We start from the raw sequence: 45,427 nt of genomic DNA, 5'->3' as shown, positions 1-45,427 counted from the left end.
GGGCAGGCGAGGGAAGACCCGGGAAAGTTGACCCGAGGTGACCACGTCGCCCTAGTCACCCCGGGGCAGGGCGCGCAACAAACGGTGGACGTCCTGCTCGTCCGTGTACGGCGCCAGGCCGACCCGGACCGCTCCGGATGGGCCGAGCCCGAGCCGGTGGCAGGGCTCCCAGGCGTAGCAGTGGCCCGACGAGACGCTGATCCCGCGCCGTCCCAGCTCGGCATGGACGTCGCCGGGGGCGAGCCCCTCGATGCTGAAGTAGAGGGTCGACGTCCGTCGCTTGGCGCGGGACCACAGCGTGATGTCCGAGCGCTCGAGCAGGTGCTCCTCGATCCGGCCGCGGAGCACGTCCTCGTGCGTTCCGATCGCGTCCCACGCGCCCACGACGCGCTCCCGGCGACTGCCGGTGCCCGCCGGGTCGAGCGAGGCGAGGAAGTCGACCGCGGCGGTGGTCCCGGCCATCAGCTCATAGGGGAGCGTCCCGAGCTCGAACCGCTCCGGGACGACGTCGGTCGACGCAACCAGCTTGTCCGGGCGCAGCGTCTCCAGCAGCGCCGGGTCGGCCGCGACCACGCCGCAGTGCGGACCGCCGAACTTGTACGGCGAGCACGCGAAGAGATCCGCTCCCAACGCAGCCACGTCGACGGCCTCGTGGGCGCTGAAGTGCACGCCGTCGACGTAGACCAGGGCACCGACGGAGTGGGACAGCTCAGCCAGCGCGGCCACGTCGGGCATCGTGCCGAGGACGTTGGAGGCGGCGGTCACGGCCACGAGCCGGGTCCGGTCGCTCAGCACCGGCTGTAGATCGGTCGGTGTCAGCTCGGCCGTGTCGGGGTCGAAGTCGATCCAGCGCACGGTCACACCCCGAGCCTCCGCCGCCTGCACCCAGGGCCGGACGTTGCCGTCGTGGTCCAGCCGACTCACCACGACCTCGTCGCCGGGCTCCCACGTGCGGGCGAGGGCTCGCGAGAGGTCGTAGGTGAGGGCCGTCATGCTGCGCCCGAAGACGATGCCGCGGGGGTCCGCCGCGAGCAGGTCGCCGAGCGCCTCACGGCACGCGTGGACGATCTCTTCGGCTGCTCGCTGCGGCGCGGTGTGCGGCCCGCGGTTGGAGACCGGGCTGCCGAGCGTCGCGGCGACCGCGTCGACCACCGGTCGCGGCACCTGGGCCCCGGCCGGGCCGTCGAAGAACGCCTCGCCACTGGTGAGCGCGGGGTACTGGGACCGGACGGCTGCCACGTCGTACGTCATGGTCCGTTTCCTAGCAGACGCGCCACGGCTAGCCTGCACGCCCATGTCCTCCCTCGACGAGGTGGCCGGGATCTCCGCTCGCCAGCGTGACCTGCTCGCCCAGTGGCTGCCCGGTGCCCGTGTGGTCCGGGACCACAGCTGGGGGCTGGTGGAGCGGACGGTGCTGGAGGTCGAGCACGGCGGCGAGACCTACGTCGTGAAGGCCGGCGGACCCGACGACCACCACATGGAGCGAGAGCTGCGCGCACACCGGGAGTGGCTGTCACCGTGGACGTCACGCGACCGGGCGCCGGTCCTCGTGCACGCCGACGAGGAGTCCCTGCTGCTCGTGACCCGGTTCCTGCCCGGCCAGCTGGTCGAGGGCAGCGCGGCCGCGGACGACCCGGAGGTCTTCCGGCAGGCCGGCCGCCTGCTCGCGCTGCTTCACCACCAACCGGGTGTCGTGGACGCGGGGTACGAGCCCCGCGAGAACCGGAAGATGATCAGCTGGCTCGACCGGGAGCACCGGATCGAACCGGGCGTCGAGCAGCGGTTGCGGGACGAGATCGCCAGATGGCCGGAGCCGCCGGCGACGCTGGTTCCGACCCACGGCGACTGGCAGCCGCGCAACTGGCTGCACCACGACGGCGTCGTCCGCGCGATCGACTTCGGCCGCGCCGACCTGCGCCCGGCCTACAGCGACCTCGCCCGGCTGGCCGCACAGGACTTCCGACGCGACCCCGCCCGCGAGCGTTCCTTCCTCGCTGGCTACGGTGCGGACCCCCGGGAGCCGGCGGCGTGGCACCGCCAGCAGGTCCGCGAGGCGATCGGCACCGCTGTGTGGGCCTACCAGGTCGGTGACGAGCGGTTCGAGGCCCAGGGGCACCGGATGATCGCCGAGGCGCTGGGGCCGTAGGGTCGGGTCATGTCGGCGCGCGGTGAATCACTGGGGGTCGACCGGCTCGTGCAGCTCCCGGCAGGACCGCTGCGCTACTGGGAACGCGGCGAGGGGTCGCCCGTCGTGTTCGTGCACGGCCTCCTGGTGAACGCCGACCTCTGGCGTCACGTCGTGCCGGTGGTCGCCGGGGCCGGCCACCGCTGCCTGGCGCCCGACTGGCCGCTCGGCGCGCACGAGCTGCCGGTGCCGGCCGCCGACCTGACGCCGCCCGGACTCGCTGCGATCATCGCATCGTTCCTCGAGGAGCTCGACCTCCATGACGTTGCGATCGTGGCGAACGACACCGGGGGAGCGCTGACGCAGATCCTGATGGCTGATCACCCCGAGCGGATCGGCCGCGTCGTCCTCACGCCGAGCGACAGCTTCGAGCGGTTCTTCCCACCGGTCTTCGCCTTCCTGCCGTGGCTGGCCCGCGTGCCGGGGGCGGTCACTGTGCTGAGCCAGGTGCTGCGGCTGCGCGCGCTGCACCGGTTGCCGTTCACGTTCGGGTGGGTGTCGAAGCGGCCGGTCCCGCCGGCGTACGTCGACTCGTACCTCGGGCCGAGCCGTCGCGACGCTGCGGTACGCCGTGACCTGGCCCGCTTCCTACGCGGGGTGCACCGGCGACACACCCTCGCAGCCGCCGAGCGGCTGGCGTCCTTCGACCGGCCGGTGCTGCTCGCCTGGGCGGAGGAGGACCGGCTGTTCCCGCTGTCGCTGGCCCACCGGCTCGCCGACGTGCTGCCGGACGCCCGGGTCGTCGCGATCGAGGACTCGTACACGTTCGTGCCCGAGGACCAGCCCCGGGTGCTCGCCAACCTGATCGTGGCGGAGCTGGCCCCCGGTCGACGATGACGCCGCCGGACGCGCTTCGCGATGGGACGATGCGGGGATGTCGGACGTGGAGATCAGCGCCCTGGCCATCAACGTGTCGGTTCCGGAGCCGCTCCGTTGGCGGGACACTCGACGGGGCGAGGAGTTCGAGCTGCAGACGCTGAACGTCCGGCTCAAGCCGGACGGCCACCTCGCGGCCAAGGCGTACGGCCGTCCCGTCGCCGGTGGCCGCGGGGCGTACGTGTCGTTCCCCGTGCCTGACCGGCCGGAGCTCCGGTCACTCGTCGAAGACGCGGCTGCGGAAGCCGCGTCGCTCTGGGCGGACCACCGCGGGCTGGGCTGAGGCGGGTCAGGATTGACTCCGTAGCGACGCGTGAGCGCGCTCCAGCAACCGCTGCACGTACAGACCACGCTCGGCGTCGATCCGGGCCGGCCGCGCCTCGCGCGCGGCTGCGACGAACTCGTCGAGCACCGCGGCTCGCATGGCCGCGTCGTCCGCGTCGCGGTTGGCGTCGTACGCACGGACCTCACCCCGCGCGTACACCTCGCACCGGGACAGAGCCTGGGGGAGGGGAGTGGTGATGGAGATCGCCGCCTGTCCAATCGCCCCCGAGCGGTGGAGCGTGGTCAGGGCGACCCACTGGCGCGGGTCGCCGGCCGCGGTGACGTCCTCGACCGGGCCGAGGAGGGCGTCCAGCAGGTCCAGTGCGTGCGGTCCGAGGTCGTCGAGGGCGCCACGTTCCATGCGCCACGGGGTCGCGAAGGTCGCGCCGGGGACGGACCCGCCGCCCACCATCGTCACGCTGGCCGCGACCGGATTCGACGCCGCACACCAGGCCTCCAGCTCGCGCACGGCCGGCTCGAAGCGCGTGCGCAGGAAGACCAGCGACGCGACGTTCCGGGCGGCCTCGGCGACCCGCTCCGCCTGCGGCACGTCGAAGCCGAGCGGCTTCTCCAGGAACAGGTGCCTGCCCCTGGCGGCCGCCTGCGGTGCCAGCTCGGCCTGGACGTCGGGCGGCACGCAGAACGCCACGGCGTCGACCCGGTCCAGCAGCTCGTCGTACCGATCGACGGTGCGCGACGCGCCGACGAGGCGCTCCATCGCCTCCGGCCGACGCGCCCACCCGGCGACGAGGTCTGTATCGGCGTGCTCCTCGAGCATCGGCACGTGGTAGAGCTCGGCCCACGGGCCGGCGCCGACGAGTCCGACACGCAACGGGTCCACGCGCCAGATCGTAGGGGAGTATGACCGGGTGACCGATGCCCCCGCGCTGCCTCACTTCACGTCGTGGCGCGGACGCGAGGTCCGCTGGGACTCGTTCGGCAGCGGGCCTGACGTGGTCCTCCTGCACGGCACCCCGTGGTCCTCGGCGCTGTGGCGACCGATCGCGGACGCGTTGTCCAGCAGGTACACCGTGCACCTGTGGGACATGCCCGGCTACGGCCAGTCGTCGAAGCGGCCGGAGCACGACGTCGACCTCGGGACCCAGGGCGAGCTGTTCGCGGAGCTGCTGCGGGAGTGGCGGCTCGACCGCCCGCACGTCGTGGCCCACGACATCGGGGGCGCGGTCGGGCTGCGCGCCAGGCTGCTGCACGGCGCGACGCACGCCTCTCTCTGCCTGGTCGACGTGGTCGCGCTCCGGCCCTGGGGCTCACCCTTCTTCCGGCTGGTGCAGGAGCACGCGGAGGTCTTCTCCCAGCTCCCGCCGGCGGTGCACCGGGGCGCCGTCGAGGCCTACGTGCGCGGCGCTGCCCACCGCGACCCGGCACCCGAGACCCTCGCGCGGCTGGTCGAGCCGTGGACCACGCCGGAGGGGCTGCCCGGCTTCTACCGCCAGATAGCGCAGGCCGATGAGCGGTTCACCGCGGAGCTCGAGCCGCTGCTGCACGGGCTCACGGAGCCGGTCCACGTGATCTGGGGTGCCGAGGACACCTGGATCCCGGTGGACCGCGCACACCGGTTGCAGGCGATGATCCCGGGGTCGACCCTCCGCGTCCTCCCCGATGCGGGTCACCTCGTGCAGCTCGACGCGCCCGAGGCGCTCACCGCCGAGGTCGCGACCTGGTTGGCAGACGTGGCACGATCCGACTCGTGACCAGCAGCGTCGACTCGGCCCGGCTGCGGGACCTCGAACGCCTCCGCCGGGTGCGTGACCGGATCGACCGCGAGTACGCCCAGCCGCTCGACGTGGAGGCACTCGCGCGAGGTGCCCACATGTCCGCCGGTCACCTCAGCCGGGAGTTCAAGCGGGTCTACGGCGAGTCCCCGTACAGCTACTTGATGACGCGGCGTGTCGAGCGGGCGATGGCACTGCTGCGCCGCGGCGACCTCAGTGTCACGGAGGTGTGCTTCGAGGTGGGCTGCTCCTCGCTCGGGACGTTCAGCACCCGGTTCACCGAGCTGGTCGGCATGCCGCCCAGCACCTACCGGGAGCGCGCGGCGGACGGCACCGGGGAGATCCCGACCTGCCTGGCGAAGCAGGTCCTACGACCGATCAGGAATCGAGAAGCGACCGGAGGGGGCCGCAACTAGCGTGACCGACATGGACATCACCATTCACTACGCGTTCCTACCGCACACCGACCCCGAGGCCTCGTTGGCCTTCTACCGCGACACACTCGGGTTCGAGGTCCGCCAGGACGTCGGCTACGAGGGCATGCGCTGGCTCACGGTCGGACCGCCGAACCAGCCGGAGACCGGACTGGTGCTCACCCCACCCGCGATCGACCCTGGCCTCACCGATGAGGAGCGGCAGACCGTGCTCGACCTGATCGCCAAGGGCAGCTACGCCGCCCTCACCCTGGCCACCTCCGACCTCGACGGGTTGTTCGAGAAGCTGGAGAAGAGCGGCGCCGAGGTGCTGCAGGAGCCGATGGACCAGCCGTACGGCGTACGCGACTGTGCCTTCCGCGACCCGGCCGGCAACCTGCTCCGCATCAACCAGAAGAGCTGAGTGGAAGGCAGGACGAGCCGATGGACCTGCCCGCGCCTCGGGACGCTGCCACGCGCAAGGCGGACACCCTGGCCAAGCTCGCCACACCCGCGATCGACGTCTTCGTGGCGACCGCCTCCGAGTCCGGCGCGCCGTACCTGATCCCGTTGTCGCTGGCCTGGGTCGACGAGCGCGTGGTCATCGCCGTGGACAGCAAGTCGGTGACCGCCCGCAACCTGACGGCGGCGGGCACAGCGCGGCTCGCGGTCGGACCCACTCGCGACGTGGTGATGATCGACGCCATGCTGGAGCGTGCCGTCGGTGTCGACGAGGACGAAGCGCTCGGCGCGGCGTACGCGGCCCAGGCTGACTGGGACCCGCGGGGTCTGGCGGGCTACCAGTTCCTGGTGCTGCGACCCGAGCGGGTGCAGGCCTGGCGCGAGGTGAACGAGCTTCCGGGTCGTACGCTCATGCGCGGCGGCACCTGGTTGGTGTGACGAGACGACGGGAGAGAGAGCCGACCATGAGCAGGGCCACCAAGGACGCCGGCACGACCACCAGGAGTCACCAGGCGGACAGTCACGACTGGATCCGGGTGCAGGGGGCTCGCGAGAACAACCTCAAGGACATCGATGTCGAGCTTCCCAAGCGCCGGCTCACGGTGTTCACCGGGGTCTCCGGCTCCGGCAAGAGCTCGTTGGTCTTCGCCACCATCGCGGCCGAGTCGCAGCGCCTGATCAACGAGACGTACAGCGCGTTCGTGCAGGGGTTCATGCCGAGCCTGGCGCGCCCCGAGGTCGACCGCCTCGAGGGGCTGACGACCGCGATCATCGTCGACCAGGAGCGGATGGGCGCCAACCCGCGCTCCACCGTGGGCACCGCCACCGACGCCAACGCAATGCTGCGGATCCTCTTCAGCCGGATCGGGAAGCCCCACATCGGCCCGCCGACCGCGTTCGCCTTCAACGTCCCGACCCGGACCGCCAGCGGCGTGATGAAGACCGAGAAGGCCGGCCACGAGAAGAAGGACGTCGTCAAGGACGCGGTCTACCAGGGCGGTATGTGCCCGCGCTGCGAGGGCATGGGCAACGTCAGCGACTTCGACCTGACCGCGCTGTACGACGAGTCCAAGAGTCTCTCCGAAGGCGCGCTCACCGTTCCGGGCTACAGCATGGACGGCTGGTACGGCCGGATCTTCAGCGGTGCCGGACTCCCCATGGACAAGCCGATCGGGTCGTTCACCAAGAAGGAGCGCGAGAAGCTCCTGTACGCCGAGCCCACCAAGATCAAGGTGGAGGGGATCAACCTCACCTACGAGGGCCTGATCCCGAAGATCCAGAAGTCCATGCTCTCGAAGGACGTCGAGTCCCTGCAGCCGCACGTGCGCCGCTTCGTCGAGCGGGCGATCACGTTCACGACCTGCCCCGACTGCGAGGACACCCGGCTCACCCGGGAAGCCCTGTCGTCCAAGATCCGCGGCAAGAACATCGCCGAGCTGTGCCAGATGCAGATCAGCGACCTCGCCGAGTGGATGCGCGACCTGGACGAGCCGGGCGTCGCGCCGTTGGTCGCGGGGCTCCAGCACCTGCTCGACTCGTTCGCCGAGATCGGGCTGGGCTACCTGTCGCTGGATCGGCCCGCGGGCACGCTGTCCGGGGGAGAAGCGCAGCGGACCAAGATGATCCGGCACCTCGGGTCGTCCCTGACCGACGTGACCTACGTGTTCGACGAGCCCACCATCGGGCTGCACCCGCACGACATCGAGCGGATGAACCAGCTCCTGCTGCAGCTGCGCGACAAGGGCAACACGGTGCTGGTCGTCGAGCACAAGCCGGAGACGATCGCGATCGCCGACCACGTGGTCGACCTCGGTCCGGGAGCGGGCAGCGACGGCGGCACGATCTGCTTCGAGGGCGACATCGGGGGCCTGCGTGCGAGCGACACGGTCACCGGTCACCACCTCGATGACCGCGCGAGCCTCAAGGAGACGGTGCGGGAGTCGACCGGCGCGATCGAGATCCGCGGCGCCTCGCGGCACAACCTCCAGGACGTCGACGTGGACGTGCCCCTCGGTGTCCTGTGCGTCGTCACCGGTGTGGCCGGCTCCGGCAAGAGCTCGCTGATCCACGGTTCACTGGAAGGTCGCGACGGTGTGGTCGTCGTCGACCAGGCCGCCATCCGCGGCTCGCGACGCAGCAACCCGGCGACGTACACCGGATTGCTGGAGCCGATCCGCAAGGCGTTCGCCAAGGCCAACGGGGTCAAGCCGGCGCTGTTCAGCTCCAACTCCGAGGGCGCCTGCCCGGCGTGCAAGGGCGCCGGCGTGATCTTCACCGAGCTCGGCGTGATGGCGACCGTCGAGTCCCCGTGCGAGGAGTGCGAGGGTCGTCGTTTCCAGGCCTCGGTCCTGGAGTACACCTTCGGCGAGCGCAACATCGCCGAGGTGCTCGCGATGTCGGTGGCCGAGGCCGAGGAGTTCTTCGGAGACGGAGCCGCCAAGACGCCGGCAGCCCACAAGATCCTCGTCCGGCTCGCCGACGTCGGGCTCGGCTACCTCACGCTCGGCCAGCCCCTGACGACGCTGTCAGGCGGTGAGCGGCAGCGGCTGAAACTGGCTGCGCAGATGGCCGAGAAGGGTGAGGTCTACATCCTCGACGAGCCGACCACCGGGCTGCACCTCGCGGACGTGGAGCAGCTGCTCGGACTGCTCGACCGGTTGGTCGACGCCGGCAGGTCAGTGATCGTGATCGAGCACCACCAGGCGATCATGGCCCATGCCGACTGGATCATCGACCTCGGCCCCGGCGCCGGCCACGACGGCGGCCGGGTGGTCTTCGAGGGCACGCCCGCCGAGCTGGTGGCCGACGGCTCGACCCTCACCGGCAAGCACCTGGCCGAGTACGTCCGTGCCGAGGACAGCTAGCTAGCGGTGTCTCGTCAGCCCGCCGCGCACGCGGGCGGGGTCAGGGACCTGCGGCGGCTGGGGTGGGTGGATCGTGACCGTGGCGGCACGTGCCATTCGCGCTCGCCGGGCGCTCAGGACCTCCACGGTGAAGAACTCGTCGGACCCGCTCAGCAGTTCCGGATCAGCCAGCACGGTGACGTCGACGTCGATGTGAGTGGTGCCGGGGGAGAGCTGAAGCCGCCTACGGAACGGGGTGTAGTCCGTCGGCTGTGCGGTGCCGGGGCGGGTGGCGACGACGACAGTGATGGGCTTGCCACTCGGCCGGGACAGTACGAACGTCACGGGGAGGGTCTGCGCCTCGCCGGCCGGGCGGACGACGTCGAGGTCACGCCCCCGGACAGCCGGCGGCGGGTCGGCGTCGGCGATGCTGGCGAACGCTTGGCGGGTACCGATCCGCACGCCACGCGGCCGTCCGATGGAGACCCGGAAGCGTTCGCCGTACTCGTCGAGCCGGTCCCGCGGCACCGGGACCCGGACCCGCGCCGACAGCCGGCCGGCACGGATCGTCACCCGCCGTGCGAGGCGGGTGAAGTCCGAGCCAGCGGTCGCGCTGTCCGTCCTGGTGCGCAGCCACACGCTGGTGCGGCGTCCGGCCGGCCTGTCGAGCCGTACCGTGGCGACGGCCGGAGTGCCCTCGCGGGTATCGGTCACGGACAGGCCGATCCGGGGCGTGGGGAACCCAGGACGACCGTCCTCGTCCAGGGCTGTGAAGCAGTAACCGCGGCTCCGGGCACCTCGGATCACCGCGCGCACTGCGCTGATCGACACCGGTGAGTGCCCGATTCCGTCGTGTTGCAGCACGACGTTGGGCGCGCCCGGCCGCAACGCGGACAGGATCCGCGTGGCGATCTGCCGGGCAGTACCGCCGGTCCAGTCGCGGGAGTCCACCGTCCACAGGACGGGGATCAGCCCGGAGGTGCGGATGCCCTTGCGCGCCGCGTCGTCGAGCGCGCCGTACGGCGGCCGCATCATCCGGGTCGGATGTGTGCCCGCTCGGCGCAACACCCGCTCCGTGGCGCGCAACGTGGCGGTGACCCCGGCAGCGCTCTGGGTCCGCATGTCCTGATGTGCCCAGCTGTGGTTCGCGATCAAGAACCCAGCACGCTCGACGCGCCGCGCGACCCGGGGCGCAGCTGCGACCCGTTCGCCGACCATGAAGAACGTCGCCGGTGCTCCGGCACGACGCAGGATCCGCACCAGTCGCTCGGTCTGGTCCGACGGCCCGTCGTCGAACGTGAGCGCGACGTACCCGGACGAGCAACCGGCCCGCGGTGCAAGCGCGGCGGTCGACGGGGTCGCGACCACGCCGAGTCCCGCCACGACCGTGGCGACCGTCACGGCTACCGCAGCACGCCCCCGCACGTCCATGACACGAGGATGGGAGGTGTGGGGGCCCGCCGCAGGGGAAGCGTCATTTCGTTGACGGGACGTGCCCGGCTGGTGGAGTCCGGCTGGGCCGGCCCGTCGATCGATGAGTTCCGCGTCGTGCGGGGGTCATTGCCTGCAGGACCGTTGGCGCAGACTGCGCGCCCGCACCCGAAGGAGTCGCATGGCACAACTCATCTACTCGATGTTCACCTCGCTCGACGGCTACGCAGAGGCGTCGGAGGGCGACCTCGGCACCGGAGCCGAGGACCAGGAGGTGCATACCTTCGTCAACGATGTGTTCCGCGGCGTCGGGACCTACCTCTACGGGCGACGGATGTACGAGACGATGATCTACTGGGAGACCGCACACACCGAGCCCGACCAGCCGCCGCACATCCTGCAGTACGCCCGCGACTGGCAGGCCGCGGAGAAGATCGTGTACTCCACGACCCTGGAGTCCGTGTCCAGCGCGAGGACCAGGATCGAGCGGACCTTCGATCCGGACGAGGTGCGCAGGCTCAAGGCCGAGGCTGATCACGACCTCACCGTCGACGGGCCGAGTCTCGCGGCCCAGGCGATCGCGGCCGGCCTGGTGGCCGAGTACCACCTGTTCATCACGACGAGCGTGGTCGGTGGCGGCAAGCGGTTCTTCCCTGAGGGCGTGCGTCTCGATCTCGACCTGGTCGAGGAGCGGGCCTTCGGCAGCGGACTGATCTACGCGCGCTACCGGACCCGCTAGCCACAAGACGCATGGCGTCCGGGCCCGACTCCTGGGAATCGCCGATAAGTGACATTATGTCATTCCGTACAGGCTGAACCGGGCGGCTGCCTCCCCCTCGTCCGTCCGCTGGGACCGCTCGATGTCACAACGACGCGGGCCACCTCGTCTCCTGGATGAACGACGAACCCTCCAGGAGGAAGACATGACCAACACCGCACGCATCCCGTCCGCCGAGATCACCGGTGTGTACGGCGCCCTGGTGAAGACGTTCTCGCGTCGCATGTTCGGCCGCGTGCCGGACTCGATGGGCTACATGTGGCACAACACCCGGGTGCTGAAGGACTCCATGGCATTCGGCCAGAAGGTCCACAAGTGGAACCGGCTGGACCCCGACCTCGCGTCGTACGCGACGATCGCGACCGCGGCGTTCGTCGGGTGCAGCTTCTGCGTCGACCTCAACTACTTCCTGGCCCACAACGAGGGGCTGGACACCGCCAAGGCCCGCGAGGTGCCGCGGTGGCGGGAGTCCGACGTCTTCACCCCGCTCGAGCGGCGCGTGATGGAGTACGCCGAGGCGATGAGCCAGACCCCCTCGGCCGTCACCGACGAGCTCGTCGAGGCCCTGCTCCAGGATCTCGACCCGGCGTCGCTGCTGGAGCTGACGTCCAGGGTCGGGTTCATGAACGCCACCGCTCGGAGCAACGTGGCGCTGGGCATCCGCTCCGAGGAGTTCGCAGACAGCTGTGGCCTCGCGCCGATCGCCGCACCGGGGCCGGTCACCGCGTGACGATCCGAGGGCGGGCAGGCGTTCGTCTACCATCGACGCCGTGTCGACGCGCTTGCTCGCCCTGCTCGCCGTGCCGGTCCTCGCGATCGCGTTGCTCGGTTGCGGCAGTGACACACCGCAGGCCGCGGACGACTCCGGCGCGGAGCCGGATGCCGAGACCGTGACGTGCACGTACCGGGAGACCGGCACGGCGCCGGCCAGGGAGGTGGACGCGCCGGGTGGCGAGGCGGTCGCCGAGGGCGAGGTCTCGGTGACGCTGGGGACCGGCGTCGGTGACCTCGCGCTGACGCTCGACGCCGAGCAGGCGCCGTGCACCGTTCATTCGTTCGTCTCTCTGGCCGAGCAGGGGTGGTTGGACGGCACCACTTGCCACCGGCTGACGACCAGCGGCATCTTCGTGCTGCAGTGCGGCGACCCTTCAGGCACCGGCTCCGGTGGTCCGGGCTACGCCTTCGACGACGAGCTGTCCGGCGACGAGACCTATCCTGCGGGCACCCTCGCCATGGCGAACAGCGGCACGAACACCAACGGCTCCCAGTTCTTCATCGTCTACCAGGACACGCAGCTTCCCCCGCTCTACACCGTGTTCGGCACGGTCGACGACGCCTCGCTCGAGACGGTGCGGGAGGTCGCCGACGCCGGGACGGACCACGCCTTCGGGCGTGGCGACGGGGCTCCGCTCACGGAGGTCGAGATCGAGGCTGCGACCGTCTCCAGGGGCTGACGCCTCAGGCAAGCCGGAGCTCTACCGGCTCCCCCAGCTCGACGGTGCGACTGACGGTGCACAGCCGGTCGTGGGTCTGCTCGAGCGCCCGCGGAAGCACCGCCCGCGCTGCGTCGCCGTCTGCCCCCTCGGGGAACCGGATGTCGAACGTCACCACCAGGTTCACCATGTGCTGGCCGCCCTCGTCACGGATCCGGTCGCCTGAGGCGGTCACGGTGAACGCCTGGGCCGTGGCGCGCTTGCCGGAGATGCCGTCCACGCTCACGGCGGTGCAGGCGGCGATCGAGGCCAAGAACGCCTCGACCGGCGTGAAGTCGGGGTCTTCTCCCCCGCTGCCGAAGAACGTCTCTCCGCCGCGGGCGTTGGTCGCCTTGTAGCGCTCCGGGCCGATCTTGGTGAGCTCGATGGAACGGAACGTGTCAGGGCGCGCGGAGGGCTGGCTGCTCATGGCCGCCAGCCTGCCAGATCGGGGCCCCGCTCCCCCGCTGGGTGTCAGCGTCCGAACAGGCGGCGCAACCGGTCACGCCGGGCAGCCGCCCGGACGAGCTCCACCGCGCGCAGCTGCTCGAGCTCCCGGTCTGAGTGAGTCCGTCCGCCGACGATCCCGTAAGACAGGTACTGCGTGGTCATGGTGGTTCTCGTGCCTTTCCGCGAGGCTGGCCCCGCGCGCTTGGATGTAATGGCCGGCGTCGGAACGACGCCTCTTACATACTAGGGGTACGCCGACCCCTTCTCCGCTTCGGCGACGACGTGACCTCAACCACTCGGGGCGCCAGCGGGACGGGCCGGGAGCAGCTGCTCCCGGCCCGTCCTCGGTGACGACGTCGGCTGTCGCGCCGCGGTCAGCGGCGGACCGCCACCTCCGCCCAGACGCGCCCGCGGACCGGCAGGTCCTGTGACGCGGACTTCGCCTGCTTGACGATGTTCTGGCCGCGCTTGAAGAACTGCAAGGAGGCATTGACCTGGTCGTTCGCCGTCATCGCGGCGACCGCGGCCTCGAGCTGCGCGGGGTTCTTCGCGCTGTAGAGGTCGTTCTCCCACATCGACAGTCCACCGGTGATCTCGAGGAAGCCGTCGCGGGTGGTCCTGTTCGGGACGGCGACCGTGAGCTGCAGCCGCTTGGTGTTGCTGCCACGTGCCAGCTGGGCCCGCAGCTGCAGGGTGCCGCCCGGCTTGACGACGGCCGGCTGCCTGCGGCTGAGCGTGACCCACTTCGCGCCACGCTTCTGCTGGACGCCGGTGAGCCGCCACACCGCGGTGCTGTCGCTGACATCTGCGGTCGCGGTGACCGTGTCGACCGAGGCGCCCTTCATGCGGCTGAGCAGGTAGACGATCTCCGCGGCCTCGTAGGAGCTGTCGTAGGAGATGTCGTAGCTGGACACGTACCGATCGCTCCACTCGATGAGGAAGGGTTCGTGCGCTGCGTCGGCGCCTCGGATCTGGAACGTCGCCTTCTCACTCCCGGCCTGGATGGTGTCGATGACGCGGTCGTGGTTGGCCAGCAGCTGCGCGAAGGTCACGTCGGCGTTGAACGACTTGACCAGCGAGTGCGACGTGCCCTCCCGGGGCTCCTTGTCGCCGTAGCTGACGGTGGAGGTGATGACGGCTTCCTTCGGCAGGAAGTCCTCGCCGACGGGTCCGCTGATGCCGGTGAGCCGGTCCTGGTCGATCGTCCCCGCGGGCACGCCCATGTTCGCGACCTTGAAACCCGGTGCGGCGGGGTCCTCCTGCACATAGATCGCCTCTGCCGGCATCATCCCGAGCGTGGTCTTGCCGAAGTAGCCCATCGGGTGGCCGAAGCCGACCAGGCGCCCTTCGCAGACACTGGTCACGGTGCCGACGCCCCCCGCAGTGATGTCGCCGTAGGAGATCGCAGCGCCGAGGTTGCCGCCGGCCACGAGGTCCTTCTCCTCGGCCGCGACCTCGGACGACGCCGCGCCCATCGCCAGGGCGCCGCGGGTCTTGATGAAGTCCGGGCCGTTCTTCCCCTGCAGCTGGTTCAGCCGGTGCTGGCTCAGGCCGGAGAACGACATCGGCATCGGCAGCTGCTCAAAGCCCTGCAGCGCCTGCCGCACGGTCACGTCGGTCGTGGCCGCGACCCGCTTGGCGAGCCCCGGACCGACCGCGACCTTCGCCGGCACGGTGGTGTCCAGGAACTCGTCCATGTGCTCGAACGGCGTGATGCCGGCGACCGGGGACGGGCCCCACGTGAGGCCGTAGGCGACGGCGCCGATCAGGCGACCGTCGGCGGCGTACACCGGCGAACCGGACATGCCCTGCCAGATGCCCACCCGGTCGATCTCGTCGGACGTGAGACGGGCCATGACCATCGGCACTCCCGGGGCGATGCCGTCGTGGATCACGCCGAGGATCTTGCCCGTGAACCCCTCGGGCATCACTCCGGTGTCGACCGTGAGACCGGTGACCAGGTCACCGGCCGTGAAGCCGTCGGCGACCGGGTAGGGCTGCTTGCAGTCTTCTGTGGGAGGCGCTGCGTTCGCAGGCTGCGACGTGATCGCCGCGCCCGTCCCCAACAGCGCCAGTCCTGTGAGTGCCGCGGCAGCTGCGCGACTTCGTGACGTCTTCATGTTTGATGCACTCCCTCTCCGAGCGGAGGCGATGCGCCCCCCGTTGATTACCGGTATGACGTGCTCTCTCGGCAAATGGTTGCCCTGGGTCACCGGCTGTTGGATTGTGCTGGGGACGGGGTCGTGATGGCTTGAGAACAGATACTCACGTCGGGTCTCGATCCGGTCACAATGCGAGGGAGACTCATCGATGCGAGTTGCGGTCTCGGCCACCGGCCACCAGGCGCTCGCTGCCGGGCTCGAGGTCGCGGGTGACGGTGGCAACGCGATCGACGCCGCGATGGCCGCCGCGTTCGTCGCGCTGTCCACCGAGCCCGGCATGGTCAGCCTCGCCGGAGGCTGCTACGCGGCCGTGTGGACAGCAGACGGCGAACCGGCCGTGATCGACGGCAACGTGGAGATGCCGGGCCGCGGCGCCGACCCGGACCGGTTCGGCCAGGGCGTGCGCGAGGTCGTCACGGAGTACGGCGGCGGGGTGACCATGCACGCGGGTGCCGGCTCGGTCGCGACTCCGGGGGTCGTCCCCGCCTTCGGCATGCTGCACGAGGGCTACGCGAGGCTGGAGTGGTCGCGGCTGATCGGGCCGGCCCGGCGTGCCGTCACCGACGGTTACCCGATGAGCCGCGCAGCCGCTCGCTACCTCGCGATCGTCGCGGACACGCTCTTCGCCCCCGATCCCGAGGCCTACGCACTGGTGACCAGCTCGAGCGGCGGCCTGCTCGGCGGTGGTGAGCACACGACGAACCACGCCCTTGCGGACGTGCTCGGGCAGCTGGCCGACGAGGGACCTGATCTCTTCAGCTCCGGTGCGGTCGGGCGTGCGCTCGTCGACCAGATGACGGCCGACGGCGGGCTGGTCACGGCCGAGGATCTGGCGGCGTACCGTCCGGTCGAGCGGCCGGCGTACCGGCTCGACGTCGGTGACTGGGACGTGGCCGTGAACCCGCCACCCGCGGTCGGCGGGCCCCTGCTGGCGGTGATGCTCGGCGAGCTCGCGCGACGCGGCCGTTCCTGGACCTGGGATGACGCGATCGAGATCCAGCGTGCGGTGCTCGGGTACCGGCTCGAGGTGCACGACCGGTCGTGGGACCTCGACGCCGACGGCCACGCGCTGCTCGCGCGGGTCCGGGAGGCCGGGCTCGAAGGGTTGCAGGGGTCGGGGTCGACGGCGCACATCTCGGCGGTCGACGAGAACGGCACGGCGTGTGCCATCACCATGAGCAGCGGGTACGGCGCCGGCTCGTGCATCCCCGGCACCGGCGTCCTCCTCAACAACTGCCTGGGTGAGACCGAGCTCAACGCCCACGGGCTGCACGCGGTCGCTCCCGGCACCCGGCTCGCGTCGAACATGGCGCCGACGACCGCCCGAGCGACCGACGGGCGCACGCTGGCGATCGGCTCCCCGGGCGCCGACCGGATCACCACCGCCCTCATGCTCGTGCTCGGACAGGGCATGCTCCACGCGGCGGACGTCCAGCATGCGATCTCGCGACCCCGGGTGCACGTGCGTGCCGGGAAGGACGGCTTCGTGGCGGAGTACGAAGCCGAGCCGGCGCTGGCGTCGGCCGTCGTGGCGAGCGGGCTGCCGGGGCACGAGTACCCCGAGCCCCACATGTACTTCGGCGGGGTCGGCGCCGCGCTGCTGACCGCCGACGGGCTGCTGGAGGCGGCGGGTGACCAACGACGCGAGGCCGCGGTCGGAGCCTCCACCTAGCCTCGCCATCTACGCTGGCATCGTGAGTGACGCGCGCCGACCCGGGCCGATCGTGCGTGTCGACGTCAGGGAGTACGCCGACGCCGAGTCGCGTGAGCACGAGGACCGAGTCGCCTCGGAGGAGCCGCTGGAGCTGCGGCTGGCCTGGCCGGGGTCGAACGCACGGCGGGTCTGGGTCACGATGCGGAGTCCGGGTCACGACTTCGAGCTGGCGGCAGGGTGGGCCTTGCACGAGGGGCTCGCGGTGCCGGACGCCGTCCGCACCGTGGCGTACTGCACCGACGAGGACCTCACGCCCGCGCAGGAGCTCAACGTCGTGACCGTCACGCTCGACCGTCCTCCGGCGGTCGACCCGGCGCACCGGCTGTCAGGACACGCCACCGGATCCTCGGCCTGCGGGGTGTGCGGGAAGGACAGCATCGAGGCGGCGCTCGCGACTCCGCGAGCACCCGCCTGGACCGGCCCCACGCTCCAGCCGGAGGTCGTGCGCACGCTGCCGGCACTGCTGCGGGAGCACCAGGCCGTGTTCGGGACGACCGGTGGCGTCCACGCGGCCGGGCTCGCCGACGAGACCGGTGCCTTGCTCGTCGTACGCGAGGACGTGGGGCGGCACAATGCCGTCGACAAGGTCACCGGCGCACAGGTGCTCGCTGGGCAGTCGCCGGCTGCTCCCGCTCTCGTCGTGAGCGGGCGCGCCGGCTTCGAGCTGGTCCAGAAGGCGCTCGCTGCCGGGGTCGGTGCCCTCGTCGCCGTCGGCGCACCCACGTCGCTGGCGGTCACGCTCGCCCGCGAGGGTGGAATCGGGCTCTACGGCTTCACCTCGGAGCGGAGGACCGTCCGCTATGCGTGACCGCGATTGGAATCTCGCGGCTCGATGAGACACGGTGGAGAGTCCTGCACCCGATCGGAAGGACAGCCATGCTCATCCTCACCGACAACGCGTCGGCCGTGGTGAAGGGCTTCGCAGACCAGATCCCCGAGGCCACCGGACTCCGCATCACGGGAGGCCCGACGGACGCCCCGACGCTCGAGGTCGCGCCCGCCACCGAGGCCCAGCCCGGTGACGCCGTGCTCGAGCAGAACGGCGCCACGGTCTTCCTCGACGAGAGCGCGACGCTGCTCCTGGACGACAAGGTCCTCGACGCGGCGGTCGACCCTGAGGGGAAGGTCGAGTTCGCCCTGGCTCAGCAGGGCTAGACCACACCCGCACGACCCGACGGACCCACGCCTGATTGCGGCGTGGGTCCGTCTTGTTGTCGGCCCGCGCCCCTACCGTCGTGCCGTGCGGATCCTTCACACCTCCGACTGGCACCTCGGCCGGTCGTTCCACCGTGAGGGACTGATCTCTGCCCAGGCGGTGTACGTCGACCACCTGCTCGACGTCGTCGAGCGCGAGAGGGTCGACCTGGTCGTGGTCGCCGGCGACGTCTACGACCGGGCGCTCCCCCAGGTCGACGCGGTCCGGCTGGCCGACGAGGCATTCGCCCGGCTCGCCGGCTCCCGCGCTCGGGTGGTGGTGACGAGCGGCAACCACGACAGCGCGCAGAGGCTCGGATTCGGTGCCCGCCTGATGGACGCTGCCGGCGTCCACCTCCGCACCGACGCGGCCGCGGTCGCCCGGCCGGTCCTGCTCGAGGACGCCCACGGTCCGGTCGCCGTCTACGGCATCCCGTACCTCGACCCGCAGCTGCTCCGCGAGCCGTGGGACCTGCCCGGACGCTCGCACGAGGCTGCGCTCTCGGAGGCGATGCGTCGTGTGCGCGCGGACCTCGCCCAGCGTCCGGCCGGTACCCGTTCGGTCGTGATCGCCCACGCGTTCGTGGCGGGCTGCGCTCCCAGCGACTCCGAACGTGACATCAGCGTCGGCGGGGTCGCGATGGTGTCGTCGTCGGTGTTCTACGGCGCCGACTACGTCGCGCTCGGCCACCTGCACGGCAGCCAGGTGCTGGGTGAGGCGGTCCGCTACTCCGGCTCTCCGCTGGCGTACTCGTTCTCCGAAGCCGACCACCGCAAGGGGTCCTGGCTGGTCGACCTCGACGAAGCCGGCTACGCCTCAGCCGAGTTCGTGGAGGCACCGGTCCCCCGCCGGCTGGCGGTGCTGCGCGGTGAGCTCGACGCGCTGCTGGGCGACCCCGCGCTGACGGTCCACGAGTCGTCCTGGCTGCAGGTCACGCTGACCGACGACGTGCGGCCGTCACAGGCGATGGCTCGGTTGCGCGACCGGTTCCCTCACACGTTGTCCCTGGGCTTCGAACCGGCGAACCCGTCGGAGCCGGTCCGATCGTCGCCCCGTCAGGCCGGTCGCTCCGACCACGACATCACCCTCGACTTCGTGGCCGACCTGCGTGGCCGGCCGGCCAGCGACGCGGAGTCCGCCCTGCTCGCCGAGGCGGTGGATGCCTGCTGCGAGGACCCTGAGGTCGACACCCTGCTCTCGAGCGGGGCAGACGCATGAGAATCCACACCCTCGAGATCACCGCGTTCGGACCGTTCGCCGGCGAGGTCTCGATCGATCTCGATGAGCTGAGCGACGCAGGTCTGTTCCTGCTCACCGGGGCCACCGGTGCCGGAAAGACGAGCGTCCTCGACGCGGTCTGCTTTGCGCTGTACGGCGCCGTGCCGGGCGACCGCCAGCTCGCCAAGCGGCTGCGCTCCGACCAGGCTGCCCCCGGCGTCGCTCCCGCGGTCCGGATGGAGCTCACGGTGCAGGGGCGCCGGTTCCGGATCCGACGATCGCCGGCCTGGCAACGGCCGAAGAAGCGCGGGACCGGTCTCACGACCGAGCAGCCCCAGGTGCTCGTGGAGGAGCGGACCGCCGGCAGCTGGCTGCCGCTCGCCAGCCGCCTCGACGAGGCCGGTCATCTGGTGTCCGGCCTGCTCGGCATGACCATGACCCAGTTCTGCCAGGTGCAGCTGCTCCCCCAAGGTCGCTTCCAGGAGTTCTTGCGCGCCGAGTCCGACGACCGCCGTCGACTGTTGCAGCGGCTCTTCCGCACCTCGCGGTTCGAGGACGTCGAGCGGTGGCTGCGGGAGCACCGCCGAGAGCTGCGGCGGCAGTCCGCTAACCACCACGACCGGGTGGCGGACCTGGTGAGCCGGCTCAGCGAGGTCGCGACCACGCCGCTCCCCGCCGCGTGGGACCTCACGGCACTCGACGAGGCGGTCGAAGAGCTCCAGCCGTGGGCGAGCCGGCTGCGCCTCGAGGCCGAGGAGACGGCCGCCGATGACGAGGCGCGGGCGGCGTCAGCCGAGTCCGCCGCCGCGGCCGCGGCCCGGGCGCTGGAGGCCGGACGGTCGTTGGCCGCCCAGCGTCGTCGGCTGGCGGCCGCTCGCAGGGAGCGGTCGGCGCTGGTCGCCGAGATCCCCGCTCACCGCGGCCGCGTCGCGCGACTCGACGCGGCCCGACGAGCCGCCGCGGTCCTGCCGGCGTGCGAGGTGGCCACCCGCGTGGCCGCCGACCTGCAGGAAGCAGAACGAAGGGCTGACGCGGCCCGAGCGGCCTTGCGGGACCTCGACGGCACCGACCCGGCCTACGACGACCTCGGTCGCCACGCGCGCGAGGTGACCGAGCGAGCGGCACGGGTGCGCGCGCTCGCTCCCCGAGCCAACGAGCGTGAACGTCTCGAGGGGCTGGTGTCGGAGGCCCACCGCGCCATCGCCGCCATCGACTCGGAGGCGGCCGAGGTCGGCGCGCGGCTCGACGAGCTTCCGGCCGAGCTCGCGGCTCGTCGTACGGCCGAGACGGAGGCGCGGCGCGCCGTCGACGGCTTGGACGCTACGCGGGCCGAGGCGGCGGTCGCCGACCAACGGCTCGCGGCTGCCCGGCACGTCGTCACCCTGGTCGCGGCCCGTGCGGAGGCCGAGATCGACCACCGGCTCGCGGTCGACGAGGCACAGCAGCGGCGGGAGGAGTGGCTGACGATCCAGGAGCAGCGGATCTCCGGGATGGCGGCCGAGATCGCGGGCGCGCTGGCCGTGGGCGCATGTTGCCCTGTCTGCGGGTCCGCCGACCACCCGTCCCTCGCGCGCCCGGCTCCGGGCGCCCCGGACGCAGCTGCCGAGCGGGCCGCCCGTAAGGCGGTCGACGACGCAGAGGCCGTACGACACGCGCACACCGTGGCGCTCAGCGACCTCGACGCGCAGATCGCGCTCGCTCGCGACCGGTCCGGCAATCGCTCGGTCGGCGAGCTCGAGCAGGAGGCCGGCTCGGTGGCTGACCGGCTGAAGCAGCTCGAGGCACGTGCGAGCGGGCTCGATCAGGCGGTCTCCGGTCGGGAACACATCGAGCAGGAACAGGCTCGTCTGGTCTCCTGCAAGGCCGAGCTCACGACCGCGCGGGCGCGACACGAGACCATGGCTGCGGAGCACGCCGCCCGCATCACCGAGATCGCCGTGGAGATCGCCGGGGTGCTCGAAGGTACGGGCCACGACTCCGTGGCGGACTTGGCACACCACCTCGACGCGGTGGCCAAGGCCTGCGCCGACCTCGACCGGGTGGAGGCCGAGGTCACTCGTGCGCGCGGTGCCGCCCAGCGGGAGCAGGCGCGCGCCCTGGGGGCCTGCCTGGACCACGGGTTCGACTCCGTCGCGGCGGCTCGCGGCGCGGAGCTGCCGCCGCAGGTCGTGGACGAGCTGACCGAGTCCGTGAACGAGCGCGAGGCGCGGTTGGTGGCCGTCGAGACGGCGCTTGCGGACCCCGACCTGCAACCTGCCCGACAGGCGGACGCCCCCAGCCTCGACGCGCTCGAGCAGAGTCAACGGAAGCTGGCCTCGGAGCTGGCGGCGGCACGTGCGGCGCTCTCGGTCTCCCGCGGTCGCGTCGGAAGGCTCGCCACGCTCTGTGGCAAGCTCGCGGCCGCTCTCGCCGCGTGGTCCCCCACCCGAGAGTCGCTCGAGGTCGCCGACCGGATGGCCACGTTGGTCGACGGCACCTCGCCCGACAACCGGCTACGGATGCGGCTGTCTGGCTACGTCCTTGCGTTCCGGCTCCGACAAGTCGTCGCGGCGGCCAACGAGCGGCTGCTCGCGATGACCGACCACCGATATCGCCTCGAGCACAGCGATGACCGCGGTGCGGGCGAGTCGCGGGGCGGGTTGAGCCTCCGGGTTCGCGACGACTGGTCCGGCGAGTCCCGCGACCCGGTCACGCTCTCCGGCGGCGAGACGTTCGTCGTGTCCCTGGCGCTCGCGCTCGGACTGGCAGACGTGATCGCCCACGAAGCCGGCGGCAGTGAGCTCGACACGCTGTTCGTCGACGAGGGCTTCGGCACGCTGGATGCCGACACCCTCGACGACGTCATGGACACCCTCGACTCGCTGCGCGACGGTGGGCGCGTCGTCGGAGTCGTCAGCCACGTGGCCGAGCTGCGCGATCGGATCCCCACCCAGCTCCACGTGCACAAGCACCGGTCTGGGTCGACGGTGCACCAGGAAGCTGCGGGCTGAACCCGTCGCGAGAGTGGCTCACCAGGTGGTGGGCTTCTCCGGGGTGTGCAGCCAGACGTCGAAGAACTCGTCGAGGTCCTGGCCGGAAACGCTCTCGAACAGCACCTCGAAGTCAGCCGTCCGGGCGGTGCCGTCGTCGTAGCGCGACACCCACCTCCGGACGCCCGTCAGGAAGGCGTCGTCACCGATCTTCGTCCGCAGCGCGAACAGGGTCGCCGCACCCCGGTCGTAGATCGGGTCGAGGAACAGCCCGAGCGGTCCAGGGTCGGCGACGACCGTGTGCCAGAAGGGGTCGTCGGCCGGGATCTCCAGCACGGCGTCGAACTGCGCCTGCGCCGTGTCGCCTCCCTGCTCCTCCGACCAGATCCACTCTGCGTAGGTGGCCCACCCCTCGTTCAGCCAGATGTCGGCCCAGCGGGTGGGGCTGACTGCGTTCCCGAACCACTGGTGCGCCAGCTCGTGCACCACCGTCCCCTCGCTCGCGGCGCGGGAGTACACCGGGCGGGTCTGCGTCTCCAGCGCGTACCCGACCGAGTCGTCGTCGACGATCGCACCTGCCGAGTTGAAGGGGTAGCGTCCGAACTGGTCGAGGAAGTCGATCATCTCGGCCTGCAGCGCCAGGCTGGCGTTCGTCGTCGCCAGGTTGTCCGGGGTGAGGCCGTCATCGACCGCGTCGATGATCGGCAGGCCGGCGGGTGTCTCGGACCTGCGGAACTCGTAGTCGCCCACGGAGGCCGTGGTCAGGTAGCTCGCTTGCAGGTCGGGCGCCCGCCAGTACCAGGTCGTCCAGCCCTGTCGGGTCGTCGGCCTCCGGGCAGGCAACCCGTTGGCGACCGCAACCTTGCCCTCGGGGACCGTGATCTCGAAGCTGTACGTCGCCTTGTCGGTGGGGTGGTCGCTGACCGGGTACCACGTCATCGAGCCCTCGGGCTCGCTGACCACCATGGCGCCGTCGCGTGTGGTCACCCAGCCGTAGAGCACCCCCTCGATGTCCTCCGGCCGCGTGGTGTCTCCGTGGTACCGGACCACGAGCCGGACCGTCCGCCCGGCTTTGATCCTCGGTCGCGGCTGGATCGTCAGCTCCCACTGACGCGCCGCGTCGTCCTGGACCTGCCAGTAGGCCAGGCCCTCGACCGTCTCGCCGTCCGGGGGCGGCGCGACCTCCCGGGCCTGCCGGCCGTCGATCATGACCCGGTCGACCTCCATGCCGCGCAGGTCGAGGTTGAACCGATCGAGGTTCTGGGTCGCCCGGAGTCTCAGCGTCGCTTCACCGTCGAGGCGCCCGGTCAGCGGCGCCGGAGCCGGTCCGGGCGGCGCGTAGGTGACGTCGAGGTCGTAGTGCCGGACGTCGTAGCCGCCGTTGCCCGCGAACGGGAAGTAGGCATCGCCGGCGCCACTCGCCCCGCTCACGAACGACGTCCCGCCGTGGTCGACACCGAGCGACGCCGCCGGCGCCAGGAGCATTCCCAACCCGACGACCCCCGCGACCAGGATCCGACGGCCCCTCGAGCCAGCGATCATGACGCCCCCCTCCGATGTCAGGACACTACGCCCGCGCCGCCGTACGGGGGGCCCTTGCCGCTCGGATAGATTCGCCCGCATGCCCGCAGGCTTGGATCAGACCTTCGCAGCACTCCCCTACCGCGACCTCGGCGACGTCGCGCTCGCCCGCGCCCGGGAGCTGGGAGCGAGCCATGCCGAATTCCGGTTCGAGCGGGTCCGCTACCAACGACTCGGGATCCGCGACGGGCTGCTGCAGGGCGCGGCTGACTCCGAAGACCTCGGCTTCGCGGTCCGGGTGATCCACGACGGCGCGTGGGGCTTCGCGGCGGGGGTGATCCTCACGCCGGACGAGGCCGCAGCCGTGGCCGACCGCGCGGTCGCCGTCGCTCGGGTGGCGGCCGGGATGACGACCGTGCCGGTGGAGATCGCGCCGGAACCGGTCCACGACGACGTGACGTGGGTGTCGTCGTACGTCGTGAACCCGCTGGAGGTGCCGACAGCCGAGAAGGCAGAGCTGCTGATCGACTGGACCCGACGCCTGCTCCAGCACGACGCGGTGCAGCACGCGACCGCCTCGCTCCAGCAGGTGCACGAGAACAAGTACTACGCCGACCTCGCGGGCACCCGGACCACACAGCAACGGATCCGGCTGCAGCCCCACTTCGAGGCGATGGGGTCCGACGACGCCACTGGCGTGTTCGACTCCATGGGGTCGATCGCGCCCCCGGTCGGGCGCGGCTGGGAGTACCTCACCGACGGGAGCTACGACTGGGACGCCGAGCTGGCTGCGGCGCCCGAGCTGCTCGCCGAGAAGCTCGCGGCACCGTCGGTCGATCCCGGCACCTACGACCTGGTCATCCACCCGTCGAACCTGTGGCTGACGATCCACGAGTCGATCGGGCACGCCACCGAGCTCGACCGTGCTCTCGGCTACGAGGCCAACTACGCCGGCACGTCCTTCGCGACCTACGACAAGCTCGGGACGCTCCAGTACGGCTCGCCGATCATGAACGTGACCGGTGACCGCACGGTGGAGCACGGCCTCGCCACCATCGGGTACGACGACGAAGGAGTCCAGACGCAGGCGTGGGACATCGTGCGTGACGGCGTCCTCGTGGGTTACCAGCTCGACCGGCCGATGGCCCACCTCAAGCCCGAGCTCAACGGTGGCCGCTCCAACGGCTGCGCGTACGCCGACTCCCCGGGGCACATCCCGATCCAGCGGATGGCGAACGTGTCGCTGCAGCCCTCCCCCGAAGACACATCCACCGAAGAGCTCATCTCTCGCGTAGAGCGCGGCCTCTACGTCGTGGGCGACAAGTCGTGGAGCATCGACATGCAGCGCTTCAACTTCCAGTTCACCGGCCAACGGTTCTACCGGATCGAGGGCGGCGAGCTGGCCGGCCAGGTGCGCGACGCGGCCTACCAAGCCACCACCACCGAGTTCTGGAGCTCGATGGAGGCGGTCGGGGGCGAGTCGACGTGGGTGCTCGGTGGCGCGTTCAATTGCGGCAAGGCCCAACCCGGGCAGGTGGCGGCCGTGAGTCACGGTTGCCCGACGTCGCTCTTCCGCGGCGTCCGGATCCTCAACACCACGCACGAGGCAGGCCACTGATGACCATCGCCACCACCTGGACCCCGCAGTCGCTGGTCGAGCACGCGCTGGCGACCTCGGTCGCCGACGACTGCGTCGTCCTCGTCAGCGACACGACGAGCGCGAACCTCCGCTGGGCGAACAACACGCTGACCACCAACGGCGTGATGCACGGCGTGGGTGTGACCGTCATCAGCTTCGTGAAGACCACCGATGGCGTGGCCACCGGCTCGGTCTCCGGCAGCGCCACCACCCAAGCCCAGGTGACCGAGCTGGTGAACGCCGCGGACGCCGCGGCTCGCGCGGGCTCGGCTGCCGAGGACGCGCAGGAGCTGGTCGGCGGCGAGGCAGCGGTCGACTGGGACGAGGCCCCTGTCCCGACGGACATCCACGTCTTCGACGCGTTCGCACCAGCGCTCGGCGAGGCTTTCGGGTCCGCGGGAGACGCCGGCCAGGTGCTCTACGGCTTCGTGAGCCACGAGCACACCACGACCTACCTCGGCTCGACGACCGGGCTCCGGCTGCGTCACCTGCAGCCCACCGGTCACTACGCCTGCACCGGCAAGGACAGCACGCTCACGCGCAGCGCATGGGTCGGTGGCGCGACCCGTGACTTCACCGACGTCGACGCCCTCGCCATGCAGTCCGAGGTCGGGCAACGGCTGGCGTGGGCTGAGCGTCGGGTCGACCTGCCCGCCGGACGGTACGACACCATCCTGCCGCCGACCGCTGTGGCCGACCTGATGATCGACGCCTACTGGTACGCCGGCGCGCGCGACGCCCACGACGGACAGTCCGTCTACAGCAGACGCGGCGGCGGTACGCGGATCGGCGAGCGGATCGCACGCGACGGGGTCACGCTGTCGTCCGACCCGTTCCGGCCCGGGCTCGAGTGCGTGCCGTTCGTGACGGCGTCGACGTCGTCCAACCTGCAGTCGGTCTTCGACAACGGTCTGCCCCTGGGCCGCACCGACTGGATCGCCGACGGGACGCTCTCCTCGTTGCTGCAGACCCGGCACTCCGCCACGCTCACCGGCCAGCCGGTGACGCCGTACGTCGACAACCTGGTCCTCGCGGTCGACGGCGCGTCCGGCGGCATCGACGACCTGGTCGCCGGGATGGACGACGGGCTGCTGCTCACCTGCCTCTGGTACATCCGCGAGGTCGACCCCCAGACCTTGCTCCTCACCGGGTTGACCCGAGACGGCGTCTATCGGGTCGAGCGCGGCGAGATCACCGGTGCGGTCAACAACTTCCGGTGGAACGAGAGCCCGATCGACCTGCTCAACCGGTTCAGCCACGTCACCGCGACGATGCCGAGCTTCAGCCGCGAGTGGGGCGACGACTACTTCTCGCGCACGGCGATGCCGGCGCTACGGGTGCCCGACTTCAATATGTCGAGCGTGTCCGAGGCGATGTGAGCACTCAGCGACGAGGATGACCGCCCGGGATCGGTGCGTCGGGGTCGTACGGCGTCCGGGTGTAGACGAACGTCGCACACTCCAGGTAGCCGATGGTGCCGTCGTCGCGGCGGTGGACGTGCAGGGTCTCGCCCCGGTGATAGCCGGCGACCCCGACCAGCCGGCCCTCCCGCAGTGCGAACCGCCACGGCTCACGCTCGGGGGTCGCCAGGGCACGCAGGTCGAGGCCCTCGTTGTGCCAGCGCAGCTCGACGGCCGTGTTCCCCCAGAACCACAGCCCGGGGAGCCCCTCGACCTCCGGCGGCACCGTCACCGTCGGTCGCCACGGTGCCGGGACGTCGTCGGTGAAGTCGCCGTCGATCAGGTCGATCGCCAGCCGCTCGGTGTTGATCCCGGTCGTCGCGTTGGCCAGCACGGCCGCACCGATCCCTGAGCCCGGGTCGACGAAGAGGGAGCCGAGGAACCCCGGCATGGAGCCGTTGTGGCCGACCAGGATCCCGCCGGCGTTGGCCGTGAGCCGCAGCCCGAGCCCGTAGTCGTCCATGACCGGCGTCGACATCTCGTGCAGGGTCGACGGGTCGAGCAGGTCCGGTCGCGCGCCGGCCAGGAACTGGCCCCACAGGACCAGGTCCTCCACGGTCGACCACAGTTGACCGGCCGGCGCCATGGCGCCGGTGTCCGTGAGCGGTTCCAGGGTCCGGACGCCGGTGAAGTGGTCGACGCTCCAGCCGGCCTGGGCGTTCGGCCGCGGGAGGTACGACGTGCGCGACATCCCGAGCGGACCGAGCAGCACCTGGCTCACCAGGCTGCGCCACGGCCGCCCCGTGACTCGGGCGAGCACTTCCCCGAGCATCGCGTAGCCCAGGTTCGAGTAGTGGTAGTACTCCCCCGACCGGGCGACCCGCCCGCTGCCGTCGTTCGCGACCACGAGCCGGGCGAAGTCACCGCCGCGCGAGCGCTCCCACCACGGCCCGGCCGGCTCGCTCTGCATGCCCGAGGTATGGCTCAGCAGCTGACGCAGCGGCACCTCGGCGTACCCGACGTCTCCGAGGTGCCTGCCCACCTGGTCGTCGAGCGACAGCAGTCCGGCGTCCCGCGCCTGCATCACGAGCACTGCGGTGAACGTCTTGGTGATCGAGCCGATCCGGTACTGCCCGTGGACGCCGGGGCAGTCGCCGCTCGCGCCCGCCCAGACGACGCCGTAGCGGTCGAAGACCGCGCCCACCACCGACGTCAGGCGTCCCTCGGCCTGAGCGACGTCGAGGCAGACCTGGCGGCGTTCAGTCACAGAAGAGAACCTAGATGACGCTAGGCGAACGCCTCGGGAGGCGGGCAGGCACACACCAGGTTCCGGTCGCCGTACGCCTGGTCGATCCGCGCGACGGGCGGCCAGTACTTGTCGGGGTCGGGACCGGCAGGGAACGCGCCGAGCGCGCGGGAGTACGAGCGCTCCCACTCCCCCACGAGCGCACGCGTGGTGTGCGGGGCCGCGCGCAGCGGGCCGTCCTCGGGGCTCCACTCGCCGACTCGTACCTGCTCGATCTCGGCGCGGATCGCGATCATCGCGTCGCAGAACCGGTCGATCTCTGCCAGGTCCTCGGACTCGGTCGGCTCCACCATCAAGGTGCCCGCAACGGGGAACGACATGGTCGGCGCGTGGAAGCCGTAGTCGATCAGCCGCTTGGCGACGTCGTCCACGCTCACACCGCTCTCACGCGTCAGCCCCCGGACGTCCACGATGCACTCGTGGGCGACCAACCCGCCGTGACCGCGGTAGAGCACCGGGAAATGCTCCTCGAGGCGGTGAGCGATGTAGTTCGCCGAGAGCACCGCGACAGCGGTCGCGCGAGTGAGCCCGACCGCACCCATCAGCCGGATGTAAGCCCAGGAGATCGGCAGCACGCCGGCCGAGCCGTAGGGGGCGGCGCTGACCGCGCCGATCCCCCGCCGCTTGCGCTCCTCGGGGTGCATCGGGTGTGAGGGAAGGTACTTCGCAAGGTGCTCGCGTACCGCGACCGGCCCGACCCCCGGGCCACCCCCGCCGTGCGGGATGCAGAAGGTCTTGTGCAGGTTGAGGTGCGAGACGTCCCCACCGAACTCGCCGGGCCGGGCGTGACCGAGCAGCGCGTTGAGGTTGGCGCCGTCGACGTACACCTGGCCGCCGTGCTCGTGCACGATCGCGCACAGCTCGGTGATGGTGTCCTCGTACGCGCCGTGGGTCGACGGGTAGGTCACCATGATCGCGGCGAGGTCATCGGCGTGCGCCTCGCACTGGGACCGGAGGTCCTCGAGGTCGACGGAGCCGTCGGCATCGGCCTTGACGACGACGACGCGCATCCCGGCCATCACAGCGGAGGCGGCGTTGGTCCCGTGGGCGGAGGACGGGATCAGGCACACGGTGCGCTCCCCCTGTCCACGATCGCGGTGGTACGCGCGGATCGCGAGCAGCCCGGCCAGCTCACCCTGCGACCCGGCGTTCGGTTGGATCGACACCCGGTCATAGCCGGTCACCTCGGCCAGCCACGCCTCGAGCTGGTCGACGAGCTCGCGGTAGCCCAGCGCGTCCTCTGCGGGCGCGAACGGGTGCAGCTCGGCGAACCCCGGCAGCGAGATCGGCTCCATCTCGGTGGTGGCATTCAGCTTCATGGTGCACGAGCCGAGCGGGATCATCCCCCTGTCGAGGGCGTAGTCACGATCGGAGAGCCGGCGCAGGTAGCGCAGCATGGCGGTCTCGCTGTGGTGCTGGGAGAAGACCTCGTGGGTGAGGTACGGCGTGCTGCGGCGCAGTCCGTCGGGCAGGGCGTCCGCGGTCGACCGGTCCAGGTCGTCGAGGTCGGCGGAGACGCCGAACGCGTCCAGCACCCGCTCGAGGGTCGAGCGTGACGTGATCTCCGAGGTGCTGAGACCCACCCGGTCGGCGTCCACGAGCCGCAGGTGGAGGCCTCGGTCTCGGGCGGCGGACACGATCGCGGCCGCCCGGCCGGGGACGCGGGCGACCACGGTGTCGAAGAACTGCTCGTGCTCGACGTCGACGTCGCCTTCCGCCAACGCCTTGGCGAGGACCGCCGCGTAGCGATGCACACGCGTCGCGATCGCGGTGAGCCCGTCCGGGCCGTGGTAGACGGCGTACATCGAGGCCACCACGGCCAGCAGCACCTGGGCCGTGCAGATGTTGGAGGTCGCCTTGTCCCGCCGGATGTGCTGCTCCCTGGTCTGGAGCGCCAACCGGTAGGCCGGCCGTCCCTCGGCGTCGACGGAGACGCCCACCAGCCGACCCGGAAGGTGTCGCTCGAGCCCGGCTGCCACCGCCATGAACCCGGCGTGCGGCCCGCCGTACCAGAGCGGCACCCCGAACCGCTGCGAGGAGCCGACGACCACGTCGGCACCGAGCTCGCCCGGCGCCTCGAGCAGCGTCAGCGAGAGCAGGTCGGCGGCGACCACCGCGAGCGCGTCACGCTCGTGCGCGGCAGCCGCGATCGGCCGTGGGTCGAGCACCCGGCCCGACGCACCCGGGTACTGGACCAGCACCCCGCTCAGCGGACCGTCCGGCAGGCCGTCGAGGAGATCGGCCACGACGACCTCGATACCCATGGCGGCCGCCCGGGTGCGCACGACGTCGAGGGTCTGCGGCAGCACGTCGGCGTCGACCACGAACGGCCCGGCGGCATCGCCGCTCCTGGACCTCGGGAGCGCGCGCCGGACCAGCGTCATCGCCTCGGCCGCCGCCGTGCCCTCGTCGAGCAGCGAGGCATTGGCCGTCGGCAGGCCGGTCAGGTCGCCGATGACGGTCTGGAAGTTGAGGAGCGCCTCCAGCCGGCCCTGCGAGATCTCCGGCTGGTACGGCGTGTAGGCGGTGTACCAGGCCGGGCTCTCGAGCACCCGGCGTCGGATCACGCCTGGCGTGACGGACGGGTGGTACCCCAGGCCGATCATCGACTCGGCCGGGTTGTTGCGGGCCGCCATCGCGCGCAGCTCGCGGGCGACCGTGTCCTCGTCGGTCGGCGGCGGCAGGTCCAGCGGACGCGTCGACACGATCGCCTCAGGAACGGCCGCTGTCATGAGCTCCTCGAGTGAGCCGAAGCCGAGGGCCCCGAGCATGTGCTCGACGTCCTCGGGCCGCGGCCCGATGTGTCGGTCGACGAACGGGAGGGCTGCGTCGAGCTCGGTCAGGCTGGGGTGGTCCGCCACGGGTTGGCTCCTCGGATCGGGGTCGATCGGGTCGCCTCCCCCTCTGTCGCCCGCGATGGTCCGAGACTCCAGAGTCGCCTGACCCGCGCAGTCCGGGCGCCTGAGAGGTTCCGGGGAGGATTTGCCCCTTCGGCGCTCCGCTCGGACGGCTGGAGCCGCCCTGCGAAGACTCTCCCGCGCGGGATCGTCAGCACTGGTCAATCTACCCCAACCGGCGAGCCGTCAGCCGATCTGTCGAGCCGCGCGGCGCGCGGCGAGCTCGTCGCCGGTGACCGGACCCTGCGCGCCCTCGTCCGCTGCGGTGCGCTCGCTGGGCAGCTCCGACAGGGTGCCCTCGATCTCGCGCCACACGCCGCCGATGGCGATGCCGAACACGCCCTGGCCGCCCTGGAGCAGGTCGATGACCTCGTCGTTGCTGGTGCACTCGTACACCGAGATGCCGTCGCTCATCAGCGTCACCCGCGTGAGGTCGTCGGTGCCCCGCTGACGCAGGTGCTGCACGGCGGTCCGGATCTGCTGCAGGGAGATGCCGGCGTCGAGCAGCCGCTTGATGACCTTGAGGATCAAGATGTCCCGGAAGGAGTAGAGCCGCTGGGTGCCGGAGCCACTGGCGCTGCGCACGCTCGGCTCGACCAGCCCGGTACGGGCCCAGTAGTCGAGCTGGCGATAGGTGATGCCGGCCGCGTTGCAGGCGGTCGGACCGCGGTACCCGGTGTCGCTGGGCAGCGGCGAGACGTCGTCGGTGAACAGCAGGCCCTGCTCCTCCGCGGCCTCGGCCGCCTCGTGGGCGGCGTCGAGATCTGCTCGATGAGCGTCCGGCTCGTACTCGTTCCCGGCCACGCGGTCCTCCTGCGGCTACTCCGTTGCGCGTAACTCCGCAGGGGAATTGCGGACCGTGCAGCCAGAGGTGACCACATCGGTGGAGTTACAACAGAGACAGTTCAAGGTAAGGCGGAACCTGAGGGTGGTCAACGACGCCTGCGGCGTGTCGTAACCCTCAACCTCTACCTGAGGGTCAGGCTTGAGCCTGCGTTCGACCGTCAGTGGGACTCGAAGTCGTCCGGCGTCACCTGGTCGAGGAACTCGCGGAAGCGTTCCACCTCGTCCTCCTGCTCGGCCGGCACCGCCAGTCCCACCTCGTCGAGGACCTCCTCCGCGCACACGATGCGCGAGCCGGTCCGCAGTGCCAACGCGATCGAGTCCGAGGGGCGGGCGCTGACCTCGGCACCGGAGGCGAACACCAGGTTCGCGAAGTAGACGCCGTCCTTGACCTCGGTGATCTGCACCTCGGTCAGCTCGTTGCCGGTGGCCGCGAGCACGTCCCTGAGCAGGTCGTGCGTCAGCGGTCGCGGCGGTACGACGCCCTGCTGGGCGAACGCGATCGCGGTGGCCTCGACGGCGCCGATCCAGATCGGGACGTAGCGATCACCCGCCACCTCGCGCAGCAGCACGATCGGCTGGTTCGACGGCATCTCGACCCGGACACCCATCACGTCGACTTCGCGCACGTTGCCACCCTACTCGCGTCGTGATGGGACGGTAGCGGTCCTGCTGGGCACCGGGAACCCGCCGCCCTGGGCCGCCTCAGGTGCGGAGACCGGCCTTGACCAGCGTGGCGTGGAGCCGGACCGACAGCGCCGCGATCTCGCTGACGGTCTCCTCGGCGCGGGCCTTGGCGCCGGCGTCTCGCCCGCGCTTCTGGGGTGCGACCACCTGCTCGACCAGTCCGACCTCGCGGTCGGCCGCGGTCCGGAACGCTCGGAGGTGCCGCGGCTCGAACCCGAAGTCGGACAGCTCGCGCGCGGTCTTGGCGATGACCAGGGCGTCGGTGTCGTAGTGACCGGTCCCCTGCCGGGGGACGATCAGGCCGAACTGCTCCAGCTGGTCGAGAAGATCCTCGCTGACCTCGGCGATCTTGAGGAGTTCCTTGCGCGACAGCCGGACGTCGTCTCGACGACGGAACGACTCGGCGCTCGGCAGCCCGTCGGCGGCCAGCGCGACCGAGGGAACGGTCGGCATCACGGACTCGATCGGCGGCGGCTCGAGGCCGCGGTCGATCGCGGCGAGGTGCTCGCCGATCACCTTCAGCGGTAGGTAGTGGTCGCGCTGCATGGTCAGGATGTAGCGCAGCCGGTCGACGTCGTCGTGCGTGAACTTCCGGTACCCCGCCGGGGTCCGCTCCGGCTTGATCAGCCCCTTGTCCTCGAGAAACCGGATCTTGGGGATCGTGACACCCGGGAAGTCGGGTCGGAGTCGGTCCAGGACCTCCCCGATGTTCATCCGCGCCCCATGGGCCCCCGCTGGTGCCTGCGACATCACTCGTCCCGGCTATTCAGCGGAGTGCCCCGAGAAGAACACCAGCCGGTACTTGCCGATCTGCACCTCGTCACCGTCGTTGAGCTGGACCCGGTCGATCCGGTCGCGGTTCACGTAGGTGCCGTTGAGGCTGCCGTCGTCGCTGACGGTGAAGCGCTCGCCCTCGCGCTTGAACTCGGCGTGCCGGCGGGAGACGGTGACGTCGTCGAGGAAGATGTCGCTGTCGGGGTGACGCCCTGCGTGGACGGTGTCGGTGTCGAGCAGGAACCTGCTGCCGGCACCCGGACCCCGCTGTACGACGAGCAGCGCGTGGCCCGGCGGCAGCGCGTCGACCGCCGCCGCGTCGACCGGGCTCAGCTGCCGGTCCGAGGTGTCCGCCTTCTCCTTCGAGACACCGAACGTGATCGTCGCGGTCGACTCCCCGGAGGGCTCACCCGACGACTGGGGCGGGCTCGCGTCTGGCGTGACGAGTCGGGTCCCGCACTGCGAGCAGAACCGCGCCTCGTCCGGATTCTGCTTGCCACAGGCTGTGCAGAACGGCATCGATGGTCCCCTCCGGATGGTCCAACCCTCACCTCGGGCTTGAGGTTGACGGTTGCCCCGAACCTATCAGTCCACGAACGGCGTTCAACCCGATCCCGAGCGTTCGTCAGGAGGTGGGAGGCGCGCCGACAAGGTCAGGACTCGAGCGTGCCCTGGTAGGTCGCGGCGTCCATCAGGCCCCCGACCGCCGCCGCGTCCGACGGCACGAGCTCGAACAACCATCCGCCGCCGTACGGGTCGTTGTTGACCAGCTCAGGAGTGGCGTCCAGGGCGTCGTTGCGTGCGACGACCTCACCGTCGACTGGAGCGAAGATGTCGCTGACCGACTTGGTCGACTCCAGCTCCCCGCACGCGCTGCCGGCTGCGATCGCGTCACCGACCTCGGGCAGCGAGACGTAGACGATGTCGCCGAGGGCGTCCTGCGCGTAGTGGGTGATGCCCACCCGCACGGAGCCGTCATTCTCTCCCGGCACGCGTACCCACTCGTGCTCGGAGGTGTACTTCAGGTCGTCGGGGTACAACGGCTCCTCCTCGATGCGATTCGTCACGAACTGACCGATGGTCAACGGCAGGCTACCGAGGCCCGCTCATCCCCCGCTGCCTGGCTGCGCGAACTGCGGCTGCTGGACCTCGACGACCGACTCGATGTCGAGCGACTGGACCTCCTCGACCTCGACGGAGGCTCCGTCGTCCTGCAGCTGGGCGATCGGGCCTTCCGGGAACGTGAGGCCACCGCGCAGACCGGACGGGTCACCGATCACGTCGATCACGTACGGCGGCTCGAGCAGTGTCCCGTCGACGTAGATCCCTCCCACGCCGTCCTCGAAGGAGGTCGAGCCCACCACGCGCACCTGGCCGTTGAACTGCATCGCCTCCGCGAACGCCGTGCGCATCTCCTGCACCGTGTCGAGCAGCGAGTCGATGTCGACCGCCCCGGTCTCCTCGGTGATCGTGATCCGGATGCCCGGGCCGGTCACCGGCACGACCCCCGCCAGCACCTGCAGGGTGTCGGCCTCGTTGCGGGCCTGCTCGATCGCCGCCTGCTCGGCGCTGGTGTCGCTCTGCAGCCGCTGCCGGGTCTCCTCCAGACGCGCCAGCTCGGCCTCCGCCCGCTGGGTGGTGCCGGCCAGACCGTTGAGGACGTCGATCAGGGCCTGCTCGCTGTAGCCGGCGTAGGTGTCGTTGAGCTCGTTGGAGCGCAGCTGCGTGACGGCAGCGAAGCCCAGCACCGCCAGCAGCACGCCGACGATCAGCTGTCGGCGCGACGGCTCGCGGAGCGTGCCGATCAACCCGCTCCTCCCGGTGTCGGCCGAGCTCGGGCGGGCGTCGGGCGTTCCCTCCGGGATGCCGGGCGGGTCCGGACGGTCGAGGCTCGGGTCGGTGTCAGGCATGGAACAGGTGACGGCGGATGGCCGCGACGTTGGAGAAGATCCGGATCCCGAGCACGACGATCACGCCGGTGGACCGCGGGCCACCGACCCCCAGCTGGTCGCCGAGGTAGACGATCGCCGCCGCGATCACGACGTTGCTGAGGAAGGAGACGACGAAGACCTTGTCGTCGAAGATTCCGTCGAGGTAGGCGCGGAGCCCACCGAAGACCGCGTCGAGGGCGGCCACCACGGCGATCGGCAGGTACGGCTCCAGCCAGAGCGGTACGTCGGGCTGGAAGATCAGACCGAGCACGATGCCGACCAACAGCCCGAGTGCTGCTATCACGGTTGCCCCTCCTCGGCTCCGAGGCCGCCCCGCATCTGCTCCGCGGTGCCCGTCCTCACGTAGTTGAGCCGACGTTGGCGAGCCGCCGGCAGCTCCAGATCACTGGCATTGTCCACCGAGTACACGAAGCCGAGCTGGTCGGCCAGGGAGAAGAACTCCGCGCCGTGCGTGGTCTCGAGCAGGTTCGCCTGGAGGGTCCGCATGTCACCGATCGCCCGCACGACGTACGGCGGCGACAGGGGCACGGTGTTGACGTGGATCGCACGGCCGCTGTTCCGGATGGCGCCGAGCGGCGTGAGCCGCTGGTCGTTGATGGCGATCGCCTCCGCCCCGGCCTCCCACAGACCGTCGGTCAGCATCGCGAGGTCGCTGTCGGTGACCAGTTGCACCTCGTTGCCGATCGGGTTGTCGTCGACCACGATCCGCACTCCCTCGCCGCTCACCCGGGCATAGCCGGTGACCGTGCCCAGGCGCGCGACCGCTGCTTCCGCGCGGGACCGGGCCGACGCCAGCTCGGTGAGCCCGGCCGCGAGCTGACGGTTCTCCCGGGTCAGGTCCGCCAGCTGCGCCTGCCTGTCCTCCAGCGCGCTGCGCTCCTCCTCGATCCGGGAGATCAAGGTGGTGCGACCGGCGTCGTCGACCGCCTCGTTCCGGGTGTTCTGCACCACCGCGATGCTGATCAGGACGCCGAAGACCGCGATCACCGCGCCGGCCACGACTCGATTCCGGGCGGGCTCGTGGTCACCCGAGGTCTCGGCCCGGCGGCGGGCGACCTGGGCGTAGTCGGAGTCGAGGGCACCCTGGGTGATCCGCGACAGGAGCGGTGTCGTCACGTGCTCGGGCAGCGGCTGCGCCGCCCCCTCGCCTCTCCCCCGCGCTTCGGGGCCGTCGGTCGGATCAACCATCGGGTGCCACCGAGCGTCGAGGCGTCGTCTGGACGAAGCGGTACACCTGGTAGGCGTAAAGGATCCCTGCCCACCAGTACAGGCCGATCCCCCAGATCGCGAATGCCCAGCCGAAGACGTCCGCCAGTGTCGCGACGACGCCCTCGCCGTCACCGAGCAGCAGCAGCGGGAAGGCGTAGAGCAGGTTGAACGTGGCGGCCTTGCCCAGGAAGTGCACCGGGAGCGCGCTGTAGCCACGGGTGCGAAGGATCGGCACCAGAATCCAGAGCAGCAGGTCCCGCAACGGCAGGATCAGCGCCACCCACCAGGGGATCACGTCCCTCAGGGCGAGGCCGACGACGACCGCGAGGATGTAGAGCCGGTCGGCCACCGGGTCCAGCACCTGGCCCAGGCGCGACATCTGGTTGAGCCGCCGCGCGAGGTAGCCGTCGAGGTAGTCGGTGAACCCCGCCACCATCAGCAGGACCAGCGCCCAGCCGTCCTCCTCGGGGCCGAGGACCAGCCAGAGGAAGACCGGCACACCGGCGAGCCGCGCCAGGCTGAGGAGGTTCGGCACGGTCCACACGCGCTCGGCGAGGGTCTCGTCAGCCAACGTGTCTTCCTGCATTTCCCTCTGGGGTGGCGGGCGCCGGAGTCCCCGGTCGGACCCCGATGTCGGAGCCACACTATCCGCCGAGCCCAGCCGTTCCGGGGAGGGTCAGGCCGGCTCGTCCTGGTGGGCGGCGTCGCGGATCTCGCCGACCAGCTCCTCGATCACGTCCTCGAGCGTCGCCAGGCCCCGGACTGAGCCGTCGTGGTCCACGACGAGCGCCATGTGGGCGCCGCGCTGCTGGAGCTGGGCGAGCGCGTCGTGGAGAAGGTCGCCGACCTGCACCGGCGCGAACGGCCGGACCCACTTGTCGTCGATCACCCGGTCGCGGCGGGTCTCGTCGGTCTCGAGCACGTCCTTGATGTGCAGGTACCCGATCAGGTCGTCCGACTCCCCCACCACGGGGAAGCGGCTGTATCCGGTGGCTGCGCACAGGGCCTCCACCTCGGCCGCGGTCGCGCCGCGGCGTACGGTCTCGAGCTCGGCCACCGGCAGCAGCACGTCCGCGATCGTCTTCTCGGTGAAACCCAGGGCGCCGGTCAGCCTGCCGTACTCCTCCTCGGCGAGCATGCCCTCGCCGCGGGACTCCTCGACCAGCGCCGCCACCTCTTCGCGGGTGTACGCCGAGCTCACCTCGTCCCGAGGCTCGACCCGGAGCAGTCGCAGCGTGGCGTTGGCGATCGCGTTGAGGGCACGGATCACGGGGCTGAGCAGGGTCACCAGCGCCATCATGGGCGGCCCGAGGACCAGCGCGGCCTGTTCCGGGCCGGCGATCGCGATGTTCTTCGGCACCATCTCCCCGAGCACCACGTGAAGGTAGACGACGATCATCAGCGCGATCACGAACGCGATCGGGTGGGTGAGTCCGTCAGGCACGCCCGCCGCGTCGAGCCACGGTTCGATGACGTGCGCGACGGCCGGCTCGCCGACCGCGCCGAGGCCCAGCGAGCAGATGGTGATGCCGAGCTGGGCACCGGCCATCACGAGGCTCACGTTCTCCATCGCGTGCAGGGTGGTGCGCGCCATCCTCGATCCCGCCTGAGCACGGGGCTCGATCTGACTGCGGCGGGCCGAGATCAGCGCGAACTCCGCCCCGACGAAGAACGCGTTGGCGATCAGCAGGACGAGGGCGATCGCCACGGCCGGGCCGGTGCCGAGGGAGCTCATGACGCGCCTTCCCCGGTCTCGGCGCCGGCTTTGCCGCGGTGGAGTCGGAGCGCCACTCGGTCGACCCGCAGCCCGTCCATGTGCAGGACCGTGAGCGAGGCGAGCTGCTGACGCGGTTCCTCGGGGTCGCTGCGGTCGGGCACCGGCACCTCGGCGACGTCCCCGCTGGTCGGCACGCGACCGAGCACCTGGAGCACGAGGCCGGCGATGGTGTCGTAGTTCTCGTCCTCCGGCAGCTCGATGCCGGTCACGTCCTCGACCTCGTCGGGCCGCAGCAGACCTGACAGGATCCAGCTGCCGTCGCGGCGCTGACGGGCGCGTGACCCGAGCCGGTCGTGCTCGTCACTGATGTCACCGACGATCTCCTCGACGACGTCCTCCAGCGTGACGATCCCTGCGTGGCCGCCGTACTCGTCGAGCACGACCGCCATCTGGAAGCCGTCCTGCCGGAGCAGGGCGAGCAGCGGGTCGAGCCGGAGGGAGTCCGGCACGACCGTGGGCTTCACCATGATGTGCTTGATCCGCGTGGTGGCCCGCTCGGGTACCGGCAGCGCGACGGCGTGCTTGACGTGCACGGTCCCCACGACCGAGTCCTCCGCATCCAGCACCGGGAACCGGGAGTGGCCGCTCTGGCGTGCCAGCTCGATCACCCGCGATGCCCGGTCGCCGATCTCGACGGAGAGCGTGCGCACACGGGGCGTCATGATCTCGCCTGCGGTGCGGGTGCCGAACTCCACCGAGCGCTCCATCAGCTCGGCGGTCTCGACGTCGAGCGTGCCCTGGTCCGCGGAGCGCTGAACGAGCGAGGCGAGCTCGGTCGAGCTCCGCGCGGACCGGAGCTCCTCCTGCGGCTCGATGCCGAGACGTCGTACGAGCGCGTTGGCGGAGCCGTTGAGCAGCTTGATGAGCCAGCCGTTGACGGCGGTGAAGGCACGCTGGAAGCCCTGCGTGGCGCGGGCCGTGGCCATCGGTCGTGCGATCGCGATGTTCTTGGGCACCAGCTCTCCGAACAGCATGGTCAGCACGGTGCTGAGGGTCAGCGCGATCGTGATGGCGACGGGATGGACCACCCCACTCGGCAGACCGACCGACTCGAGGGGTCCGTCGATCAACGCGGCGATCGCCGGCTCGGCGAGGAAGCCGATCGCCAGGTTGGTGACCGTGATGCCCACCTGGGCGCCGGACAGCTGGGTGGACAGGCTGCGCAACGCCTTCTGCACTCCCAGCGCGGCGGCGTCCCCGTCAGCGGCGGCGCGGTCCACCTGGCTGCGGTCGACGGTGACGAACGCGAACTCGGCGGCGACGAACAGGCCGCACGTGAGGATCAGCAGGAGGGAGACGGCGAGGAAGACCCACTCGGTCACGATCGTCGCTCCGGATCGACAGGACAGGAAGAGTGGCGACTTTGATAGCCGTCCATGAAGTGCGTCGGTCCTTCGGGTCGGGGTCGGTCCGGACCACTCTACTGAGTTGTGTGATTCCGCTCATCAGGGCTGCTGCCTCGCCCTAGTCTGGTGCGGCCGCGGCCCGCCCCCCACCGTGGCAGCAGGAGTAGCGATGCCCCTCGCCCCCCGGCAACCCGCAGCCGACGTGCCCTCCCGCGTGCGCCCGCTTCTCAGCGGCGGCGCCCGCCACCTCGTGAGCCGCTTCTCGTACGGCATCACCCCCGGCCTCGCCAGCCAGGTCGTCAACCGAGGCGGCGCCCAGGCGTGGTTCGAGTGGCAGCTGCAGCCGTCCCGCATCAGGGACCGTGCTGCTGCTGACCTCGGCGACTGGTGGCCGGGCCTCGGGTTCTCCGGACCCGACGCGTGGGCGCGGCACTCCGACGGCACCGAGCCCGGCTGGGTGCTGATGGCCAACTACCAGCGATGGGTGCTGATGCGCCGGATCAAGAGCCAGCGCCAGGTCCACGAGATCATGACCGAGTTCTGGGAGCACCACCTTCACGTTCCGACCAACGGCGAGGCGTCCTTCACCTATCGCAAGAGCTACGGCGACGTGATCCGCAAGCACGCGCTCGGGTCGTTCGAGGAGATGCTGGTCGCGGCGATCACCCACCCGGCGATGGGGCTCTACCTCGACAATGCCGTCTCGACCGCGAAGAACCCGAACGAGAACCTCGCTCGCGAGCTGCTGGAGCTCCACACCGTCGGGCGCGGCAACCACGACGAGAACGACGTGAAGAACGCCGCGAGGATCCTCACCGGGTGGCGGGTGGATGTCTGGAAGACCTGGAAGGTCTGGTACGACGAGAGCGCTCACGCGACCGGCCGGGTCGACGTCCTCGGCTTCTCCGACGCCAACGCGTCCCCGGACGGACGCGAGGTGAGCCGTCGCTTCCTGCGTTACCTCGCCCGCCACCCGATGACCGCCCAACGGATCGCCCGCAAGCTGACCGTCCGGTTCGTGCGCGACGACCCGCCGCAGGCGCTCGTTGACCGGTTAGCACGCATCTACCTCGAGAACGACACGAAGATCCGCCCCGTGCTGCGTGCGCTGGTCGCCTCAGCGGAGTTCAAGGCGTCGGCCGGACTCAAGGTGCGCACGCCGGTGGACGACGTCGTCGCGACGTACCGCGCCCTCCAGGTCAAGGTCAGGAAGCCGACGGCGGACAACAGCGCCGCGGTCGCGATCCTGTGGCAGTGCACCGGCGTGGGTGCGAGCCCGCTCGGGTGGCCACGCCCCGACGGGATGCCGCAGGCCAACGGCGCGTGGGCGACCCCGGCCCGGATGATGGGCTCGATGCGGACCCACTACTCCATGAGCGGTGGCTGGTGGCCGAAGGTCGACGCGAAGTACCGCGGTCCGGCGTCGTGGGCGCCCCGCTATCCGATCCGGTTCGAGACGCTGGTCGATCATCTCTCGCAGGTGCTGCTGCACCGCCCGGCCACTGCCGCCCTGCTGAAGGCGTGCTGCCAGGCCACGGGCGTCTCCCCCCGCGAGAGGATCACCCGCGACCACGGCCTGGTCAGGTGGGGGATGCCCCGGCTCCTCACCACCTTCCTCGACTCCCCCGCCTTCTACACGAGGTGACGCCATGACGACGCCCATCCCTGCCGGACCGGAGTCTGCGTGCTGCTCGGAGTTCGCCGGTCTCTCGCGCCGCGGGTTCCTCACCGGGACGGTCGCCCTGGTGGGCACCAGCACGGCCTTCGGCAGCACCCTCCTCACCGTGTCCTCGGCTGCGGCCGCGACCGCCCGCGGCACGCTCCTGGTGCTGTCGCTCCGCGGTGCGGCCGACGGCCTCTCGCTCGTGGTCCCCCACGGGGACCCCACCTACTACTCCGCCCGGCCGCGGATCGCGATCCCCAGCAGCACGCTGGTGGCCAAGGACGGGTTCTTCGGGATGCACCCGAACCTGGCACCGCTGCTTCCGCTCTGGAGCTCGGGCAAGTTCGCCGCGATCCATGCGACCGGGCTGCCGGCACCCAACCGGTCCCACTTCTCCGCGATGGAAGAGGTGGAGGACGCCGACCCCGGCTCCAGCGCGCGGGTCGGCTGGCTGAACCGGCTGATCGGACTTGACTCGGAGTCCTCGCCGCTCCAGGCCTTCAGCGTCGGCGGCGGTGTGGCGCCCACCTCACTGGCCGGTCCGCAGCCGTACCTCTCGGCCGGCAACATCGACGACCTACGGATCCCGGGCGACGACGAGTGGGACCCCGACAGCCGGCGCATGAGGTCGCTCCACACGCTGTGGGACGGGTCGCGCTCCCCGCTGGCCGGCCCGATGGCCTCCACGTTCCGGGCCAACGCCGAGTTCGAGCCGGTACGCCAGACCCCGGAGACACCGGCCAACGGCGCGACGTACGGCGACACCGACCTCGGTCGCGCCCTGCAGACCGCTGCGCGCGTGGTCAAGGGCGATGTCGGAGTCGAGGTGATCACGGTCGACCACGGTGACTGGGACATGCACACCGGTCTGGGCACCCTCGAGTGGGGTCGGATGCTGAAGCTCTCCGCCGAGCTCGGGCAGGGGCTCGCAGGGTTCTTCACCGACCTCGGCGCACTCGGCGACAAGGTCACGGTCGTGGTGCTCAGCGAGTTCGGCCGCCGGGTCAAGGAGAACGGCAACCACGGTCTCGACCACGGCTACGGCAACGTCATGCTCGTGCTGGGTGCCGGCGTGAAGGGCGGGCAGTACTACGGCACGTGGACGAACCTCACCGGCGAAGGAGACTCGGATCTCCTGGTGACGACCGACTACCGCTCGGTGCTCTCCGAGGTCGTCTCGGCGCGCTTCGGCGTGAGCCCGGCCTCGGTCTTCCCGCAGTTCCAGCCCGAGCCGCTGGGACTGATGAGATCCAGCTGACCCGACCGAGCCAGTGACCCGGCATCTGACCCGGTGTGGCCCGTCAGTTACCAAAGCGTGTGTCGACAAGGCATACCCTTCGCTGCACAATCGAAGTGGTCATGGGGCACCGAGGACGCAGCTCGATCCACACCTTCCGCAGGGACCTACCCTGCACTCGATCATGGCGGCCTCGAACGCGTGCTCCGATGTGAGGAGTACTCGCCGTACCTCGGCGAGGACCTGGGGGGGTCACAACGATGCGGACATGGATAGCGCCTGCGATTCTGGCCGTGGGGGTGACGGTCGTGCCTGCGGCCGCCCATGCGGACGTGGTGGCCCACTGGCACATGGACGAGGGATCGGATGCTTCGGTGATGGTCGACTCGGCTTCGGCCGGCGGGCAGAACAACGGCACCATCGTCAACGTCACGACCGGCGTGGCGGGACTGGTGTCCGGGAAGGCGTACTCCTTCTCAGGTGAGACGCCCTACATCGAGGTGCCCGACCACGACAGTCTCGACCCGGGCAACGCTCCGATCACGTTGACCGCAACGGTCCGCACGGTGAACGCTCCGATGCCTGACGACAGCTATGACGTGGTTCGCAAGGGCTACACGGACACCAAGGGCGGGGACTGGAAGATGGAGATCAAGCGCAACCCGAACAACCACTCCATCGGGCGGCTCCACTGCAGCTTCAAGGGGGTCATGCCGACCGGAAAGCGCCGTACCGTGGCGAGGGTGGCCCAGGTGGACATCGTGGACGGGCGCACTCACACCCTGGAGTGCCGCCGCACGGCGACGGCGGTGCACGCCGTGGTCGACGGTCGCGTGTTCACGAACGCCAAGGCCAGCGGCAACATCTCGAACCGGGAACCGGTCATCGTGGGCGCCAAGATGAAGGGCGACGACGTGCTGCAGGGCACCCTCGACGAGGTCATCATCGACATCGGGTGACCGCTACGGGCGGGCGATGCCGACGGCGTCCAGCAACCGGTCGCTGGCCCCGAGTCGCGTCTCGGCGCCGATCCGTCGCGCTGCCTGAGCCCGCCGGCTCCGCGACGCGGCTGACTCCTCGAGACATTCGCGCAGGAAGTGCTCGAAGTCGGCGGGAGAGTCGAGAAGCGGTCCTGGGATGAGGTCTCGGTAGCCGTCGACGTTGAGTCCGCGAGCGGACTCGTACTGCTCGAGATCAGGGCAGTAGAACCCGATCGGTCGATCGACCGCGAGGTAGTCGGTCCACACGCTGCTGTAGTCGGTGATGAGCCCGTGGCTGCGGCCCAGGAGCTGGTAGACGGTGACCTGCTCGCGCTGAAGGACCTCGCCGTCGATGACGAGCAGGTCGGTGGCGCCGTAGTCGTCGGCATCCAACGGGTGAGGCTTCACCACCACGGTGACCCCCAGCCGCCCGGCCGCTTCCGCCACCTCGCCGATCAGGTGGCGGACCCGCTCGGACTCGGAGAGATCCGCCGCGTCGGCCCAGTTGCGGACCTTCGCGAGCCGTCGCCCCCGGTACTCCGTCCGACGGTAGGTCGGCATCCACAGGACGAACGGCTTCGCCGGATCGAGACCGAGCGCCTTCAGCTGCTCCTCGCGCACGGGCCGTTCGAACTGGTCGATCCTCGGGTTGCCCGTGACGAGGACGCCGCTCGCGGCGACGCCGAAGTAGACCGGGCGCTGGGCGCCCCACAGCCGGGTCCCGGCGACGGTGTAGGTCGACCGGACGTTGGCGAAACGCTTGCTCATCTTGGGTCCGTCACCGTGCCAGAGGTTCACGAAGGTGCGACGCCGTGGCGCGGGGGGTGACCCGTAGAGGCCGTGCGTGAAGAAGACGTAGCGGGCCGTTGCATAGGCCAGGAAAGCCCGCTTGGAGTCCTTCGGCACCAACCGGATCCGGTCGCGACGCTCCGCTCCCGACAGGAGCCACTCGACCGACTCCGGAGTGCTGTTGATCAGCCAGTACACGGGGAGCCGCCGAGCGAGAGCTCGGACCGTCTCGACGCTGTTGCCCTCCTCATCGGGGAAGCCGGCGACCACAGCGTGCCGACGGGCCGGCAGGACGGAGAGCGCCAGCCGCAGCAACAGCAGCTCTCCGCCTGTTCTCAGCTGCTCGGGGTCCATCACTCAAGCCCCGAGGGCGTCGATGAGGCGCTGCTCGCTGTCGCGCATCAGCAACCTGGTGTGGGCGCCGATGACGCGAAGCTTGACTGCCAGCCGTGCCGGGGACTCGTTCTGAGCAGCCAGCTCCCGCATCCGGCACCATCGTCGGCAGAGCTGGTGGAGGTACTTCAGCTCGAACAACGGCGGCCAGTCGGACGTCCCGTAGTAGGCCTGCAGCAGCGCGTGCTCCATCCGTCGGCGTACCCCGCCGAACGGCGGCAGCACGAGCTCCGGTGCCAGCCGGATGATCCCCGACGTGAGGGCGACGTACCGGACGAGGTCTTCCTCGGGTACCCCGACGGCCTCGAGCGACGGGTCGAGACCGACCGTGGACCCATCACTCGCGAGCAGGATGTTGGCCGGGCCGAAGTCCCCGTGCAGCCGCACCTGCGGCGACGTCACCGTCGCGGCGGGGAGCTCCTGCAACGTCCGTCGGACCTGACCCGGAAGATCGAGGCCGAGGGGATGGAGCTTCTCCTCGGCCACGGCCAGTACCTGCTCGGCCTGCGCCTTGAGGTCGACCGTCAGCTCCGGGAAGTGCTCCAGGGTGTGCAGGTGCCTCAGGAAGCCGCCCGACGCGGAGAGTCCGTCGAGAAGTCGGGTGGGGCGACGCAGACTGGCGTAGCTCAACAGGTCCTTCACGGTGATGCCCTCGACGTACTCCATCACGACGGCTTCCACCTCGGGGAGGAACGCCACTGGCTCCGGCACCCGGTAGGGCAGGCCGAGGCCGACGAAGTGTTCGTGCAGTCGGCGCAGCGCGTCGAACTCCTGCTCGGCACTCAGCGG

The 45,427-nt window shown here is 70.7% G+C and carries 43 protein-coding genes and 1 riboswitch; of the genes, 21 read left to right on the top strand and 22 right to left on the bottom strand.

Translation table 11 applies throughout. From position 1 onward, the window contains the following. Positions 1 to 51 precede the first annotated feature (51 nt). Positions 52 to 1,251: a cysteine desulfurase-like protein gene (locus tag VFZ39_RS18220; RefSeq protein ID WP_330867217.1), complete on the bottom strand. Its 1,200-nt coding sequence runs from the start codon at positions 1,249 to 1,251 to the stop codon at positions 52 to 54. A 43-nt stretch (positions 1,252 to 1,294) separates the two neighbouring features. Between VFZ39_RS18220 and VFZ39_RS18215 the strand changes: the two genes are divergently transcribed. Genes VFZ39_RS18215 through VFZ39_RS18205 form a run of 3 tightly spaced genes read left to right on the top strand, consistent with a single transcriptional unit; the run spans position 1,295 to position 3,344 of the window. After that, a complete protein-coding gene (locus tag VFZ39_RS18215; RefSeq protein WP_330867216.1) occupies positions 1,295 to 2,146 on the top strand; it encodes a phosphotransferase in 852 nt (283 codons plus the stop codon). 9 nt (positions 2,147 to 2,155) lie between these two features. Beyond that, positions 2,156 to 3,022 carry an alpha/beta fold hydrolase gene (locus VFZ39_RS18210; protein WP_330867215.1) on the top strand — a complete coding sequence of 289 codons (867 nt, stop codon included), beginning with the start codon at positions 2,156 to 2,158 and terminating at the stop codon, positions 3,020 to 3,022. Between the two features lie 37 nt (positions 3,023 to 3,059). Then, positions 3,060 to 3,344, top strand: coding sequence for a hypothetical protein (locus VFZ39_RS18205; RefSeq protein ID WP_330867214.1), 285 nt, complete (start codon positions 3,060 to 3,062; stop codon positions 3,342 to 3,344). Positions 3,345 to 3,350: 6 nt separating this feature from the next. On the opposite strand, the gene VFZ39_RS18200 is transcribed toward VFZ39_RS18205, so the two are convergent. Next, positions 3,351 to 4,226 carry a Gfo/Idh/MocA family protein gene (locus VFZ39_RS18200; protein ID WP_330867213.1) on the bottom strand — a complete coding sequence of 292 codons (876 nt, stop codon included), beginning with the start codon at positions 4,224 to 4,226 and terminating at the stop codon, positions 3,351 to 3,353. Between the two features lie 28 nt (positions 4,227 to 4,254). Between VFZ39_RS18200 and VFZ39_RS18195 the strand changes: the two genes are divergently transcribed. From VFZ39_RS18195 to VFZ39_RS18175, 5 genes are read left to right on the top strand one after another with little or no spacing between them, the layout of a single operon-like run. Continuing rightward, positions 4,255 to 5,097 (top strand): alpha/beta fold hydrolase, encoded by an 843-nt coding sequence (locus VFZ39_RS18195; protein WP_330867212.1) that lies wholly within the window; start codon positions 4,255 to 4,257, stop codon positions 5,095 to 5,097. Then, positions 5,094 to 5,534, top strand: coding sequence for a helix-turn-helix transcriptional regulator (locus VFZ39_RS18190; protein ID WP_330867210.1), 441 nt, complete (start codon positions 5,094 to 5,096; stop codon positions 5,532 to 5,534). Before VFZ39_RS18195 ends, VFZ39_RS18190 begins: the two co-directional genes overlap by 4 nt. Before the next feature lie 10 nt (positions 5,535 to 5,544). Then, complete coding sequence (locus VFZ39_RS18185) at positions 5,545 to 5,955, top strand: VOC family protein (protein ID WP_330867209.1); 411 nt, start codon at positions 5,545 to 5,547, stop codon at positions 5,953 to 5,955. A gap of 20 nt (positions 5,956 to 5,975) precedes the next feature. After that, positions 5,976 to 6,431 carry a pyridoxamine 5'-phosphate oxidase family protein gene (locus VFZ39_RS18180; RefSeq protein WP_330867208.1) on the top strand — a complete coding sequence of 152 codons (456 nt, stop codon included), beginning with the start codon at positions 5,976 to 5,978 and terminating at the stop codon, positions 6,429 to 6,431. A gap of 26 nt (positions 6,432 to 6,457) precedes the next feature. Next, positions 6,458 to 8,857, top strand: coding sequence for an excinuclease ABC subunit UvrA (locus VFZ39_RS18175; protein WP_330867207.1), 2,400 nt, complete (start codon positions 6,458 to 6,460; stop codon positions 8,855 to 8,857). On the opposite strand, the gene VFZ39_RS18170 is transcribed toward VFZ39_RS18175, so the two are convergent. Continuing rightward, positions 8,858 to 10,267, bottom strand: coding sequence for a polysaccharide deacetylase family protein (locus tag VFZ39_RS18170; protein ID WP_330867206.1), 1,410 nt, complete (start codon positions 10,265 to 10,267; stop codon positions 8,858 to 8,860). Positions 10,268 to 10,448: 181 nt separating this feature from the next. On the opposite strand from VFZ39_RS18170, the gene VFZ39_RS18165 reads away from it, so the two are divergent. From VFZ39_RS18165 to VFZ39_RS18155, 3 genes are all read left to right on the top strand, one after another. Then, a complete protein-coding gene (locus tag VFZ39_RS18165; RefSeq protein WP_330867205.1) occupies positions 10,449 to 11,006 on the top strand; it encodes a dihydrofolate reductase family protein in 558 nt (185 codons plus the stop codon). 184 nt (positions 11,007 to 11,190) lie between these two features. After that, complete coding sequence (locus tag VFZ39_RS18160) at positions 11,191 to 11,775, top strand: carboxymuconolactone decarboxylase family protein (protein ID WP_330867204.1); 585 nt, start codon at positions 11,191 to 11,193, stop codon at positions 11,773 to 11,775. A 40-nt stretch (positions 11,776 to 11,815) separates the two neighbouring features. Next, positions 11,816 to 12,499 (top strand): peptidylprolyl isomerase, encoded by a 684-nt coding sequence (locus tag VFZ39_RS18155; RefSeq protein WP_330867203.1) that lies wholly within the window; start codon positions 11,816 to 11,818, stop codon positions 12,497 to 12,499. A 4-nt stretch (positions 12,500 to 12,503) separates the two neighbouring features. On the opposite strand, the gene VFZ39_RS18150 is transcribed toward VFZ39_RS18155, so the two are convergent. The 3 genes from VFZ39_RS18150 to VFZ39_RS18140 form a co-directional block, all read right to left on the bottom strand. Then, positions 12,504 to 12,947, bottom strand: a complete 444-nt coding sequence (locus VFZ39_RS18150; RefSeq protein WP_330867202.1) for an OsmC family protein — start codon at positions 12,945 to 12,947, stop codon at positions 12,504 to 12,506. Between the two features lie 44 nt (positions 12,948 to 12,991). Further along, positions 12,992 to 13,129, bottom strand: coding sequence for a hypothetical protein (locus tag VFZ39_RS18145; protein ID WP_330867201.1), 138 nt, complete (start codon positions 13,127 to 13,129; stop codon positions 12,992 to 12,994). Between the two features lie 212 nt (positions 13,130 to 13,341). After that, positions 13,342 to 15,087, bottom strand: a complete 1,746-nt coding sequence (locus tag VFZ39_RS18140) for a hypothetical protein (protein ID WP_330867200.1) — start codon at positions 15,085 to 15,087, stop codon at positions 13,342 to 13,344. Between the two features lie 190 nt (positions 15,088 to 15,277). Between VFZ39_RS18140 and VFZ39_RS18135 the strand changes: the two genes are divergently transcribed. From VFZ39_RS18135 to VFZ39_RS18115, 5 genes are all read left to right on the top strand, one after another. Further along, positions 15,278 to 16,801, top strand: a complete 1,524-nt coding sequence (locus VFZ39_RS18135) for a gamma-glutamyltransferase (RefSeq protein ID WP_330867199.1) — start codon at positions 15,278 to 15,280, stop codon at positions 16,799 to 16,801. Between the two features lie 22 nt (positions 16,802 to 16,823). Continuing rightward, positions 16,824 to 17,651 (top strand): formate dehydrogenase accessory sulfurtransferase FdhD, encoded by an 828-nt coding sequence (locus tag VFZ39_RS18130; RefSeq protein ID WP_330867198.1) that lies wholly within the window; start codon positions 16,824 to 16,826, stop codon positions 17,649 to 17,651. A gap of 68 nt (positions 17,652 to 17,719) precedes the next feature. Next, entirely contained in the window at positions 17,720 to 17,998 is a 279-nt protein-coding gene (locus VFZ39_RS18125; RefSeq protein ID WP_330867197.1) for a Fe-S cluster assembly protein HesB, read from the top strand. 85 nt (positions 17,999 to 18,083) lie between these two features. Further along, complete coding sequence (locus VFZ39_RS18120; RefSeq protein WP_330867196.1) at positions 18,084 to 19,256, top strand: exonuclease SbcCD subunit D; 1,173 nt, start codon at positions 18,084 to 18,086, stop codon at positions 19,254 to 19,256. Beyond that, positions 19,253 to 22,246 carry an SMC family ATPase gene (locus VFZ39_RS18115; protein ID WP_330867195.1) on the top strand — a complete coding sequence of 998 codons (2,994 nt, stop codon included), beginning with the start codon at positions 19,253 to 19,255 and terminating at the stop codon, positions 22,244 to 22,246. The genes VFZ39_RS18120 and VFZ39_RS18115 overlap by 4 nt, the downstream gene beginning before the upstream one ends. Positions 22,247 to 22,264: 18 nt before the next feature. Here the strand turns inward: VFZ39_RS18115 and VFZ39_RS18110 are convergent, their stop codons facing one another. Beyond that, entirely contained in the window at positions 22,265 to 23,767 is a 1,503-nt protein-coding gene (locus VFZ39_RS18110) for a M1 family metallopeptidase (protein ID WP_330867194.1), read from the bottom strand. A gap of 79 nt (positions 23,768 to 23,846) precedes the next feature. Here VFZ39_RS18110 and VFZ39_RS18105 point away from each other — a divergent pair, with 79 nt between their 5' ends. Further along, positions 23,847 to 25,364 (top strand): TldD/PmbA family protein, encoded by a 1,518-nt coding sequence (locus VFZ39_RS18105; RefSeq protein ID WP_330867193.1) that lies wholly within the window; start codon positions 23,847 to 23,849, stop codon positions 25,362 to 25,364. Continuing rightward, on the top strand, positions 25,364 to 26,764 hold the full coding sequence (locus VFZ39_RS18100; protein WP_330867192.1) for a metallopeptidase TldD-related protein: 1,401 nt from the start codon (positions 25,364 to 25,366) through the stop codon (positions 26,762 to 26,764). The genes VFZ39_RS18105 and VFZ39_RS18100 overlap by 1 nt, the downstream gene beginning before the upstream one ends. 4 nt (positions 26,765 to 26,768) lie before the next feature. On the opposite strand, the gene VFZ39_RS18095 is transcribed toward VFZ39_RS18100, so the two are convergent. From VFZ39_RS18095 to VFZ39_RS18035, 13 genes are all read right to left on the bottom strand, one after another. After that, positions 26,769 to 28,052: a serine hydrolase domain-containing protein gene (locus VFZ39_RS18095; RefSeq protein ID WP_330867191.1), complete on the bottom strand. Its 1,284-nt coding sequence runs from the start codon at positions 28,050 to 28,052 to the stop codon at positions 26,769 to 26,771. Positions 28,053 to 28,072: 20 nt separating this feature from the next. After that, entirely contained in the window at positions 28,073 to 30,952 is a 2,880-nt protein-coding gene (gene gcvP, locus VFZ39_RS18090) for an aminomethyl-transferring glycine dehydrogenase (RefSeq protein ID WP_330867190.1), read from the bottom strand. Positions 30,953 to 31,030: 78 nt separating this feature from the next. Then, a riboswitch (glycine riboswitch) is annotated at positions 31,031 to 31,139 on the bottom strand. Positions 31,140 to 31,174: 35 nt separating this feature from the next. Next, positions 31,175 to 31,792: a MerR family transcriptional regulator gene (locus VFZ39_RS18085; RefSeq protein ID WP_330867189.1), complete on the bottom strand. Its 618-nt coding sequence runs from the start codon at positions 31,790 to 31,792 to the stop codon at positions 31,175 to 31,177. 200 nt (positions 31,793 to 31,992) lie between these two features. Then, positions 31,993 to 32,460 (bottom strand): bifunctional nuclease family protein, encoded by a 468-nt coding sequence (locus tag VFZ39_RS18080; protein WP_330867188.1) that lies wholly within the window; start codon positions 32,458 to 32,460, stop codon positions 31,993 to 31,995. Positions 32,461 to 32,536: 76 nt separating this feature from the next. Further along, positions 32,537 to 33,232 (bottom strand): MerR family transcriptional regulator, encoded by a 696-nt coding sequence (locus VFZ39_RS18075; protein WP_330867187.1) that lies wholly within the window; start codon positions 33,230 to 33,232, stop codon positions 32,537 to 32,539. A gap of 48 nt (positions 33,233 to 33,280) precedes the next feature. Next, on the bottom strand, positions 33,281 to 33,811 hold the full coding sequence (locus VFZ39_RS18070; protein ID WP_330867186.1) for an FHA domain-containing protein: 531 nt from the start codon (positions 33,809 to 33,811) through the stop codon (positions 33,281 to 33,283). A gap of 134 nt (positions 33,812 to 33,945) precedes the next feature. Beyond that, positions 33,946 to 34,332 carry a glycine cleavage system protein GcvH gene (gene gcvH, locus VFZ39_RS18065; protein WP_330867218.1) on the bottom strand — a complete coding sequence of 129 codons (387 nt, stop codon included), beginning with the start codon at positions 34,330 to 34,332 and terminating at the stop codon, positions 33,946 to 33,948. 66 nt (positions 34,333 to 34,398) lie between these two features. After that, positions 34,399 to 35,202, bottom strand: a complete 804-nt coding sequence (locus VFZ39_RS18060; protein WP_330867185.1) for a DUF881 domain-containing protein — start codon at positions 35,200 to 35,202, stop codon at positions 34,399 to 34,401. Further along, positions 35,195 to 35,527, bottom strand: coding sequence for a small basic family protein (locus VFZ39_RS18055; RefSeq protein WP_330867184.1), 333 nt, complete (start codon positions 35,525 to 35,527; stop codon positions 35,195 to 35,197). The genes VFZ39_RS18060 and VFZ39_RS18055 overlap by 8 nt, the downstream gene beginning before the upstream one ends. After that, positions 35,524 to 36,432, bottom strand: coding sequence for a DUF881 domain-containing protein (locus VFZ39_RS18050; RefSeq protein WP_330867183.1), 909 nt, complete (start codon positions 36,430 to 36,432; stop codon positions 35,524 to 35,526). The genes VFZ39_RS18055 and VFZ39_RS18050 overlap by 4 nt, the downstream gene beginning before the upstream one ends. Continuing rightward, on the bottom strand, positions 36,425 to 37,039 hold the full coding sequence (locus VFZ39_RS18045) for a CDP-alcohol phosphatidyltransferase family protein (protein WP_330867182.1): 615 nt from the start codon (positions 37,037 to 37,039) through the stop codon (positions 36,425 to 36,427). Before VFZ39_RS18045 ends, VFZ39_RS18050 begins: the two co-directional genes overlap by 8 nt. 90 nt (positions 37,040 to 37,129) lie before the next feature. After that, entirely contained in the window at positions 37,130 to 38,188 is a 1,059-nt protein-coding gene (locus VFZ39_RS18040) for a hemolysin family protein (protein ID WP_330867181.1), read from the bottom strand. Continuing rightward, entirely contained in the window at positions 38,185 to 39,552 is a 1,368-nt protein-coding gene (locus VFZ39_RS18035; protein ID WP_330867180.1) for a hemolysin family protein, read from the bottom strand. The genes VFZ39_RS18040 and VFZ39_RS18035 overlap by 4 nt, the downstream gene beginning before the upstream one ends. Positions 39,553 to 39,745: 193 nt before the next feature. Here VFZ39_RS18035 and VFZ39_RS18030 point away from each other — a divergent pair, with 193 nt between their 5' ends. The 3 genes from VFZ39_RS18030 (at position 39,746) to VFZ39_RS18020 (ending at position 43,435) form a co-directional block, all read left to right on the top strand. Further along, positions 39,746 to 41,221 carry a DUF1800 domain-containing protein gene (locus VFZ39_RS18030; RefSeq protein ID WP_330867179.1) on the top strand — a complete coding sequence of 492 codons (1,476 nt, stop codon included), beginning with the start codon at positions 39,746 to 39,748 and terminating at the stop codon, positions 41,219 to 41,221. A 4-nt stretch (positions 41,222 to 41,225) separates the two neighbouring features. Beyond that, positions 41,226 to 42,497, top strand: coding sequence for a DUF1501 domain-containing protein (locus VFZ39_RS18025; protein ID WP_330867178.1), 1,272 nt, complete (start codon positions 41,226 to 41,228; stop codon positions 42,495 to 42,497). A 272-nt stretch (positions 42,498 to 42,769) separates the two neighbouring features. Beyond that, positions 42,770 to 43,435 (top strand): hypothetical protein, encoded by a 666-nt coding sequence (locus VFZ39_RS18020; RefSeq protein WP_330867177.1) that lies wholly within the window; start codon positions 42,770 to 42,772, stop codon positions 43,433 to 43,435. Positions 43,436 to 43,438: 3 nt separating this feature from the next. Here the strand turns inward: VFZ39_RS18020 and VFZ39_RS18015 are convergent, their stop codons facing one another. Further along, the gene (locus tag VFZ39_RS18015) at positions 43,439 to 44,599 is read right to left on the bottom strand and encodes a CDP-glycerol glycerophosphotransferase family protein (RefSeq protein ID WP_330867176.1); all 1,161 of its coding nucleotides are present in this window, start codon (positions 44,597 to 44,599) and stop codon (positions 43,439 to 43,441) included. Positions 44,600 to 44,602: 3 nt separating this feature from the next. Next, a partial coding sequence (locus VFZ39_RS18010; protein ID WP_330867175.1) for a phosphotransferase family protein occupies positions 44,603 to 45,427 on the bottom strand: 825 nt, incomplete at its 5' end.

The sequence above is a fragment of the Nocardioides sp. genome (genome assembly GCF_036374615.1).
Lineage (GTDB): Bacteria > Actinomycetota > Actinomycetes > Propionibacteriales > Nocardioidaceae > Nocardioides.
Note: the sequence above shows the minus strand (reverse complement) of the source record. Positions and strands in the feature narration are given on the sequence as shown.

What these genes read in the sequence shown, in the direction of transcription:
- VFZ39_RS18050 (WP_330867183.1), bottom strand. Translation starts at nt 36,432, where the DNA reads ATGGTTGATCCGACCGACGGCCCCGAAGCGCGGGGGAGAGGCGAGGGG.
- VFZ39_RS18140 (WP_330867200.1), bottom strand. Translation starts at nt 15,087, where the DNA reads ATGAAGACGTCACGAAGTCGCGCAGCTGCCGCGGCACTCACAGGACTG.
- VFZ39_RS18160 (WP_330867204.1), top strand. Translation starts at nt 11,191, where the DNA reads ATGACCAACACCGCACGCATCCCGTCCGCCGAGATCACCGGTGTGTAC.
- VFZ39_RS18015 (WP_330867176.1), bottom strand. Translation starts at nt 44,599, where the DNA reads ATGGACCCCGAGCAGCTGAGAACAGGCGGAGAGCTGCTGTTGCTGCGG.
- VFZ39_RS18025 (WP_330867178.1), top strand. Translation starts at nt 41,226, where the DNA reads ATGACGACGCCCATCCCTGCCGGACCGGAGTCTGCGTGCTGCTCGGAG.
- VFZ39_RS18215 (WP_330867216.1), top strand. Translation starts at nt 1,295, where the DNA reads ATGTCCTCCCTCGACGAGGTGGCCGGGATCTCCGCTCGCCAGCGTGAC.
- VFZ39_RS18045 (WP_330867182.1), bottom strand. Translation starts at nt 37,039, where the DNA reads ATGCAGGAAGACACGTTGGCTGACGAGACCCTCGCCGAGCGCGTGTGG.
- VFZ39_RS18030 (WP_330867179.1), top strand. Translation starts at nt 39,746, where the DNA reads ATGCCCCTCGCCCCCCGGCAACCCGCAGCCGACGTGCCCTCCCGCGTG.
- VFZ39_RS18145 (WP_330867201.1), bottom strand. Translation starts at nt 13,129, where the DNA reads ATGACCACGCAGTACCTGTCTTACGGGATCGTCGGCGGACGGACTCAC.
- VFZ39_RS18135 (WP_330867199.1), top strand. Translation starts at nt 15,278, where the DNA reads ATGCGAGTTGCGGTCTCGGCCACCGGCCACCAGGCGCTCGCTGCCGGG.
- VFZ39_RS18185 (WP_330867209.1), top strand. Translation starts at nt 5,545, where the DNA reads ATGGACATCACCATTCACTACGCGTTCCTACCGCACACCGACCCCGAG.
- VFZ39_RS18110 (WP_330867194.1), bottom strand. Translation starts at nt 23,767, where the DNA reads ATGATCGCTGGCTCGAGGGGCCGTCGGATCCTGGTCGCGGGGGTCGTC.
- VFZ39_RS18180 (WP_330867208.1), top strand. Translation starts at nt 5,976, where the DNA reads ATGGACCTGCCCGCGCCTCGGGACGCTGCCACGCGCAAGGCGGACACC.
- VFZ39_RS18060 (WP_330867185.1), bottom strand. Translation starts at nt 35,202, where the DNA reads ATGCCTGACACCGACCCGAGCCTCGACCGTCCGGACCCGCCCGGCATC.
- VFZ39_RS18070 (WP_330867186.1), bottom strand. Translation starts at nt 33,811, where the DNA reads ATGCCGTTCTGCACAGCCTGTGGCAAGCAGAATCCGGACGAGGCGCGG.
- VFZ39_RS18165 (WP_330867205.1), top strand. Translation starts at nt 10,449, where the DNA reads ATGGCACAACTCATCTACTCGATGTTCACCTCGCTCGACGGCTACGCA.
- VFZ39_RS18125 (WP_330867197.1), top strand. Translation starts at nt 17,720, where the DNA reads ATGCTCATCCTCACCGACAACGCGTCGGCCGTGGTGAAGGGCTTCGCA.
- VFZ39_RS18115 (WP_330867195.1), top strand. Translation starts at nt 19,253, where the DNA reads ATGAGAATCCACACCCTCGAGATCACCGCGTTCGGACCGTTCGCCGGC.
- VFZ39_RS18205 (WP_330867214.1), top strand. Translation starts at nt 3,060, where the DNA reads ATGTCGGACGTGGAGATCAGCGCCCTGGCCATCAACGTGTCGGTTCCG.
- VFZ39_RS18040 (WP_330867181.1), bottom strand. Translation starts at nt 38,188, where the DNA reads ATGAGCTCCCTCGGCACCGGCCCGGCCGTGGCGATCGCCCTCGTCCTG.
- VFZ39_RS18170 (WP_330867206.1), bottom strand. Translation starts at nt 10,267, where the DNA reads ATGGACGTGCGGGGGCGTGCTGCGGTAGCCGTGACGGTCGCCACGGTC.
- VFZ39_RS18100 (WP_330867192.1), top strand. Translation starts at nt 25,364, where the DNA reads ATGACCATCGCCACCACCTGGACCCCGCAGTCGCTGGTCGAGCACGCG.
- VFZ39_RS18175 (WP_330867207.1), top strand. Translation starts at nt 6,458, where the DNA reads ATGAGCAGGGCCACCAAGGACGCCGGCACGACCACCAGGAGTCACCAG.
- VFZ39_RS18150 (WP_330867202.1), bottom strand. Translation starts at nt 12,947, where the DNA reads ATGAGCAGCCAGCCCTCCGCGCGCCCTGACACGTTCCGTTCCATCGAG.
- VFZ39_RS18210 (WP_330867215.1), top strand. Translation starts at nt 2,156, where the DNA reads ATGTCGGCGCGCGGTGAATCACTGGGGGTCGACCGGCTCGTGCAGCTC.
- VFZ39_RS18105 (WP_330867193.1), top strand. Translation starts at nt 23,847, where the DNA reads ATGCCCGCAGGCTTGGATCAGACCTTCGCAGCACTCCCCTACCGCGAC.
- VFZ39_RS18220 (WP_330867217.1), bottom strand. Translation starts at nt 1,251, where the DNA reads ATGACGTACGACGTGGCAGCCGTCCGGTCCCAGTACCCCGCGCTCACC.
- VFZ39_RS18075 (WP_330867187.1), bottom strand. Translation starts at nt 33,232, where the DNA reads ATGAACATCGGGGAGGTCCTGGACCGACTCCGACCCGACTTCCCGGGT.